This window comes from Afifella marina DSM 2698 (genome assembly GCF_900102695.1).
GTDB classification, from domain to species: Bacteria; Pseudomonadota; Alphaproteobacteria; order Rhizobiales; family Afifellaceae; genus Afifella; species Afifella marina.
Genome location: NZ_FMVW01000004.1, coordinates 287,002 through 344,456, shown reverse-complemented (window position 1 = coordinate 344,456; position 57,455 = coordinate 287,002). Strand labels below are relative to the sequence as shown.

Below are 57,455 nucleotides of genomic sequence, written 5' to 3'. Positions count from 1 at the left end.
GACCGAAAGCCGCGAAAGGACCGATGCCCATCGCCTGACACCCTGGGGCAAAGCGATCTACAAGCGGCGCAAGGAGACGGTGGAACGCTCCTTTGCCGATGCAAAGCAGCTCCATGGCCACCGCTACGCCCGGTTCCGAAGTCTGAGCCGCGTCTCCAGCCAGTGCCTGCTCGCCGCCGCCGCTCAGAACATCAAGAAGATGGCCATCGCACTCAGCCGGATGCCGGCTCCGAGCCCCGCATGAGGGCCCCCAGCATCCGCTTCGACGTAGACAGACAAAATCGAGCAGCGATCCGCATCACCACAAAAAACAAACCCCGCCAAAAATGACGGGGTTCGTCAGCAGTCTGAGCCCGCCCGGTGTCCCGGGCGGGCTCTTTTTTAGCTCAATGAGCGATCGCTATGTTCAAAGGAATGAACGACGCTGCCACCAGCCGACGCGCTTCGGCCGGTTCGGATCGTCCTTCGGCTCCTCGTCCTCGGCCTTTTCGGCAACGTCGGCCTGCGCCGAAGCGGTCTCGTCTTTTTGCTGTTCTTCTTCGGACGTGTCGCTCGCCCGAGCGCCCCTTTCGGCAGCCTCTGGTTCGGCGGGCATTGCCGCTTCCGCTACGCGATCGGCGTTCTCGTCCTTGGCTTCTTCGTAGCTGGAACGGTTTTCGTCTTCTTCGGCAGCGTCTTCGCTTGAGGCGGGCTCAGCCTTTGTCTCACTCGCTGCGTCCGTGCCGACCTGTTCCGTGCCGACCTGTTCCGCGCCGACCTGTTCCGTGGCGGCTGGGAGCGAATGCTGCTCCACCGTCGTCTCGCTGGAAGCCTCGGCACCCGCAGTTTCCTGCGCCGCTTCGACTGCCGCAGAAGTCTGCTCCGCCGGAGAGGCTTGCTCCGGCGACGGGGCTTCCGAAGTTTCCGAGAGGTTCGTTACGTCGTTCTGCCCTTCGGCCTCAGAGGGACGCGCGTCTGCGCGGTCGTCGTCCCCATCGTCGTCCCCATCGTCGTCGTTGGAGCTTGAACCGCGATCTTGCGCATTGTCGCCGTTCGTTGCGCTTGCATCCTGCTGCTCATCGCGATTGCGACCGCGCCGCCTTCCACCGCGGCGGCCACGGCGCCGCTTCTTCGGCTTCGTCTCGTCACCGTCGTCGTCATCTGAGCTGTCGTCCCGCCGCGCTTCGCCGTCGCTTGCCGCGGCAGCTTCCGAGGTGGCGGTCTCCGTCTCCGAGCGATCGCTTTCGGCTCGCTCGCCTTTCGGACGACGACGCTTGCGCCGGCGGCCCCCGCGGCGGCCGCCGTCCTCGCCGTCTTCATCTGCGCTCGCTTCGCTCTCATCCTCGACGTCGGCCGGAGCAGGCTCGTCGAGGTCAGACACGTCGAGCATCGCCACGGCTGCAGAGTGGGGCGGTTCCTCCTCGGAGAGGTCGGCCCGATCGATGGTGAAGCCCGAGGCTGCATCCGGTGCATCCCCGGCAACGCTGATCGAAACCGCGAAGCGGCGTTCGAGGTCGGCGAGATGCGAGCGCTTCTGGTTGAGCACGTAAAGCGCAACGTCCGGACGCGTCGACACTTCGAGATTGCGGCTGCGGTCCTGAATGAGGTGCTCTTCCAGCATACGCAGGAGCTGCAGCGCGAGAGACGCGACGGAGCGAACCTGGCCGGTGCCATGGCAGGCATGGCAGAGCGCTGTCGAACTCTCCAAGACGCCGGTCCTGAGGCGCTGCCGCGACATCTCCATCAAACCGAAATGTGAGATACGCCCGAGCTGGATACGTGCGCGGTCGAAGCGCAGGCAATCCTTCAGCTTGCGTTCGACAGCCCGGTTGTTGCGCTTCTCCTCCATGTCGATGAAGTCGATGACGATAAGGCCCGCCAGATCGCGCAGCCGCAATTGGCGCGCGACCTCTTCGGCCGCTTCGAGGTTCGTTCGAACCGCGGTGTCCTCGATCGAATGTTCACGCGTCGAACGGCCCGAATTGACGTCGATGGCGACGAGCGCCTCGGTCTGATTGATCACGATGTAGCCGCCGGAGCGCAAAGTGACCTGCGGCAGGAACATCGCTTCGAGCTGACGCTCCACCGAATGGCGCGAGAAGATCGGGGCGGCATCACGGTAGGGCTGAACATTCTTGGCATGGCTCGGCATGAGCATGCGCATGAAGTCCTTCGCCTCGCGATAGGCTTCTTCGCCAGCGACCATGACCTGGTCGATCTCGCGCGAATAGAGATCGCGGATGGAGCGTTTGACGAGACTGCCTTCCTCGTAAACGAGGGTTGGTGCCGCAGATTTCAGCGTCAGATCGCGAACGTTCTCCCACAATCTGAGAAGATATTCGAAATCGCGCTTGATCTCGGTCTTCGTTCTGGAGGCGCCCGCGGTGCGGAGGATGACGCCCATTCCCGACGGCACCTCAAGCCCAGCCGCAATGCTCTTCAAGCGCTTGCGGTCGGCTGGGTCGGTGATCTTGCGGGAAATGCCGCCGCCGCGACCCGTATTCGGCATCAGGACCGAGTAGCGACCTGCGAGCGACAGGTACGTCGTCAGCGCAGCGCCTTTGTTGCCGCGCTCCTCTTTGACCACCTGCACCAGAAGAACCTGGCGGCGTTTGATGACTTCCTGGATCTTGTACTGCTTGGCGCGCTGGCGGCGCCGTTCCGGCACCTCCTCCATCGCATCTTCCGCGCCGACGCTTTCGACGGCATGGTCGGCGTCGTTATCGTCGCCGTTGGTGTCGTCGCCGTTGGTGTCGTCGCCGTTGGTGTCGTCGTCGGAATCGTCATCGGACGACTTGTCCGCCTTTGCGGGGGTGTCGTCGCCGTGGGCGTCACCGCCATGATTGTCGGAATCCTCGTCGCGGTCGGATTCTTCCGCGTCGAGAAGCGCCTGCCTGTCGGCGAACGGGATCTGGTAATAGTCTGGGTGGATCTCCGAGAAGGCCAGAAAGCCGTGCCGGTTGCCGCCATAATCGACGAAGGCGGCCTGCAGTGACGGCTCGACCCGCGTTACCTTCGCCAGATAGATGTTGCCTCGAAGTTGTCTTCTTTCCGCTGATTCAAAATCAAATTCTTCAACCTTGTCGCCGCGCAGCACCACGACCCGGGTCTCTTCCGGGTGGGCCGCGTCGATGAGCATCTTGTTCGACATAGTGTGTGACTCCGCCCCGGGCCGGATATGCGTCAGGCGCGCCAGTTGCTCTTGGCGCGCGGCCGGGGCCAAATGTGAATAAGGGGAGAACAGGCGCCAGCGCGTGTCGCCGCGGAAGCATCGGCTGCTGCGCGATCTGCCTTTGCGGCAGAACCATCAGCTGCTGAGCGTTGCGGGCGCGGTCACCCATGGGCTGCCTTTCCAAGTCGTTGCGGCTCATGCCGCCTGAGACCAGCGGTGCGTCCGGCTGGTCCGTCTTCGCCTCCGTACAGTCGGCTGAAGGGCGTTGATCTTTACAACGCCGCACCCGATGACAGCCGGAGAAGAATCCGTCATTCTCTCTCTTATAAACGAGCTTCGTTCGATTCAAGAGAACGTTGCGACGTGGAGACGCGAAAACCACATTCGCTCGCCTTTGCCTTGCCACATCCTTTAGAGAGAAGCGAGGCGTTTTCTAAGAACTGAAGAAGGTGGGCATGGTCCGCTTCGCCCTCATGCTGCTCGTCTTGCCTTGGCTTGCAGCTTCTCCAGCCCTTGCCGCGAAGGTTTCCGACATCCGTGTTGTCGGAGATAGTGAGCGCACGCGTATGGTGCTCGATGTGGAAGGAGAGCCTCGATTTCACATCTTGCGGTTACGCGCTCCCTATCGGCTTGTTGTCGATCTTCCCGATACGGAATTTGCTGCGCCGGCCTCCAAGACCAAGGCCATAGGTCTCGTCAGCGATTATCGCTTCGGCCAGATCGCGGCCTCGCGGGGTCGCGTGGTCTTGGACCTCACGGGTCCGGTGGAGGTGGAAAAATCCTACCTGATGCCAGGAGTTGCCGAGCAACCGGCCCGCCTTGTCCTCGATATGGTTCCCTCCACGGCGGAAGCCTTTTCGGAGGCAGCCGCGCCGATCAGCGAACCCACGCCAGCGCTCGCCTCGCTTCAGGAGGGGGAGGAGGGCGCATCACCCGAGAGCCACGAAATCCCGATCGATCGGCCTGAGACGGCCGACAGCCGCCCGGTCGTCGTCATCGATCCTGGCCACGGCGGCATCGATTCCGGTGCGATCAGTTCAGATGGGCTCTTGGAAAAGGACATCACGCTCAGCTTTTCGAAGGCGTTGCGGGAAGTGCTGCTCGAGCGTGGCAAGACGATCCCGATCCTCACGCGCGACGACGATGTCTTCCTGTCGCTCGGCAAGCGCGTGGCCTTCGCCAGACGTGAGGGGGCAGCGCTGTTCATTTCGGTGCATGCCGATACCGTGCCGCAGGATTACGTGCGTGGCGCCACCGTCTACACGCTCTCGGAAGAAGCGTCGGACGTGCTCGCAGCGCGCCTCGCCGCGCGCGAAAACCGCGCCGACATTCTGGCGGGCCTCGCCATCGAAGATCAGCCGGACGAGGTGGCGACGATCCTGTTCGATCTGGCGCGGCGCGAGACCCGCAACCTCTCGATGCGCTTCGCAGCCGATCTCGTAAAGGATCTGAGCGCGGAGATGGTCCTCAACAAGAAGCCTCGCCGGGGCGCATCCTTTCGCGTTCTCAAGGCTCCGGACGTGCCCTCGGTGCTCTTGGAACTCGGCTATCTTTCCAATAATGTGGACGAGAAGCTTTTTCAGTCGGATGAATGGCGAGAGCGCACGAGCGAGGCGGTGGCCAGCGCCGTGGAGAAGTATCTCGCATTGCCGGGTGTCGCGCGCCGCTGAGGAAGATCACGAGAAAGCGTGTGGCTTATTGGCGACAGAGCCAGCGTAGGGGCGGTACCGCCGGGAACCGCCTCAGTTTCATCACAAAACTGGATGAAGCCGATCCTAAGCAATCTCGGCTTTTCCGAATAGGTGGGGCAGCCCCTTCATGTTCTTGCGATTAATCGGCTATTTGTTCGGCATCGGCGCGCTTCTGGCGCTGTGCGTGGCGGCTGTGGCCGGCTTCCTGTTGCATCGCTACAATCAGGACCTTCCAGATTACGACGTGCTCGCCAAATACGAGCCGCCGGTGATGACGCGCATCCATGCTGACGACGGACAGCTTGTTGCCGAATATGCGCGCCAGCGTCGGCTCTATCTGCCGATTCAGGCCGTCCCGGACCTGGTCAAGGCGGCTTATCTGTCTGCCGAGGACAAGAATTTCTACAACCACCCGGGGATCGACGTGGAGGGTATCCTTCGCGCCATCGTCTCCAATCTGCGCAACAGCGGCTCTGGCAAACTGCAGGGTGCCTCCACCATCACCCAGCAGGTGGCAAAGAACTTTCTGCTCACCAACGAGCGCACCTATGAGCGCAAGATCAAGGAAGCGCTCCTGTCGCTGCGCATCGAGCAGGCCTATTCCAAGGACCGCATCCTGGAGCTGTATCTCAACGAGATCTATCTCGGCCTCGGCTCGTATGGCATCGCAGCCGCGTCGCTCAATTATTTCGACAAATCCGTAAATGAGCTGACGCTCGCGGAGGCGGCCTATCTCGCCGCTCTGCCGAAAGCGCCCGAGAACTACAATCCGTTCCGAGACACTCAGCGCGCCGTCGATCGCCGCAATTGGGTGATCGATCAGATGCTGGAGAACGGTTATATCCGTGCGGAGGACGCGCAGAAGGCCAAGGCCGAACCGCTTGACGTCAATCCGCGCCCGCGCGGGCAGTACCTTTTCGCTTCGGAATATTTCGCCGAAGAGGTGCGTCGTCGTCTGATCGATATGTACGGCAGCGAGAAGCTCTATGAGGGCGGGTTGTCGGTGCGCACCACGCTCGACCCGCAGCTTCAGGCGCTCGCCCGCAAGACCCTCCAGAAAGGCCTGATCGCGTTCGACGAAAAGCGCGGTTTCCGTGGGCCGGTCGACCGCATCGATATCGCCGGCGACTGGGGCAAGAAGCTGGGTGAGGTGGACGGCCTCTCAGACGTTCCTGAATGGCATCTTGCCGTCGTGCTGGCGACGGGTGATGGCGAGGCCGATATCGGTCTGAAGCCAAAGCGGCTCATCTCGGGCAAGCTTTCCGATGAGCGCGAAACCGGCGTCCTGCCTGTCTCGAACATGAAATGGGCGAAGCGCAGCGTCAAATCCGCAAGCGATGTGTTGAGTGCCGGCGATGTCATCTTCGTGGAAGAGGATGCCGACAAGAAAGGCGTCTACAAACTCCGGCAGGCGCCGAAGATCCAGGGCGCCATGGTTGCGATGGATCCCTATACGGGCCGCGTCCGCGCGCTCGTGGGCGGTTTCTCCTTCGACCAGAGCAAGTTCAATCGGGCGACGCAGGCCTATCGTCAGCCGGGCTCGTCCTTCAAACCGTTCGTCTATGCGACGGCTCTCGACAACGGCTACACGCCGTCTTCCGTGGTCATGGATGCCCCGATCGAGATCAAGGCCGGCGACAAGATCTGGCGGCCTCAGAATTACTCGAACAAATATTACGGCCCCTCGACGCTGCGCATCGGCATTGAGCATTCCCGCAACGTCATGACCGTGCGCCTGGCGCAGGATATGGGCATGCCGTTGGTCGCCGAATATGCGGAACGCTTTGGCATCTATGACGACCTGAAGCCCTACCTGCCGATGGCGCTGGGTGCCGGCGAAACGACCGTCCTGCGGCTTGTCACCGCCTATGGCACGATCGCCAATGGCGGGCGCAAGATCAACGCCACCCTGATCGACCGGATTCAGGACCGTTACGGCAAGACCATCTATCAGCATGATCAGCGCGAATGCATCGGCTGTGAGGCGCAGGACTGGCACGGACAGGCTGAGCCTGAGCTGATCGACCAGCGCGAACAGATCCTTGATCCCATGACGGCCTACCAGATCACCTCGATGATGGAAGGCGTCGTCCAGCGGGGCACCGGTAGCCGCGTCAAAGCTGTCGGAAAGCCGATCGCCGGAAAGACCGGAACGACGAACGAGGAGAAGGATGCCTGGTTCATCGGCTTCTCGCCCGACCTCGTCGTCGGTGTCTTCATCGGCTACGACCAGCCGAAGCCGATGGGCCGTGGTTCGACGGGCGGCGTGCTTGCTGCGCCGATCTTCACAGATTTCATGAAGGTCGCTCTCGCCGATGAGCCTGCCAAGCCCTTCCAGGTGCCGCCGGGCATCCAGCTCATCCCGATCGATGCCCGCACCGGTCTTCGCGCCAGCGGCGCGGAAGGGGAGAAGGTCATCATGGAAGCCTTCAAGCCGGGTACAGCGCCTCCCTCCAGCTACTCCATCATCGGCTATCAGGATTCATCCGGTCAGCCTTTGACCGTGACCCCCGAGGCCGACAGAGCGATCAGCACCGGGACCGGTGGCCTTTACTAGGCCGACGCAAAAGCGTTACGCCTCACTCTTTCATCAGGCGGCGCTCCTCTGGGGCGCCGCCGTCGGTACATTTGCATGAGGACAAGATGCGCGCCGAAATCGAAAACCTCGTTGACGAGATCAGGGAGGCGCTGACCCTGATAAGGAGGCATCTTTGACTGGGATGTCTCTCAGAAACGTCTCGCCAAGCTGAACGAACGCGTCGAAGACCCCACCCTTTGGGATGATCCGCAGGAAGCCCAGAAGGTGATGCGCGAGCGCCAAAGGCTGGAGACGGCCATTTCCGGCGTTCAAGAGATCGAAGCGAGCATCGCCGATAGCATCGAGCTGATAGAGCTTGCCGAGGAAGAAGACGACGAGACCGTCATCGCCGAGGCCGAAAAGTCCCTCGTGGCTCTGCATAAGGACGTGCAGAGACGGCAGGTCGAAGCGCTGCTTTCTGGCGAAGCCGATGCGAGCGATGCCTATCTCGAAGTCCACGCTGGCGCGGGCGGCACGGAGAGCCAGGACTGGGCCTCGATGCTTCTGCGCATGTATACGCGCTGGGGCGAGCGCCGGAAGTTCTCTGTCGAGCTCATCGCTCAGACCGACGGCGAAGAAGCCGGCATCAAGTCCGCTACGCTCCTGCTCAAAGGCGAAAATGCCTATGGCTGGCTGAAGACCGAATCGGGCGTGCACCGTCTCGTCCGGATTTCACCCTTCGACAGCCAGGCTCGCCGGCACACATCGTTCTCCTCTGTCTGGGTCTATCCGGTCGTCGACGACAACATCGAGATCGAGATCCAGGACAAGGATATCCGTATCGACACCTACCGTTCCTCGGGTGCTGGCGGACAGCACGTCAACACGACCGATTCGGCTGTGCGTATCACTCACTTGCCGACGGGCATCGTGGTGACGTCATCGGAGAAGTCGCAGCACCAGAACCGCGCCAACGCCATGAAGGCGTTGAAGTCGAGGCTCTATGAGATGGAGCTGAAGAAGCGCGAGGAATCGATTCAGGAGGCCCACGAAGCCAAATCCGAAATCGGCTGGGGGCATCAGATTCGCTCATACGTGCTGCAGCCGTACCAGCTGGTCAAAGATCTGCGCACATCCGTGGAGCACACGACGCCGTCTGAGGTTCTCGACGGGGATCTGGATGGCTTCATGGAAGCGGCTCTCGCCCAGCGCGTGGGCAGCACCGACAATACCGAGGAAGCGGCCGAATAAGCCGCTTCCTGTCCGCGGACCATCCCTCTCGAAAACGCAGGTTCGGGTGAGGGATGGACTTCGCGGTGCTTTAGCCGAAGCGTTTGGTTTTCAAGAACGGGGTCGGGTCTTCCGGCCGTCCGTCGCGCCTCGTCTCGTAGTGAAGATGCGGGCCCGTGGAGCGTCCGGTCGAGCCGACACGACCGATGACTTCGCCGGCGGTGATCTTGTCGCCGACCTTCACGTCGATGCGCGACAGATGCCCGTAGCGCGTGCTGACGCCGTGCGCGTGGCGGATCTCGATCATCTTGCCGTAACCGCCGTTCCATCCGGCCTCGACGACTTCGCCTGGACCCGTGGCGCGAACCGGCGATCCACTCACAGCCCGAAAGTCGATGCCCGTATGCAGGGCCGGCCGCTTCAGAAACGGGTCCGTGCGATAGCCGAAGCCGGACGAGCGTGGCGCGATGATGGGGCGTCCGAGAGGCAGGGACGCGAGCTTGCGGCGCATATCCTGCACATTGGCGAGAGTGGAATCGATTCCGTCGATGGTTTCCACGAAGGCGAGCCCGCGCAACGCAGCATCATCGTCGACCGGCACGAAAGGTCCGCCTGTGGCATCGTCGCCGGCAGAGGCGTTCTTCCTCGGAACGAGATCGGAAAAACCGAGATCGTTCAGCGTCGTCTCAAGGCGTACCGTTTCAGCGTGAGACGCGGCTGAGAGAACCGCTGCGGCATCCAGTTGTGTCGCGAAGCTGTCACGCAAGGCTCCATCCATCGATTTGAGGAGAGGACGCAGCTTTTCGCTTTCAAGACCGCTCGTCTTGGCGGCTACCGGTTTGACCTTCGCCTCGCCCGGGTGAGCGAAGATGCTGCCGGTGATGATGTCCGCCCGCGAGGGGCCGTCCTCGGCATAGCCGAGCGCCTGGCCTTCGTCTGGATCCGCACTCTTTCCTGGTGCGGCCGCCAATTGCTTGAACGGTTCGTCAGGCCGCGGTCTCGGCGTCGTCATGCGTGTTTCGGCGATGCTGATGCCGGCCGCTTCGGCCCTTTGCATCACATCGTCGAGGAGAGACTGGCGGCGGAAGATCGCCTCCTGACGGTCGAGCAGCGTCGCCAGCTGCTCTTCCATCGATTGCGTTTCGACGAGGTGCTTGCTGGTGACCCTGTCGATTTCGCCTCGAAGCCGCGCAATCCTGTCTTCATAGACATGCTGCAGCTCCGCCTGGCGTGCGGAGGCCGCATCGAGAAGGCCATCCCGATAAAACAGGTAAGCGGTTCCGCCGATATAACCGGTGCCGAACAAGACAAAGACGCTGGCGATCGACCCGAAAAGCCAGGGCCGAAGCGTATAGGACGTGAGTCGCCCGCGCCGAGCGATGATGACGCGTGGCGGTTCTTTTCGGCGTTTGGAAGCAGGCTGAGAACTTGAGAAGGGGACCATGAGCACGAAGGCGCGGTATGGTTGAGAGGAGGTAAAGACCCTCGCAGCCCATGGTTAATATCGCGTTTCCTTAAGTGCGATTGACGCTCTCGGGATCCCCCTCAGGTCGCCATCATCCGCGCGGCTTCCAAAACGTCATTCACATGGCCCGGGACTTTCACCTTGCGCCAGACGCGGGCGATGACACCGTCGCGATCGATCAGAAAGGTGGAGCGTTCGACGCCCATATAGCGGCGACCGTACATGGATTTTTCCGCCCACACGCCATAGGCCTCGCACACCTTCGTATCCTCATCGGCGACGAGAGTGACGGAGAGATCGTGCTTCGTCTTGAACTTGTCGTGGCTCGCCGCGCTATCGGGTGAAATTCCCACCACGGAAATGCCGGCGGAGCGGAAGGCTTCTATTTCGGAGCTGAAGGAGATCGCCTCTTTGGTGCAACCGGGCGTGTTGTCCTTGGGGTAAAAATAGAGAACCACCGGCTCTCCGCGATGCGCGGCGAGCGAGAATTCGCCACCGCCATCGGTTGGAAGAGTGAAGTCCGGGGCCGGGTCGCCGATGTCGGGGGCCTTCGCCATCTCGTCATCCTTTCGACGTGTTTGGAAATCAGGTGAACTCTAGGGTGCGATTTCGTGCCTACGCTCGCCAAGTTGTCTATCGTTGGCAGCCATCTTGGGAAGAGCGAGACTCGATTCGGAAGAAAATGCTGTCGCAGAAACCCAAGTCAACGACCGAGAAGCCAGGGAAGAACGCCCCACGAGTGACACGTCGTGCCATGCGTCGGATCCTTCGTGCCGCTTTTCTATCATTGCTTGTGGTCGTCGCTCTGCTGGTCTTGGTCTCGGGCAGCCTCGTTTACAGCGTGAGCGGAGAGGGCTTCGGCCCGAACTGGATGCGAGACCGCCTGGAGGCGAGCCTCCAGGAGCGTGTTCCGCCCGGGGCCCATGTCGAGCTTGGCAGCATCCGTGCTTATTGGGAATCGGGCAGTGGCCTCGTGCTGGAGGCCGGAGACGTCGATTTCAGCTTCGGCCCGGCCTTGCACATCAAGGCCAAGACAATGGCCGTTTCCTCATCGCTGCGTGACTGGCGCGAGACCTGGATCAAGCCGCGTCATGTGCGAATTTCGCAGGTGGAAGTCTCCCTGCAATTGCCGGAAAGCGCGACCGAGGCGCAGCCGCGGGCCGAATTGATCCGCCAGTTCGCACGTTCTTTCGCGGAAGGCGTCGTGGAAGCCGACGTCACTCTCCGTGAACTCGGATTTGAGGATTTCGAGGTCGAGAACATCAAGCTCGAATTGCCGCGTTCCGATCTGCCTCCTTTGAGCGGCCAGATTTCCGACTTCACCTGGCAGCCGCTGGGAGAGGCGCGCAGCAAGCTATGGCTTCAGGCTTCCGCGGCCGGTGCATTCTGGTCACTGACCGTGGAACGCACGCGCGAGAGCGGCGCCGACATCGTGGAACTCAATCTCGATGACCTGCCGCTGGCGACGATCGTGCCGACACTGGCGAACCCGGAGACGCTGCAAAGCTACGCCGGTCGCCTGCAGCTTCATGCCCGTTTTCAGGCGGGGGTGGATGATGTGCAGCTTTTGGGTGAGATCGGGCTGACGCCGGGGCTTGTCACCGTCGACGATTCCAGTTCCTTCTATCTGAACGACGCGCGCTTTGCCTTTACGCTGCCTCCCAAAGGCGACGAGATACTCTTCAAGCGGGCGTATGTGGCGAGTTCTGCCGGCCTGTTCGGGCTGGCTGTGGCGCTCGATCTCAACCAAGTCGATGAGCCGGTGGAGGTGCGTGCGCAAATGCCCTCCGGCGTGGTTTTCGCCCCAGGCGGGGTGCGGGAACAGGTGCGCGGCGAATTCGACGTCACATTCGATCCCGCCCGCGGCAGCGTCTCGATTGACCGGTTCTCGGTCGCCAATCCTGCTGGCAACATCAGTGTCGTCGGCGGCTGGCATCCCGACGGCGCCTCGCCGGGCCTTGCGCTCGCCGTATCCATCAGCGAGATGCCGAGCTCGCTCTTCGTGGCGTTATGGCCCGGATTTCTGGCGCCCGGCGTGCTCCATTGGCTTGAGGACAATCTCAAAGAGGGCGTTGTCGGACCGGTCGAGTTGCAGGTTGCCCTGCCACCGGATCATATCGGTCCCGAGGGCAAGGATAAGGTTCTACCGAAATACGGCTTGTCCGGCGACGTGCCGTTCCGCTCAGGGCGTTTCACGCCCGCTCCCGATCTGCCGGACTTCGTCAATGCGAAAGGCTCTGTCAGGCTCGCCGACGCGACGGCGACGATCGCTTTGGATTCGGCCGACGTCGCGGTGCCGAACTATCCGGCGCTCTCGGCCGGAGGGTCATTGCTCGTTATTCCCGACCTCGGAGGCAAGGACGCCGTCGGCGACCTCACCCTGCGCCTCGTCGGTTCGGCGCCGGCGCTTGCCGCGCTTTCCAATACCGGTCCGCTGGACGTGGCGGCGTCGAAGGGCATTTCGCCCGACGATTTATCGGGCGAGGCGGAGCTTTCGCTCGTTGCGGCGGTGCCTTTGAAGAAAGAGGCGTCACTTCTCTCGGTGGAGCCGAAGTTCGAACTCGTCTTGCGCGGTTTTTCGAGCAAGGCGGCGATAGAAGGCCACTCTGTCGCGGATGCTGACCTGACGTTGAGTGGTGTCCCGGACGCCTACCGGGTCGCGGGCAAGGCGCGCCTCGACGGGATCGAGGCGAATATCGACATGACGGGGGGGGAGGCCGGCGAGTCCGATACCGATGTCGCTCTCACTCTCGACAAGGCGGCGCGAGACCGCCTCGGCATCGATCTGGATGATTATCTTTCCGGACCCGTGATCGCGTCGATTTCCGCCGAAGATGACGGAACGCAGCTCATCCATCTCGATCTGACGAAAGCGCGTGTGCGGCTGCCTCCGATTTCGTGGGAAAAGGGCGCGGGCGTTGCTACGAGTGCTGAGTTCCGGGTGAAGACGAGCGCCTCTGGCCGCGATGTCGAGGGGCTTTCGCTGAAAGGCGAGGGCTTTCACGCGTCCGGTTCACTGAAGCTGACCTCGGACGGAAAGCTCGACAGTCTCGACCTGCACGATGTGGCCCTGCGGCCGGGTGATGATTTCGCGTTGAAGGCAAACGTTTCGGGCGGCAACGCGCGCATCAGCGTGAGCGGGGCTCAGCTCGACGCGCGTGGTCTCATCCGTTCGCTGAAAAGCAGTAAGAAGGGCGCAGGCGCCGGCATGATGCCGTTACGTATCGACGTCGCGCTCGATCGGGTGAAGGGCGAAAACGATGTCACGGCTTACGGCATAAAGGGCTCTGCGCAGATCTCAGGCGGTCGGCTCCACGGGCTGAACCTTTCAGGTGTGCTTGGGGATGCCGCCGGTGGCGCCTTCAATTGGCGCATCACCGAGAACGCGAGACTGCGCGAGCAGGTGCTGGACGCTGCTGATGGCGGGGCGGTTCTGGGCTTTGTCGATCTCTATTCACGTGTTCGCGAAGGTCTCCTGACCCTCGTCCTGCGCGGGCCGCCGGGCGGCGACAGCGCCTCCGGAGAAGCCTGGCTGCGGGACTTCCGCGTCGTGGAGGAGGCCGCACTCGCCGAAGCCGTCCGGCCAGCGACGCGCAAGCGCGATCAACCGGGGTCGCAGCGAGCGCGCGAGCAGATCACCGAGGAGGTCGACACGTCCAATATGACTTTCACCAAGCTGCGCATCCCGTTCCGCATGGATAAGGGCGTCATCGCGATCGATGAGGCCTATCTGCGCGGGCCGATGCTCGGAGCGACGGCAAGCGGGACGATCAACCTCACCGATGAGAAGATCGCCCTGAGCGGCACGTTCATCCCGGCCTTCGGTATCAACAATATGGCGGGTACGATTCCGATCTTCGGTCAGATCCTCGGCGGTGGTCAGAACGAGGGTCTGGTCGGCGTGACCTTCAAGCTCTTCGGCAATCTCGGCAATCCATCTCTCAAGATGAATCTGATGTCGGCGATCGCACCGGGCATCTTTCGCAAGATCTTCGAGTACCGCTGAGGCCGCAGAGCTGCGGCCTCTAGAATGTGTAACGCCGTGACGGCAGGCCTGCGGCTTAAGCCGCTCCGCCCATCCGCAAAAGAGCGTGTTTCTTGCGACCGCTCGAAAGTTTCACGGCACCATCTTCCGAGAGGTCGGAAAGGCCGATCAGGGCACGCTCATCGCTGACTGGCGTATCGTTGACCTTGATACCCCCGCCGCGGATGAGACGCCGCACTTCGCCGTTGGACGTGGCGAGGCCCGCACGCACGAATGCGGAAAGCACGCCAATGCCGGCTTCGAACTCACTGCGATCCACGTCGATGCTGGGCAAAGCCTCTCCGGTTTCACCGGCTTCGAAGGTGCGCCGCGCGGTCTCTTCGGCGTGCTTTGCCGCATCGCGACCATGAAGGAGGGCCGTGGCTTCCGTGGCAAGAATCTTCTTAGCCTCGTTGATCTCCTCGCCTTGCAGGGCCGCCAGGCGCTCAATCTCGTCGAGGGGCAGGATGGTGTAGAGCTTCAGGAAACGTCCGACATCGGCGTCTGCGGCGTTGCGCCAGAACTGCCAGTACTCGTAGGCCGACAGCATGTCGGGGTTGAGCCAGACGGCGCCCTCGGCGGTCTTTCCCATCTTGGCGCCCGTCGCGGTCGTCAGAAGCGGGGTGGTGAGGGCAAACATTTCCACCTGCTCCATGCGGCGTCCAAGATCGACACCGGAAACGATATTGCCCCATTGGTCGGAGCCGCCCATCTGCAGGCGTGCACCATAACGGCGGTGAAGCTCGACGTAATCGTAGGCCTGCAGCACCATGTAGTTGAACTCCAGCAGGGAGAGGTGCTGCTCGCGCTCCAGCCTGAGACGCACCGAATCGCGCTGAATCATCTGGTTGACCGAGAAATGCCGGCCGACATCGCGCAGAACGTCGATGTAGTTGAGTTTCAGAAGCCAGTCGGCATTGTCCGGCATGATAGCGTCGTTGCCGCTTTCGCCGAAATGCAGAAGCGGATCGAAGGCGCGTCGGATGCCCTGCTTGTTGGCCTCGATCTCGGCGTCGGAGAGGATTTTGCGGCTTTCATCGCGCCCGGACGGATCGCCGATCCGCGTCGTGCCTCCGCCCATCAGCGCGATCGGCCGATGTCCTGTCTGCTGCAACCAGTAAAGCATCATGATCTGCACGAGGCTGCCTGCATGGAGGCTCCGGGCCGTGCAGTCGAAGCCGATATACGCGCTCACCATCTCCTTCGACAAAAGGTTATCGAGCCCTTCCGGGTCGGAGATTTGATGGATGAAGCCCCGTGCCTGGAGCGTGTTGAGGAAATCGGATCGAAACGTGGTCATGGGTTCGTTAGTTGCAGGAATGATATGGGGTGCTCCCTTAGCACCTGAAATCACGGAGCGCGAAGGGCGTGACAAAATTTCGTAGCACTTTGGGCGTGATCAGCGGCACCTCGATGGACGGGGTCGACGTCGCGTTGCTTGAAAGCGACGGCGAAACCGTCGGCGAGATCGGCCCCGCCGCGACTTATCCTCTCGATGATGCGCATCGGGCGCTGTTGAGGCGCGCGATGGCGGCCGCAAAGGGTGGCGCTGTGCGAGGCGAGCCGATCCTCGAGGAGGCGGAGGCCGCCGTCACCAAAGCGCATGAGGGTGCCCTTCGTCGCTTTGTGAGCGATCATGCATTGCGGCTTGAAAACATCACCGGCGTCGGGTTTCACGGACAGACCGTCTTTCATGCGCCTGAACGCGGCCTCACTCTCCAACTTGGAGACGGTCAGACGCTTGCCGATTCGCTTGGGATCCCGGTCGCCTGGGATTTTCGGACAGCAGATGTGGCGGCAGGCGGTGAGGGCGCGCCGCTCGTTCCAGTCTATCATCGTGCGCTCGCCAAACGCATGGGCCGCGGATTGCCGATCGCCTTCGTCAACATCGGCGGCGTCGCCAACGTGACCTATGTCGGCGAGGGCGACACATTGATTGCGCTCGACACGGGGCCGGGCAATGCCCTGATCGACGATCTCTTGTCCTCGCGCCGAGGCCTGGCGTTTGATGCCGGCGGTGAAATCACGATGCGTGGGCGCCCCGATGTCTCCCGGGTCGAGAGGTGGCTCGCGCACCCCTTCTTCGCGCGGCCGGTACCCAAATCGCTCGACAGAGACGCCTTTGAAGCGGCCGATGTGACCGGTCTCGACGACAACGATGCCGCCGCCACGCTTGCCGCCTTCACCGCTTCCGCGTTGAATCGAGGTTTCCAGCTTCTGCCGCAACTACCTGAACTTGTTATCGTTTGCGGTGGAGGTCGGCTGAATCGGGGCTTGATGAAGTTGCTTTCGACGGAACTCGCCCCGGCGGAGGTCGTCGCGGCGGAGCATCTGGGTTTCGACGGAGATGCGATCGAGGCGCAGGCTTTCGCCTATCTTGCGCTCAGGGTGGCGGAAGGGCTGCCGCTCACATTCCCCGGGACGACGGGCGCTCCGCGACCCTTGCCCGGAGGCCGCTGGAGCCGCCCCAACCGCAACAATTAACCTCGAATCAAGCCTTTCGGATCAAGGTCAAGTTCCGAAGAAGGTATCGGGTCCGAGTTCATGCGTAAAATAGCGGCCTCCTTCGCGGATATGTTCCGAGGCAAGGCGACAAAAGACGGCCGATCGGCCGCAGCACCACAGTCCCTCGAAGAAACATCAGTCCGCGAAACCGCGCCCGCAACGACGCCTCAGGTGATCGAAGCCGGCCGCGAGGCAATCAGAAAGGCTTCCCCGGCCAAGGAGAAGAAGGTCAAAGCCGCAAAACGGCAGAAGACCGTCGCTCGCGCCCCCTACAGTCGGCGGGGCTCGATTGCGGGTGACCAGACGATCGCGGTCTTCGTCACCTTTGTCGGGCTGATCACGGCGGCACTGACCGCTGGCGTTGTGTATTTTTCTGCCGACGAGCTCTATTCGAAATATGTGCGATCGGAGGCGGTCGAGCGCGCGACCTTTGCCGCGGGCCGTCTTCAGGAGACGGGTCTGCAGGACAAAGAGGGTAGCTTCTCTGCTGAAGAGAATGTCGCCCTGAAGACGATTCTGGCGATGCCGGATGTCTTCCGCATCGAGGTGTTCAACCGGGCGGGGGATCGCGTCCGCGAGTTGAGTGATGCGGCGGGCGGCACAGAGATTGCTCCCATTGGTCGCGATGAAGCGCGTGCGTTCGTCGAGACCGGGAAGGGAGCGCTAAGCTGGCAGGACCGCCATGCAGAGGGATCTGCCGGACCGTCCTATTACAGCCGCACCCTGGTGCCGATCGAGGATGCCGACGGAAATTCCGAGGGTGCGATCGCAGTCTATCTCGATCACAGTGCCGATGAGGCGGGATTCTGGCAGTGGCTGACAGGAATTCTCGGGACGATCCTGGTGCTGGCGCTCGTCGCCTTCACGATCCCGGCTGTCAGCCTGCTGCTTCGCACGCGTCAGAAGCGCGAGGTCTATGAGGAGCTCACCTATGTGAGCGGCCACGACACGCTGACGGGTCTCAGCAATCGCGACGAATTTCTGAGGACGCTGGAGGTCGAAATCCGGCGTCAAAGCGAGGAAGGTCATCATCTCGCTCTGCACTACATCGACATCGATCGCTTCAAGGAAATCAACGATACGCATGGCCATGCTGCCGGTGATGAATTCCTGAAGCAGGTGGCCGAGCGACTGCGGGATGTCGTAGAGAAGCCCCAATACCTCGCGCGGCTGGGTGGCGACGAGTTCGCTATCATTCAGCTCGAGGCCGGCGGGACCAAATACGCGGAGATCCACGCGAGACGGATCGGATCCGCTCTCAATGGCGTCTACAAGGTCGGCGACGGTGAGAACAACGAAGTCGTCGCGAGCGCGTCGATCGGGATCGCAGTCTCTCCAGAGCATGGCGAGAACGCCAATGAGCTCCTGAAAAATGCCGACCTCGCCTTGAACAAGGTGAAGGCGGGCGGACGCAACGACATTTCCGTTTTCACCACGGAGCTGACCACCTCGATGCAGGGGCGTCTGGAAATGCAGGCGATCCTCCGCAAGGCTTTCCGAGAGAAGTGGTTCGTCCTCTATTTCCAACCACAGTACGATCTGGTGACCCGGCGCCTCACGGGCTTTGAGGCGCTCCTGCGGCTGAAACATCCCGAGCGCGGCGTCGTCTCACCCACGGAGTTCATTCCGGTTGCGGAAGAGACCGGCCTCATCGAGCCGATCGGCGAGTGGATTTTGAAGGAATCATGCCGTGCGGCAAGCCTTTGGCCGGAGCATTTGACTCTGGCCGTGAACCTGTCACCTGCGCAGTTCAAGAAAGGCAACTTGCCCCGTTTGATCGCCAAGACATTGAAACAGACGGGGCTCAAGGCGGACCGGCTCGAAGTGGAGATCACCGAAGGTCTGCTTTTGGAGACGTCCAATCGCGTGCTGTCGCAGCTTCGTGAGATCAAGAAGATGGGGGCCGCCCTCATCATGGACGATTTCGGCACCGGCTATTCCAGCCTGAGCTATCTCTGGCGGTTCTCCTTCGACGGCATCAAGATCGACCGCTCTTTCGTGCACGGTGTGGGCGTCGGCGGGCAGGTGGAGAAACTTTTGCGTTCCATCATCAGGCTCGGCATCTCGCTCGACCTGAAGGTGACCGCCGAGGGTGTGGAAAGCGCCCAGCAGGCCCATTTCCTCGTCGCCAATGACTGCCGCAACGTCCAAGGCTTCCTGTTCGGCTGGCCGGTTCCGAAGGATGAAGTCGCAACGGTAATCGCCAAGGACATTCGCGTGGGGACACGTGCCGCTCAAAAACGCCACGACGCGACCAAGCTCGAGGCGCAAGCGCCGGGCGATGAGGCATCAAGCGAACAAGCGCCCGAGGAGAGGGGGCGGAAGAGACGGAATGCGGCCTGAAGTCAGGCTGAATGCGGTTGTCCCGTCAGCCGGTAGGCCCAGCTGACGGCAGACATCATGCCAGGCGATAAACCCGGCTGATCTCGCTCAGAAGTCCGAGACGTATGAGCTCGCCCAAAGCTTCCGAACGCTCCGGAATGCCCCGTGCGGAGCGCCAGCCTTCGGCCGCGGCAAGTTGCTCATCAGTCAATGTCACGACAACTTTGTGAACGGCGCCAGAAGCTTCGGACGCCAACTTCTCGCTCGTAGCCCAGCAGGATTTCTTGGGCGACATAACCCATTTCCCTTATTTGGGAGGCCGACGGGGGCAGGCCCGTACACGCCGCCCGTTGCTTATAGGGCGCAAGGTAGGCCCAACCAAAAGACGGGGGTATCTCGGATATTCCGCTACGTAGAAATTGCGTATGTCCGCGCGCCTGTCGCGGAGCCGTCACAGGCGCCTCAGCGCATCATCCGGATCAGATCGGCAAGCCCCCGGGCTTCGAGTTTTTCTCGAATGCGGGCGCGATGAATCTCCACGGTGCGTTGGCTGATGCCGAGCTCGACTGCAATATGCTTGTTGGTCATGCCGAGGACGAGGTGGTCGAGCACCTCGCGTTCTCGTCCCGTGAGACGCGCCAGCCGCTCCGAGACGATGTGAGGCGGGAGTTTCGAAGACGGGCGGTTCGCCAGTTGGTCGGATGAAGCACGGATCGCGCCGAGCAACTGCTCTTCCGAGCCGGGCTTTTCGATAAAATCGACAGCCCCGTTCTTCATGGCTTCGACCGCAAGCGGGACGTCACCATGGCCAGTCAGGATCACGACCGGGATGCTGATGCCGCGTTCCGCCATGATCTTCTGAAGTTCCATGCCGTCGAGACCGGGCATCCGCAGATCGATGAAAGCGCACAGGCCCTTGTCGGCATCGACAGCTTCCAGAAAGCTCTCGGCCGAGGGAAAGCCCTCGGTTTCAAATCCGTGCGCGGAGAGAAGGGCGCCGAGCGAATGACGGACAGATGTCTCGTCATCGACGATGTAGATGACTTTGCCGCGGGCGGCTTCACGCATCGTCTGGATCCGTAATTCTCAGGGTGAAGACGAAAGTCGCGCCTGTGTCATTCTCCTGCATCGAGATCCGTCCCCCATGCGCTTCGACGATGGAGCGGCAGAGTGACAGGCCAAGGCCCATGCCGCTGGTGGTCGAGTTGTGAAACGGTTCGAAGAGGGTGTCTTCCATGTCTTGCGGGACGCCTGTTCCAGTATCGTGGATGGTGATCTCTACCAGCGGCGAGGCATTGCGGATCGATAACGTCAAGCGCCTGACCTGGCTACCAGCCATCGCCGTGATGCTGTTGCGTGCGAGGTTCAGGATGACCTGAACGATCTGTACCGGGTCGGCGGAGATCGGAGGGATGTCGTCGGCGAACTCAAAGACGATCTCGGGGCTGGGTTCGTTGCTCGCGGCAAGGGCAAGTTCGACGCCTTGCCGGACAACGGCTTGCAGATCGACCTGCTCCAGCGTGATCTCTCGCTGGCCGATGAAGTTGCGCAGGCGGCGGACGAGGTCAGCAGCGCGGGCGGATTCGCTCACGGCGCTCTCCATGAGCCCGGCTATATTGGGGGGCACAACGATCCCGTGGTTGCGCATTTCTTGTCGGGACGCGTTCACATAATTGCTGACGGCCGACAGGGGCTGATTGAGCTCGTGCGCAAGGGCTGAGGCCAGTTCACCCAACGAACGATCCTGGGCGGCGTCCATCAGCACCAGCCTGAGCCGCGCCTCCTCGGCCTCCGCCCGGCGCATCGCCGCCGTTGCAGCGCGCTCGCGATCCAGACTGTTGACGGCGAAAAGCGCGCGCCGCGTGATGCGGAGGATTTCGCCGTCGGTTTCCGTAAAGGGCTTGCTATGCCCACGCCGCTCTTCAAGCCACAGAGCGAAGGAGCCACGGGGCGATAAGCGGGTGGAGCCATCTTCCTTCCGGATCTCGATCTTCTCCGGCTTGCCCGCCCATCGGATCGTCTCGCCGAACGCTTCACGGAAGAGTATGAGCCAATCGGATCGGTCCTCGGAAAGCTCCATCATCGCAGCGCCGGCGATGTCGTTTCCTAGAACCTCGACGCCGACAAGCTCTTGCAGATGATCAGAGGTGGCAATTCCGCTCGACATGCGTGCAGCGAGCGGGGCGTAGTCGATATCGCCAGCAGGAACCTTTCCGATCGCCAAGACCTCATCGGCAAGCTTCAGCAGCATGCCCTGCGCACTCAACTGATTGAGAAGGTCGTCTGCATGCGCCTCGATGGTCTCCCGTAAGGGCTGGCCGCTTCTTGCCTCGCGCTCGATCGCATAAGCTGTCTTTTCGGCCCGGATGCTGGCGCGGAGTTGGCTCGTGTTCTCCAGGCTATGCAGCAGGGCCGAAATGGTCCCGCCGATCAGCTCGCAGGCTCTCAATCGGCTCCAGGAGAGCTCGAGCGGGCTGTAATGGTGGCAGGCGACGAGGCCCCACAGCTTGTTCTCGGAGATGAGTGAGATCGAGACGCTGCCCGCCACACCCATATTGTTGAGATATTCGATATGAACCGGCGCGACAGCACGGAGCTTCGAATAGGTGAGGTCGAGAGGGGCTTGTGAACCGGCATCCGCTACGACGCCGCTGCGCGTCATGATGGGGACAGGTTTCGCGTTGATGTCCGCGATCACGCGGATGACATTGCGGGCGAAATGACGCCGAGCCGGATCGGGTATGTCGGATGCGGGATAGTGCAGGCCGAGAAAGCTGTCGGGCCGCACGGTGCTCTCCGCAATGACCTCGCCGTGCTGATCGGCGGCAAAGCGGTAGATCATCACGCGATCGAACCCCGTCGCCTCGCGCAGGATCTGTGCACCCACTTGCGCGAGGTCTTCAAGCGTATCGGGGATGATCAGTTCGGAGATCACCCGCTGCCGCAGGACTTCGTCATCCCAGACGCTGCCTGACCGACTTTCCGGCTCGACGAATTCCAGAACCAACCAGTCGCCGAACCGGTGCGGAAGGCACTCGAGTTCGATGGGCTCGCCGTCGTCTGAGCGAATCTGCAGGAGGGTAGGTCTGAGGAGATCGGGCACTGTCGGTGCGAGGCGTCGCGCGAGAAGTGTTGCACAGCCATCCGCGCCAAGCAGCTCCGCTAGCGGCAGCCCCAACAGCGAGGTGTAGTCTCTCCCAAAATAAACGCGGGTGTTGGTGCTGGCATATTCGATCGTCAACGAGCCGGCATCGACCGCGATGAGGCAGCCGATCGGCTGGATCGCGCCGATCATGTGAATTGGCTCTGTGTCGCAGGCGCTGAGATCAACCGGACTGTTCAGCAAGCGGCCATATCCTTCGAAACGGTTTGCCCTCCGATCGCCCGCAGCCGGCGACCAAGCGACGCATCAAGACGCCGAAAGTGCGCGGGCGAAGCCTCAACGGCAACCCCGCGAAGGACAAAAGTGCGACAGTGGGGCGCATAGTACAAACGGAGGGCCAAAGTTCGATCGTTCCGAATGTGCGCTTCTGCCACGATTCAGAGCCTTTGTAGCCATACGTTGCATCTGAAACGCACCGTCCATTGCGGTAGCCGGTGCCCCGGAGAAGAAAGTCTGTCCCGCGTCGGCGACGTGGCTGTGTTGCATGTCGGCACTGGACAAACCCTCCATAAAGGGAAACGCTCTGAACAACATGCGTCTTGTCAACCTGCGCCGGACAAGGCTTTTATCCAAATCGTCGCAAGCTGCCGCACAGCCGGCTGGCATACCGTTCTCGATCGTCGAACTCAGATGGCTTTGTATCCTCACAATCGTCTGTCGCCACTTTTGCGGATGGATCCTGTCGCGGTCGCGTCATTGATTTCGGCGGTTGCGGATCTCGCTGTGGTTGTGGGTGAAGACGGTATTGTGAGCGACATTTCGCACAATCTAGATTCCGTCTCCGGAAACGAAGTCGTGCAATGGCGCGGCCGGCCGATCGAAGATCTCGTGACGGCGAGCAGCCGTACGAGATTGCGCAAGCTGATTAACTCGGCCCGGCAAGGTCGCGAGGCCGAACGCGTGGACATCAGCCATCCGCTCGAAGGGGGAGGGGATCTGCCCTTCCGATACTCCGCACTGCGCATCGACGGCACCAACCAAGTCGTTCTCATCGGCCGCGACCTGCGTCTCGTCGTCGAGCTGCAGTCGCGTCTTCTTGCCCACGCCCGATCCATCGAGCAGCATGCCCGCAGCCTGCGGCAGGCCGAAGCGCATTATCGGCTGCTGTTTGAGACGGTCTCTGAGGCGATCATCGTCATCGATGCGGATAACGGAAAGGTGCGCGAAGCCAATACGCAGGCTGCGATGCTCTTGGGCCTGCCCGGTAAGGCTCTCAGTGGGCGGAAGTTCACGGCTCTCTTTCGCAGCAGGCAAAGGCCCGACGTCGAAGCCATGCTGCAGGCCGTTGGCGAGGCGGGAGAGCCATTGACGGTCGAGGTCGAGGCGGAGGGACGGGTTTCGCTCTCCGCGGAAGCCTTCCGTGCCGGCGACCTCCAACTGGTGATGGTGCAGATTGCTCCGGTCAAGGAGGCGACAGCGCCGGAATCCGATCTCGTCGCGCTCGTGCGCAATGCGCCGGAAGCCGTCATCCTTGCCAATGAGGATGGCAAGATCGTCTGGGTGAACGAGACGTTCCTCACTCTTGCGGGAGTTCCGTTTGCCGCCAACGCGGCCGGCCATCATCTCGACGAGTTTCTCTCGTGGAGCGGCCTCACGCAGGACGTGCTCCTGCAAAACGTACGGCGCCACGGACGATTGCAAAATCTCTCCGGCGTCATTGGTGGCCGCGACGGAGAGGCGGTGGCCGTGCGCTTTTCCGCGCTGACTTTGCCGGAAGGGACCACCCCCGGCTATGGCTTCGTCATGCGGCCGCTCACTCCGGGTGAGACGCAGACGGGGGTCGAATCGAGCGATCTGGTCAGGGCGGTCGAGAATCTCGTCGAGATGATCGGCTACACGCCGATGAAGGATCTCGTCCGCGACACGACCGATGTGATCGAGAAGATGTGCATCGAGGCGGCTCTGAACCTGACGGGCAACAACCGCACGGTCGCCGCACGTGTTCTCGGGCTAAGCCGTCAGACCCTTTATCTTAAGATGAACCGCTTTGGCCTCGTCGGCCCCGATGATGAGGCCGGCGAGGACTGATAGTCCGGGGGCTCGTTGCGGTCAGCTCAAGCCTCGACCTCGGCCAGCCGCTTTTCCAGATAGTCGCTGCAATTGCCGATGAGCTCGTCGACCTGGCCCTCGAAAAAGTGGTTCGCGCCTTTGACGATCTGCTGATCGATGACGATGCCCTTTTGCGATTTCAGCTTGTCGACCAGTGTTTGGACGGCCTCCGGCGGCGCCACGCGATCGTTCTCGCCGTGGATGATCAGCCCCGAAGACGGGCAGGGCGCGAGGAACGAGAAGTCGTAGATGTTCGGTTGCGGGGCGATGGACATGAAGCCTTCAGCTTCCGGCCGCCGCATCAAGAGCTGCATGCCGATCCAGGCTCCGAAAGAGAAGCCGGCGATCCACACGCCTCGCGCATCGGGATGCAGCGTCTGCACCCAATCGAGGGCGGCTGCCGCATCCGACAATTCACCGACGCCGTGATCAAAGAAGCCTTGACTGCGTCCCACCCCGCGGAAATTGAAGCGCAGAGCGGTGAAGCCGCGCTCCTGGAACATATAGAAAAGGCGATAGACGATCTGGTTGTTCATCGTCCCGCCGAATCGCGGATGCGGATGCAGCACGATGCCGATCGGGGCAGTCTTCGTCTTTCCCGGCTGATAACGGCCTTCGAGACGACCGTCGGGGCCGGGGAAAATCACTTCAGGCATGGTTCACAGGACTCTCAACTCGCTGGGTCAGGAAACTTGCATCTTAGGCGGAGGTTTTGTTGACTCCGCCCGAACCCCTCCCTAAAACTTAGTTTGGAATGGTTCAAAAGAAATGCATTCGTCCCCGCTCGTGGCAGGGGCGCATCTAAACACTATGTGTTCGTTCGGTTGCAAGAACAAAGCAGCCGTCCGGCCAGGAGCCATGATGAGTCGGGCTAGAACCTATCTGGACGCAAATGCCACCGAGCCGCTTCGCCCGCAGGCGCGAGAGGCAATGCTCGCGGCCCTCGAGCATCCCGGCAACGCGTCGTCGGTGCACGCTGAAGGGCGGTGGGCGCGCGATCTGATCGAAGGCGCACGCGACGCCGTTGCCGCCCTTGTGGGAGCGAGAGCCGCAAACGTCGTCTTCACCAGCGGCGCGACCGAAGCAGCCAATTGGGCATTGACCCCAATGGCGCCGGACGAGCGGCTTTATGTCAGCGCGGTTGAACATCCGTGCGTCCTTGCCGCCGGCATGTTCGCTCCGGACAGGACGACTTCCGTGCCGGTGCGTGACGATGGCGTTCTCGATCTCGAAGCGTTGCGCGCACGGCTCGAAGCAGGTGGTGATGAAGGGCGCCCGGTTCTAGCCTTGATGGCCGTCAACAACGAAACCGGGGTGGTGCAGCCCGTCGCCGAAGCGGCGGCAATGGTTCATGAGTTCGGCGGGCGGGTGATCTGCGATGCCGTTCAGGCGGCCGGCCGCATGCCGCTTTCTCTCGAAGAGCTTGGCGCCGACATTTTGTTTCTCTCTTCGCATAAGCTTGGAGGCCCGCAGGGCGCCGGCGCCTTGGTGGTGCAAAGCGACGATGGTTTCCCGAAGAATCTGCTGAAGGGCGGGGGTCAGGAGAAGCGCCGCCGCGCTGGCACGGAAAACCTCGCCGCCATCGCTGGTTTCGGCGTTGCAGTGCAAGAGGTGCGCCACCATGTGTCGCACATGGAAAGGCTGCAGGAGCTGCGCCAACGGCTTGAGCAGGGTCTGCGCAAAATTGAGGCGCGCACTTTGATCGCCGGCGAAGCGGCTGAGCGGGTCGCCAACACGGTCTTGTTCGCAACGCCGGGCATGGCCGCGGAAACGCTGGTGATCGCATTCGATCTGGAGGGTGTGAGCGTCTCCTCCGGATCTGCCTGTTCATCGGGCAAAGTCGGCGACAGTCACGTGCTGCGCGCCATGAATTTTGCTGCTCCAAGCGCTATCAGGGTTAGTCTTCCTTGGAACGCGGACGAGCAGGATATCGATCGTTTTCTTGACGTGTGGCAGACCATCCATCATCGGATGAATCTCGGCCGGGCGGCTTGAACCAATAAAGGGAGAACTGAATGCCAGCCGTTCAGGAGACCATTGAGCAAGTTAAGCAGATCGACGTCGACAAGTATAAGTACGGCTTCGAAACGCTGATTGAATCCGATCGGGCGCCGAAGGGGCTCGATGAGAGCACTGTGCGTTTCATTTCTGCCAAGAAGGGCGAGCCGGAATGGATGACCGAATGGCGTCTTGAGGCTTACCGGCGCTGGCTGACGATGAAGGAGCCTTCCTGGGCGCGGGTGAAGTATCCCAAGATCGATTACCAGGATCTCTATTATTACTCGGCTCCGAAATCGATGAGCGGTCCGAACTCGCTCGATGAGGTCGACCCGGAGATTCTGGCGACCTACGAGAAACTCGGCATTCCGTTGAAGGAGCAGGAGATTCTGGCCGGTGTCCGCAAGGCGGACGAGCCCTCCTCACTCGACGAGGATTCAGGCACGCCGCCGAGTGGCAGCGGCGGTCGGCAGGTTGCGGTCGATGCGGTTTTCGATTCCGTTTCCGTCGCCACGACTTTCAAGAAAGAGCTCGCCAAGGCCGGCGTCATCTTCATGCCGATCTCGGAGGCGATCCGCGAATATCCGGATCTCGTCAGAAAATATCTCGGCTCGGTCGTGCCGGTCACCGATAATTTCTTCGCGACCCTGAACTCGGCGGTTTTCTCCGACGGATCCTTCGTCTACGTGCCGAAGGGCGTGCGCTGCCCGATGGAACTGTCGACCTATTTCCGCATCAACGAGCGCAATACGGGTCAGTTCGAGCGCACGTTGATTATCGCCGACGAGGGAGCCTACGTTTCCTATCTCGAAGGCTGCACGGCGCCGATGCGCGATGAGAACCAGCTCCACGCGGCTGTCGTCGAACTCGTCGCCCTCGACGATGCCGAGATCAAATATTCCACGGTCCAGAACTGGTATCCGGGCGACAAGGACGGCAAGGGCGGCGTCTACAACTTCGTGACGAAGCGCGGCGATTGCCGGGGCAAGAATTCCAAGATCTCCTGGACCCAGGTTGAGACCGGTTCGGCGATCACCTGGAAGTACCCGTCCTGCATTCTGCGCGGCGACAATTCGGAAGGCGAATTCTATTCGATCGCCATTTCCAATGGTCACCAGCAGATCGATTCCGGCACGAAGATGATCCATCTCGGCAAGAACACGAAGAGCCGAATCATTTCCAAGGGCATCTCGGCGGGCAACTCCAACAACACCTATCGCGGGCTCGTTTCGGCGCACCGCAAGGCTTCGGGGGCCCGGAACTTCACGCAGTGCGATTCGCTTCTGATCGGCGAGAACTGCGGCGCTCACACCGTCCCCTATATCGAATCCAAGAACGCCGGGGCGATCTTCGAGCACGAAGCGACCACGTCGAAGATCTCCGACGACCAGATGTTCTACTGCCAGCAGCGTGGCATGAGCGAGGAAGAAGCGGTGGCCCTGATCGTCAACGGCTTCGCTCGTGAGGTCATCCAGAAGCTGCCGATGGAATTCATGGCCGAGACGCAGCGCCTGATCGGCATCTCGCTGGAAGGCAGCGTCGGCTGATCGCGCGCGGCTCTTTGGGAGCCGAGTTATCAAGATATATCAGGGCCCTAGCCCTGAAGGCTGAATCAATTCAGGAACAAACGCATGCTTGAGATCAACGACCTGCACGCCAAGGTGGCGGAAGACGACAAGGAAATCCTGCGTGGCCTCTCTTTGAAAGTCGGCGCGGGCGAGGTGCATGCCATCATGGGCCCGAACGGGTCTGGCAAGTCGACCCTCTCCTATATCCTGGCCGGCAAGGAGGATTACGAGGTCACGGGCGGATCCGTCACCTTCAAGGGGGAGGACCTTTTGGCGATGGAGCCCGATGAGCGGGCCGCCGCCGGCGTCTTCCTCGCCTTCCAGTATCCGATCGAAATCCCCGGCGTCGGCACGATGACCTTCTTGAAGACGGCGATGAACGCGCAACGCAAGGCGCGCGGCGAACCGGAACTGACGACACCGGAATTCATGCGCCGCGTGAAGGAAACCGCGGGGGAGCTCAACGTCACGCCGGAGATGCTGAAGCGCCCGCTCAATGTCGGGTTTTCGGGCGGTGAGAAGAAGCGCAACGAGATCCTGCAGATGGCGCTTCTCGAGCCGTCGCTCTGCCTGATGGATGAGACGGATTCCGGTCTCGACATCGATGCGCTCCGTGTCGTTGCCGATGGGGTCAATAAGCTGCGCTCTCCCGATCGCGCGATTGTCGTCATCACCCACTATCAGCGCCTGCTCGAATACATCGTGCCGGATTATGTGCATGTTCTCTCGCGTGGCCGTATCGTGACGTCCGGCGGGCGCGAGCTGGCGCTCGAGCTGGAGGCAAAGGGTTACGCCGATTACGTGGAGGCCGCGTGATGGCCGAGCCCGAACGCACGCGCACAAAAGCCGAGGAGGCGCTGGCACAGCATTTTGCTGAGCTTTCCGGCGACGACCCGATACGCGACATGCGTACCACGGCTTTCGATGCCTTCATCGAGAAAGGCTTACCGAACCGCCGCGTCGAAGACTGGAAATATACCGACCTGCGGCGGTTGATGACGGACGCGCCGGCGCCTGCGGAGCCCGTCAATCCGGAGCGCGCGCGTGATCTGGTCGATCAGGCGGATATTTTTGCCGATATCGACCGCGCCCGCATCGTCTTCGTGAACGGCTATTTCGTGCCGCCGCTCTCCGATTTGAGCGGCGTCGAAGATGCGCTCGATTTTGCGTCTCTCGGCCGTTTTCTGAACGGCGGTGGCGCTCTCTTGGAGCGGAGCGAGCAGGTCGATCCAGGCGAAGCGCCGGTCTATGCTCTCAACAGCGCCTTCGTGCGCGACGGCGCCGTGATCCGCATTCGCGAAGGCGCAAAGCTGACGAAGCCGCTTGAGATCTGCACCGTCTTTGCCGGAAATGGGCCGGGGCTGCAGACACTCCGTCACCAGGTGACTGTGGGCGACGGAGCCGAAGCCGTCATCCTGCAAAGCTATGTCGGTCCCGACGGTGTCGGCTACCACACCAACGTCGTCTCAGACATTCGCATCGGCAAGGGCGCGAAGGTGAAATGGGTGAAGGCTCAGGAGGAGGGCGATCAGGCGCTCCATCTCGGCCTCCTTCTGCCACGCGTTGAAGCCGACGCCGTGTTCGATCCGTTCTTCTTCGCAGCCGGCAGTGCGGTCGCCCGTTCCGAGATCCGAATGATCTTTGACGGCGAGGGGGCCACGTCCGGCATTCGCGGTGCGACCATCGCAAGAGGCCGTCAGCATCTCGACACCACCCTGATCGTCGATCACGCGGTGCCGGAATGCGTGAGCCAGGAGTTCTTCAAGGCGGCGATCGACGACGAGGCGCGCGGCGTTTTCCAGGGGCGCATCAATGTCTGGCCGCACGCGCAGAAGACCGAAGGCAAGATGATGAGCCAGGCTCTGCTCTTGTCGGAGAACGCGGAGTTCTCCAACAAGCCGGAGCTCGAAATCTTCGCCGATGACGTGGTGTGCGGTCACGGGGCAACCTGCGGTCAGATCGACGAAGAAATGCTGTTCTTCATGCGCTCTCGCGGCGTTCCGGCCGACGAGGCAGAACGTCTGCTGGTGCATGCATTCCTCGCCGAGGCGATTGAGGAAATCGCGCACGACGACGTCGTCGCGGCACTCGAGGCGCGCACGCGCCGCTGGCTGTCGCTCGGAGGCGAGGTCCGCTGACGCAAGCTGCCGCAACCTGCGGCAGCGATTTTGAGAATAGGCGCTTCGGCGCAAGAGGACGGGGCTGATGCTGACAAAGAACGCCACCTACGACGTGGAGGCCGTGCGAGCCGATTTTCCGGCGCTTGCGTTGGAGGTTTATGGCAAACCCCTCGTCTATCTCGATAACGGCGCCTCGGCTCAGAAACCGCAGGCGATGATCGATGCCGTTTCGCGTGCCTACGCGCAGACCTATTCCAACGTTCACCGCGGCCTGCATTTCCTCTCGAACGCGGCGACTGAGGCCTACGAGGATGCTCGAGAGACCGTGCGAGGCTTTCTCAATGCCGCCTCGGTAGACGAGGTGATTTTCACGCGCTCCTCGACAGAGGCGATCAACCTGGTCGCGGCATCTTATGGGAGCATGGCGATCGGAGAGGGCGACGAGATCGTCCTTTCCATCCTCGAGCACCATTCGAACATCGTGCCGTGGAACTATCATCGCGAACGCGCCGGTGCGGTGATCCGCTGGGCGCCGATCCGCGAGGACGATTCGTTCGATCTGGAAGCCTTCGAGCGGCTTCTCAACGATCGCACCAAAATGGTTGCCGTGACTCATCTTTCCAACGTCACGGGAACGGTCGTGCCGATTCGGGAGATCTGCCGGCTTGCCCATGAGCGTGGCATCCCCGTTCTCGTCGATGGCAGCCAGGCCGCCGTGCACCTGCCGATCGACGTTCAGGACCTCGGCTGCGATTTCTATGTCTTCACCGGCCACAAGACCTATGGACCGACCGGCATCGGTGTCCTTTGGGCAAAGCGGGAATGGCTGGAGAAAATGCCGCCGTTTCTGGGCGGTGGAGAGATGATCAAGGATGTGACGCAGGACGGCGTCACCTATGCGGAACCGCCGCACAAATTCGAGGCCGGGACACCGCCGATCGTTCAGGCGATCGGGCTGGGCTCTTCGCTTAAGTACATGAAGGAGCTCGGTCGGGAAAAAATCGCGGCCCACGAGCACGAGCTTAAGGAGTATGCGCACGAACGGTTGGGCGAAATCAATTCGCTCACGATCTATGGGCATGCTCCGGATAAAAGCGCCATCATCTCTTTCAATCTGGAAGGCACCCACCCGCACGATGTCTCGATGATTATTGACAGGGAAGGGGTCGCGGTGCGCGCGGGCACGCATTGCGCGCAGCCGCTTCTCACCCATTATGGGACGACCGCCACGTGCCGTGCGTCTTTCGGCCTCTATAATACGAAAGCAGAAGTCGATAAATTGGCAGAAGCCCTGATGAAGGCGCAGACCTTCTTCGCGTGAGGATAAGAGCGATGGACGAGACCACGCACAAGGACGAAACCAACGCCGCGGCGGCGCCCGATCCGCACGCGGACGAGGCGCCGAATTCCCCGGATATCGACGTTTCGGCTATGCCGCCTGAAGAGGTTGAGCGCCTGAGCCAGGATATCGTGGCGGCCCTCAAAACCGTCTATGACCCGGAAATCCCGGCAGATATCTATGAGCTCGGCTTAATCTATAAGGTCGATATCGACGATTCGCGCCATGTGAACATCGATATGACTCTCACGGCGCCGGGCTGCCCAGTGGCCGGCGAAATGCCGATCTGGGTGGAGAACGCAGTGGCCTCCGTTCAGGGCGTTTCCGGCGCGACGGCGACGATGGTCTTCGATCCGCCCTGGACACCGGAACGAATGTCGGATGAGGCAAAGGTCGCGATCGGTTGGTGGTAGGGCCGAAAGCCGCTTGACGCGGGGGGCTCCGCAGTCTCGTGCACCGGCTTTTGCAAGACGCACCGCGGGACTGGAAACGACGAACCTCAGTGACTAGGTTGAACCTATGGCTTTTCCCGGATTTCAAGTTCTGAGCCTCACCGACGCCGCAACCGCGCGTGTCCGTGAGATTGTGGCAAACGCCGAAGCGCCGGCCGCGGGCATCCGGGTCGGCATCAAGAAGGGCGGCTGCGCCGGTATGGAATATACGATCGATCTCGCGCGCGAGGCCGATCCTTCCGATGACAAAGTCGACCTGGGAGAGGGCGTCGCTGTTTTCGTCGATCCCTCCGCAACCTTGTTCCTGCTCGGCACGGAAATGGACTTTGAGGTGACGAAGCTGCGAACGGGCTTTGTGTTTCGAAATCCCAATCAAACCTCGGCCTGCGGTTGCGGCGAATCGGTGGAATTGCAGGCTGCAGATCCCGGCAGCTTCCAGTCCGCGCGTGCGTGAGCGAGCTGCCTGACCTCAAACAAAAAACGCCGGCCCAAGGGCCGGCGTTTTTTATTGGAAATAAGGCGGAGATAGGATGCGATAGACGCGCCCGCCTCGCGGGCCGCGTCCGCGTCAGCTGTTTCCGACGCGAACCGGCTGCAGAAGGAAGGCCGGCACGTGATCGCCGAAGCCGACGGGCTCCTCGTCGCGCTGCCTCTGCTGTTTGCCTTTTGACCGCCCGCTCTGCTGCGGCTTGTCATTGCGCTGCGGCCGCGACTCCGACCGGGCGCTCGCCTTGCCATGCTCGGATTTTCCATGCTCGGCCTTGCCATGGTCCGATTTGGTCTGGCCAGATCTGGCTTCGGCGGGTGCGGGACTCTCGCTTGCAGCAACTTCAGCCGCATCCGTCTTGGACGCAGGCTTTCCGCTCCGCGAACGCTCCCGGCTGCCGCTCTTTCCGCGCCGCGACGACGAGCGCCGCGGACGCTCATCTTCCTCGTCGGCCTCCGGTTCGGCGGCTTCAAAGTCGGGAAGGGGCGGGATTTCGCGATGAATGAGCTTTTCGATCGCAGTAACGTATTTCTTCTCTTCCGCCGTCATCAGCGTGAAGGAGCGACCCGTGCGCCCAGCCCGGCCCGTCCGGCCGATTCGGTGCACATAATCTTCCGCATGCGTCGGCACGTCGAAATTGAAGATGTGACTGACCGCCGGGATATCGAGGCCGCGAGCCGCGACGTCCGAGGCGACCAGAAGGCTGATGCGATTTTCACGGAATGATTCCAGCGTCGCAAGCCGCGCATGCTGGTCCATATCACCGTGCAACGCCCCAGCCGAATAGCCGTGCCGCCTGAGCGAGCGCTCGAGCGTCGCAACATCACGCTTGCGATTGCAGAAGATGATCGCGTTGGTGAGATCTTTTTCGCGATCGATCAAAGCCCGCAAAGCGACACGCTTCTCGTGCGGTTTGCGACCCGTGACGACGGTGTGTTGGCTGACGTTTTCCGCCGTGCTGGACGGTCGGGAAACTTCCACCCGCTCCGGATTGGTCATGAACTTCGCCGCGAGCGTGGCGATTTCCTTCGGCATCGTTGCCGAGAAAAGAAGCGTCTGCGGTTTGCGCGTCGCCGTGATCAGGCTGACGATCCGCTCGATGTCTGGGATAAAGCCCATGTCGAGCATACGGTCCGCCTCGTCGATAACGAGGACTTCGACACCCGTCAGAAGCAGCCGGCCGCGCTCGAAATGGTCGAGCAGGCGCCCTGGTGTCGCGATCAGAACGTCGGCACCCCGCGTCAGCTTCTTGTCCTGCTCGTCGAATGAGATGCCGCCGATGAGAAGCGCCACGGTGAGTTTGTGGTTGGCGCCGTAGCCGGAGAAATTGTCTTCCACCTGGGCCGCGAGCTCCCGCGTCGGCTCAAGGATGAGCGTCCGCGGCATGCGTGCGCGAGCGCGACCGCGCTCCAGAAGCGTGAGCATCGGAAGAGTGAAGGATGCCGTCTTGCCCGTGCCCGTCTGGGCGAGGCCGAGGACGTCGCGTCCTGCAAGCACATGCGGGATCGCCGCCGCCTGAATGGGCGTCGGTTCGGTGTAGCCAACCGCGTGAACGGCCTGCAAAACCTTGTCGCTTAAACCTAGATTATCAAAGCTCATGGGAAATTTCGCGCCCGGCGGAAAACTTCTCGACGTCGGGCTTGTTTACACGAGCCGCACCATAGGTGCCATGCGACATGTGTCAAGCAAACGGTTGAGCTAGCGCACTTTCGTCCTCTGCGCATTTTCTATGAGGCTCCGTCGGCGGGCGTGTGGCGAGAGCCCATCCCGATGAAACGCTCCCAAATTAGGTGTCGAATTTGCCTCTCTTTTGAAAGGCCCGCGGAGCCTTTTGTCTTAATACGTCTTCGCTTTAGAACTTCGTCCTAACAAAAAGTGCAAGAGCGTACCGAATAAACATTGTAGGACCATCGTTATTCTAGAAATAGGCTTCGACAAAATTCCGATCGATTTCTGCCACAATGTGGCGGGAAAAGGGTGCATTAACTTATCGTTCACAGTTTGCCGCCGCACATTAACGTTCGTTAACAATAATCAGCTGGTTTGAAACCCTGTCACTGTTGCGTTTCGGCGACAGACAGCTCCCTCGCGGTTTGCTAAATGAACTCTTGGCAAAGGGGAGCCTTACAGTTTTCCCGCAATGGAGTACCACATGAAAAAGATCCTTCTCGCGAGCGCCGCGGTTGCCCTGATGGGCGGTTCCGCCCTCGCAGCGGATTTGCCGACCTATGAGCCGGCTCCCGTCGCAACGCCGGTTGCCACCCCGACCTACAATTGGTCCGGCGGCTATGTCGGTCTTCAGACCGGCTGGGCGTGGTCGAACGTCGACACCGACTTCAATTACGGTGGCACGACGGTCGGCGGCTTTGATTTCGACAGCGACGGCTGGACGGCCGGTGTTGCCGCCGGTTGGGACTACCAGTGGAACTGGGCCGTCCTTGGCGTGCGTGGCGACATCAACTGGCTTGACGTCGACGGCGACGGCAGCCGTGACACCGTTGTCAACGGCATGGACGCCAACTGGCTCGCCAGCTTGACGGCCCGCGCCGGTGTCGGCATGGACCGCTTCCATCCGTATGTCCTCGGTGGTGTTGCGTACGTCGATTACGACCACAGCAACTCCTACACCGACGGCACTGTTCTCTATGGTGACAGCGACGATGATGGCGACTTCGGCTGGACCCTCGGTGCCGGCATCGAAGTTGCGGTCACCGATAACATCTCGGTCTCGGGTGAGTATCGCCACTACTGGTTCGACGACAAGTCGATCGGTTATGCGGACGGCTCCAGCGTCGATTTCGACACCGACATGGACACCTTCATGGTTGGTGTGAACTGGCGCTTTGGCGGCCCGAGCGGCTCGGTGATGGCCAACTACTAATTCTCGCTTCCAAGCGAGTGAGAAACCGGCGGCTTCGGCCGCCGGTTTTTTTTGTGCCTTAAGAAGGCTTTGTAGGGAGAGGCCCTGCCGCCGCCTCGCGCGGTCGCATTTTCCTCAAGCCCGAGTCACGCGGCTGGCCGGCGCTTTTCAGGTGCGTCGGCGTTGCGACCCGAAAACCGCGGAGCCGTCGAAACCTTACCGGATGTCGGTTCGTGCCCTGAGGCGATCGCTGCCCCGGAAAGAGCAGTGCCTTTCGTTGCGGGTCGATCGAGACGATCGCTCCGCCGCCGCGCTGTCTCTGAACTGCATCTTCGACAGCCCGTCTGTCGACCTGCCCGGTACGCTCGCGGGGTAGGGCGGTTTCGCTCAGTCTCGCCTAGATATCGAGATCGGGCGGCGCGAAAGCCGCGCGCTCTTGGATGAAGGCAAAGCGCGCTTCCGGCTTGTTTCCCATGAGCTGGGTGACGGTGGCACGAACCGCCTGAGCTTCGTCGTCCAAGACACCGACGCGCAAAAGCGTGCGGCGGGCCGGGTCCATCGTCGTCTCTTTGAGCTGCGCCGGCATCATTTCGCCGAGGCCTTTAAAGCGGCTCACCTCAACCTTGCCGCGGCTCGAGAACTCGGTTCGCATCAGTTCGTCGCGATGAGCTTCGTCGCGGGCGTAGAGAACCTTGCCGCCTTGCGAAAGCCGGAAGAGAGGAGGGACGGCCAGAAACACGCGTCCCTGCCGGATCGCCTCGGGCATCTCACGATAGAAGAACGTGATGAGGAGGGACGCGATATGCGCGCCGTCCACATCGGCGTCGGTCATGATGATGATCTTGCCGTAACGCAGATCCTGCTCGCGGTAGCGCGAGCCGGTGCCGCATCCGAGCGCCTGGATCAGGTCCGAGAGCTGCTGATTCTGAGAAAGCTTTTCGCGCCCGGCGCTCGCCACGTTGAGGATCTTGCCCCGGAGCGGGAGAATTGCCTGCGTGCGCCGATTGCGGGCCTGCTTGGCAGATCCTCCGGCCGAATCGCCCTCCACGATGAAGAGCTCGGTGTCGTCGCGGTCGCTTGCGGAGCAATCGGCAAGCTTGCCGGGCAGGCGCAGTTTGCGGGTTGCGGTTTTGCGCGAAATTTCCTTTTCGCGGCGTCGGCGCAGGCGCTCTTCGGCGCGGTCCACCACCCAGTCGAGAAGGTTTGCGGATTGGGTCGGTGACGCAGCGAGCCAATGATCGAACGCGTCGCGAATGGCTGCGTCGACGATGCGGGACGCTTCGCCGGTCGCCAGCCGATCCTTGGTCTGGCCGACGAATTCCGGTTCGCGGATGAAGACGGAGAGCATGCCGCCCATCGACGTCATGATGTCGTCGGAGGTGATCTGAGCCGCGCGCTTGTTGCCGATGAGCTCGCCGTAGCCCTTCAAGCTGCGCAGGAGCGCGGTGCGCAATCCGGCTTCGTGCGTGCCGCCTTCAGGCGTCGGCACCGTGTTGCAGTACGAGCTCAGGAAACCGTCACCGGCGAACCAGACGATCGCCCACTCAACGGCCCCATGCCCGCCCGGACGCTCCGTGCGGCCGGAAAAAATGTCGCCGACGCGCGTCTCTCCGGCGAGTGTGGCGTCGAGATAGTCGCGCAGCCCATCCGGAAAATGGAAGACGGCCTTTTCCGGCACTTCGCTCTTCGGGTCGATTAGGGACGAAGGACAGTTCCAGCGGATTTCGACCCCGCCGAAGAGATAGGCCTTCGATCGCGCCATCTCGTGCAGCCGCTTGGGATCGAAGCTCGCTGCGTCGCCGAAAATTTCCGGGTCCGGGCGGAAACGGATGCGCGTGCCGCGGCGATTCGGCGCATCGCCGGCTTCTTCCAGCGGGCCGAGGGGCTTGCCGCGCGAAAAAATCTGTCGGTAGAGCTTGCGGTTGCGCGCGACTTCTACCTCAAGTTTTTCCGACAGCGCGTTGACGACGGAGACGCCGACGCCATGCAGTCCGCCGGAGGTTTCATAGACCTTCGAATTGAACTTTCCGCCAGCATGCAGTGTCGTCATGATGACTTCGAGCGCCGACCTGTCGGGGAATTTCGGATGCCTGTCGACGGGGATGCCGCGGCCATTGTCGGTCACGGTCAAGAATCCCTCGGTGTCGAGCTCGACCTCGATCCAACTGGCGTGGCCGCCCACGGCCTCGTCCATCGAATTGTCGATCACCTCGGCGAAGAGATGGTGGAAAGCCTTCTCGTCGGTGCCGCCGATATACATGCCCGGCCGGCGTCGGACCGGCTCCAAGCCCTCCAGGACCTCGATGTCGGTGGCGGAATAGCCCGACGCCGGAGCGCTCGCCTCACGTGCCTTGCGGCGGCGCGGAGTCCGCTCGGTGGGCGTTTTTGTGCCGGAGGGCTTGCTGGCGCTCGAAAAAAGATCCTCGGCTCGGTCCATACTTCTGCCTTGATGCGAATCGGGTGGCGATGTTGCCATGGTCTCGGCCTGGCGGCGACGTGACCCTACTCCATGCGCAGCCGCAGAGAAGCGACCGCAGAGCATGCCGCTATCGATGCGCCTTCAAGCGCTTGGTTTCAAGGGCAGCGCGCATCTCGGCTTGCAACCGGTGGAGAACCGGAGGTGGACGACCGACAGGGCAAAGGAAGCCTTTTCGGATGCGCGCGATGAACCTAGCCGGCCATCCACCTAGACCGCTTAAAGATAGAGCAGATTCGTTAACGGTGCTGTGCCGTTTGCGACACATCTGCCTAGAAACTCGGCCTGCGCCAATTTGGCAGGCGTTGCTTCGTGTGCCCGTAGCGCTCGAGACGAGGCGGGCAGGCCGCGCCAAATGCGAGACGTAACCCTTCGTGCGCGGCATCGCCGACATGTTGCCCGATGCGCCTGGGCAACAAAAAAGGGGAGGCGGTGACCGCCTCCCCAGAGAGCTTTCGATGACGGGCTCTGAACCCTGACGGGTCAGACCGAGTAATACATCTCGAACTCGACCGGATGCGGGGTCTGCTCGTAGCGAATGTTCTGCTCGCGCAGGAGGTCGAGATAGGCCTCGATCTGGTCTTCGTCGAAGACGCCACCAGCCGTCAGGAAGTCGTGATCGGCTTCCAGCGACGAGATGGCTTCGCGCAGCGAACCGCAAACCGTCGGGATGTCCTTCAGCTCCTCCGGCGGCAGATCGTAGAGGTCCTTGTCCATCGGGTCGCCCGGATGGATCCGGTTCTTGATGCCGTCGAGGCCGGCCATCAGCATGGCGGAGAAGGCGAGATACGGGTTCGCCGCCGGATCCGGGAAACGGATCTCCATGCGCTTCGCCTTAGGCGAGTTGGTGTACGGGATACGGCAGGAGGCCGAACGGTTGCGCGCCGAATAGGCGAGCAGAACCGGAGCCTCGTAGCCCGGGACCAGACGCTTGTAGGAGTTGGTGGTCGGGTTCGTGAAGGCGTTGAGCGCCTTGGCGTGCTTCAGGATGCCGCCGATGTAGAAGAGGCATTCTTCCGAAAGGTCAGCGTACTGGTTGCCGGCGAAGACCGGGTTGCCGTCCTTCCAGATCGACTGGTGGCAGTGCATGCCGGTGCCGTTGTCGCCAAAGACCGGCTTCGGCATGAAGGTCGCCGTCTTGCCGTAGGCCGCTGCCGTCTGATGGATGCAGTACTTGTAGATCTGCAGCTTGTCGGCGACGCGCACGAGCGTGTCGAATTTCATGCCGAGCTCATGCTGGGCGGAGCCGACTTCGTGATGGTGCTTTTCGACGTCGACGCCCATCTCGGCCATGTACATCAGCATGTCGGAGCGCAGATCCTGGGCCGAATCGATCGGCGGCACCGGGAAATAACCGCCCTTCGTGCGCACGCGGTGGCCCATATTGCCGCCTTCGTATTCCGTCCACTGGTTGGTGGGCAGCTCGATGGAATCAAGCAGGAAGCCAGTGTTGTAGGGCGTGCAAGAGAAGCGCACGTCGTCGAAGATGAAGAACTCCGCTTCCGGGCCGAAAAAGGCGGTGTCGCCGACGCCGGTCGACTGCAGATAAGCGAGGGCCTTCTTCGCCGTGGTGCGCGGATCGCGGTTGTAGGGCTCGCCCGTGGACGGCTCCAGGATGTCGCAGAAGATTGCGAGCGTCGGCTGGGCGAAGAACGGGTCGATGACGGCGGTGTCGGGATCCGGCATCAGCGTCATGTCGGACTCGTTGATGGCCTTCCAGCCGGCGATGGAAGATCCATCGAACATGATGCCGTCGGCGAACATATCCTCGTCGACGATGGATACATCCATGGTCACGTGCTGCATCTTACCGCGCGGGTCGGTGAAACGCAGGTCGACATATTTCACATCGTTGTCTTTGATCGTCTTCAAGACATCGGAAGCATTGCTCATGAGTGTCACCTTCTAAGTGGAATGGGGGAGGGTGCGGCTGTTGAATAGGTGCGGGCCGCGACCGTTCTCTAGATTGCTTCTGCGCCGGTTTCGCCCGTGCGGATGCGGATGGCTTCTTCGACGCTAGAGATGAAGATCTTTCCGTCGCCGATGCGACCGGTCTGCGCGGCGTTTCGGATGGCATCGACTGCCCGCTCGACAAGCTCGTCCGGCAGAACCACTTCAACCTTCACCTTGGGCAGGAAATCGACGACATATTCTGCACCGCGATAGAGCTCGGTATGGCCCTTCTGACGACCAAAGCCCTTAGCCTCGGTCACTGTGATGCCCTGCAGTCCGACTTCCTGCAACGCCTCCTTCACTTCATCGAGTTTGAACGGTTTTATGATCGCTTCGATCTTCTTCATATCAAGGGAAACTCCAGAGCCCGTGAGCGTCGTCGTCGCTCCGACCGCCCCTCAGCAGGAAGCGTGCCAGCCCGCTTTCACCGGCGCTGGCATGGAAGACGAGGCGCTTGCCGAAGCCAAGGCTATTTTTGCGGCGACGGGTGACCGCTTTTTCCCCAACGGTGTGGCATAATAATGAGGCAACTGCACAATGCGTGATCATTTATCTGCCGAGGATGCTCTCGTCCTCCTCACGCCGGAGGAAATGGGGCGCGCCGACCGTGCCGCGATGGAAGCCGGGATTTCCGGTTTTCTGCTCATGGAGAAGGCCGGCGCTGCCGTCGCAGACTGTGCGCAGGCGATGTGCCCGCGCCGGGGCCGTGTCCTCGTTCTCGCAGGGCCCGGCAACAACGGAGGCGACGGCTTCGTCGCCGCACGTCTTCTCTCCGAGCGTGGTTATCGTGTCCGGCTCGCGCTCCTCGGTTCGCGCGAAACTCTCTCCGGTGACGCGGCAATCGCAGCCTCGCGCTGGCAAGGTGAGATCAAGCAGCTAACGGCTGGCATCGATCTGTCCGCCGACCTCATCGTCGATGCGCTTTTTGGAGCGGGTCTCGGGCGGCCGCTCGAAGGGAATGTCGCCGCTCTGGTCGAGGCCGTTAATGCGAGCGAGCGGCCGCTTCTGGCGGTCGACCTCCCCAGCGGCATCGATGGTCGTACCGGGCGCGTCCGCGGCACGGCCTTCAAGGCTGCAAAAACCGTGACCTTCTTCCGCGAGAAGCCGGGGCACCTTCTGCTCCCGGGGCGTCTCCATTGTGGAGAGATTCAGGTGGCCGATATCGGCATTCCGGCCGCAGTGCTGCCGGATCTCTCGATACGCCTGTGGCACAATCATCCATCTCTGTGGCACGCCGTTCTGCCGCTCCCGGGGGTAGAGGGGCATAAATACGCCCGTGGCCATGCCGTCGTCGTCTCCGGGCCTGCGCATGCCACCGGAGCCGCGCGCCTGGCGGCTCGGGCCGCTTTGCGCGCAGGGGCGGGGCTCGTCAGCATGGCGGCGGAAGAAGACGCCATTCCGACGCTTTCGGCCCATCTTACCGCGATCATGATCAAGAAGGCGGACGGCTCCGACGGTCTGGCCGAGCTTATTGCGGATACTCGCCTCAATGCCGTGGTGATCGGGCCGGGTGCTGGGGTGGGGGAGGCGACATGCGAGCGGGTTATGGCTTGCCTCAACAGTGAGGCGGCCGTCGTCCTCGATGCCGATGCCGTGACAAGCTTTAAGGAGCATCCCGCGAGGCTTTTCGATGCGATCGCGGCCCGCTCGGCTCCTGTCTTTACGACGCCGCATGCGGGGGAGTTTTCCCGGCTTTTCCCCGATCTCGCCGAAGATGAGAACAAGGTCGAAAAGACACGCAGGGCTGCCGAGCGAGCCGGAGCGGTCGTCATCCTCAAGGGCGCGGATACGGTCGTGGCTGCCCCTGACGGCCGCGCAGCGATTTCAGCGCACGACGCCCCATGGCTTGCAACCGCCGGGACAGGCGACGTTCTGGCAGGAATGATCGCAGGCCTTGCCGCCCAAAGAATGCCGGCCTTCGAAGCTGCGTGCGCTGCCGTTTGGATGCACGCCGATGCGGCACGCCGTTTTGGACCGGGCCTGATTTCGGAAGACCTGCCGGAGATGCTGCCCGCGGTCTGGTCCGAGCTCGCGGTCAAACCCTGCGCTGATTAACCACAGGGGAACCGGGGCATTTCGTTAAACTCCGGTTTACGCTAAGAGAGGACGTGTGGGCAGGTGACGTGATGTGTCGTCGGTTGCCTCGGCAAGCTTCAAGACTCACTGCACAATGATTAGACCTCAGCCCTCTTCGGAGGGCTTTTCTTTTGGCGGTTGCGCGCCACCTTGTGCGCGGACAAAGACATGATATAGAGCCCCAACCTTGGCAGGGCGCGCCAGCTCTTGAAGGTGGCGGGCGTGGTGGAACTGGTAGACACGCTTGGTTTAGGTCCAAGTGCCTAACAGCTTGGGGGTTCGAGTCCCTCCGCCCGCACCACGTCACCGGACGCTTGACGGCGCGAACCGCTTACATCTCAACTTCAGGCAATCAAGCGGCGAGTTTCGCCTGAGCATCAGGAAGCGACAATGGATATCAACGAGACCCTCTCCGACGGCCTCAAGCGCGAATTGAAGGTTACCGTTCCGGCCGGCGAATTGAACGATCGGCTGGCTGCGCGCCTGGATCAGCTGCGGGGACAGGTCCGCCTCAAGGGCTTCCGCCCTGGCAAAGTCCCGACCGAGCATCTGCGCCGGCTCTATGGCAAGGCTGCGATGGCGGAAATCGTCGAGAACATCGTTGCCGAGACGACACGCACGGCCATCAACGAACGTGGCGAGAAGGCTGCCATGCAGCCCGAAATCGCCATGACCGACGACGAGGCGGAAGCCAACGAGATCTTGGCGGCCAATGCCGATCTGACCTTCACGGTGAATTACGAGGTTCTGCCCGAATTCGAGATTGCCGAGATCAAAGGCATCAAGATCGAGCGCCCGATCGCCGAAGTGCCGGATGAAGAGGTCGAGGAGCGCCTGAACGCCATCGGCGAGGGAAGCCGCACCTACGAGGCGATGAAGCGCAAAGCCAAGGACGGCGACCGCATCACGATCGGCTTCGTCGGCAAGATCGATGGCGAAGTCTTCGACGGTGGCAGCGACGACAACACCCAGATCGTCATCGGCTCCGGCCAGTTCATCCCGGGCTTCGAAGAGAAGCTGAAGGGCGTGAAGGAAGGCGAGGAGAAGACGATCGAGGTTACCTTCCCGGAGGATTATCCCTCTGAGAAGCTTGCCGGAAAGCCGGCGACGTTCGATGTCAAGGTCAAGGAAGTGGCCGCACCGCAGGAGCTGAAGCTCGACGACGAGTTCGCGCAGAAGCTCGGTGTCGAATCGCTCGACAAGCTGAAGGAAGCCGTGCGCGCCCAGCTCGAAAGCGAATACGGCTCCGCCACCCGCCAGCGCGTGAAGCGTCAGCTCCTCGACGCGCTCGACGAGAAACACGAATTCCCGCTTCCGGAAAAGCTGGTCGAGCAGGAGTTCGAGAACATCTGGCGGCAGGTGATGCACGACGTGGAGCATCACGGCCGTTCCTTCGAGGATGAAGGCACGACGGAAGAAGAGGCGCGGGCGGAGTATCGCACCATTGCCGAGCGCCGTGTGCGTCTCGGTCTCGTCCTGTCGAAGATCGGCGAAGAGGCGAAGGTCGAGGTTGGCGAGGAAGAGCTGCAGCGCGCTCTCTACGAGCAGGTTCGCCGCTTTCCGGGCCAGGAACAGCAGGTGATCGAGCACTACCGCAACAATCCGGATGCGGTGCAGGCGCTTCGCGCTCCGATTTTTGAGGAGAAGGTGGTCGACTACATGCTCGAACTCGCCGACGTCACCGACAAGACGGTGTCACGCGAGGAGCTGCTCGCCGATGATGACGAGGATGATCACGATCATCACCATCATCACGACCACGATCACTGATAGGTGACCAAACGGGCGTGTGGCGCAGTCGCCCCTGCGTCACCGCACCACGCAGGCCGCGCATCGCGCGGCCTTTTTCCGCCAAGTCGGGCGTCATGTTTTACGGGGCTTTGGCAGATTGCTAAGAACCCCCTAAATTAGGACGAATCGTATCCCCGTGCCCGCGGTGCCGCGGGCAGAGCAAAGGCCTCCCATGAAAGATCCCGTTGAAACCTACATGAACCTCGTCCCCATGGTCGTGGAGCAGACCAACCGGGGTGAGCGCGCCTACGATATCTTTTCGCGCCTTTTGAAGGAGCGCATCATCTTCGTGACGGGCATGATCGAGGATCACATGGCGACCCTCGTCTGTGCCCAGCTCCTTTTCCTTGAGGCGGAGAACCCTAAAAAGGAGATCAGCCTCTACATCAATTCGCCGGGCGGCGTCGTGACCTCCGGCTTTGCGATGTACGACACGATGCAGTTCATCAAGCCGGCGGTGTCGACCTTGTGCATCGGGCAGGCTGCCTCGATGGGCTCGCTGCTTCTGTGCGCCGGTGAAAAGGATATGCGCTTTGCCGTTCCCAATGCCCGCATCATGGTGCACCAGCCCTCGGGCGGCTTCCAGGGCCAGGCCTCGGATATCGAGCGCCACGCCGAGGATATTATCAAAATGAAGCGCCGGCTGAACGAAATCTACGTCAAGCACACAGGTCAGAACTATGAGACGGTTGAGCGGACGCTCGATCGTGACTATTTCATGACGGCTGAGCAGGCGCAGGAGTTTGGCTTGATCGATCGCGTGATCACGAGCCGAGCGATGACGGAGACCGAGGGGCAAGGTTGACGTTGCAAGCGTCACGCAGGCTAGAAGCTGTTAAGTTTATCTTGAAACCGTACAGCCAAAGATGTTCGATGAAAGGGGCGTGCCGCTTCGCGGCAGCGCCTCGTGCCAGGCGCCGGAATGGCGGGCTGGCCCACCGGAGAGGTGACCGATGAGCAAAATCAGCGGTAACAGCGGGGACAGTAAGAACACGCTCTACTGCTCCTTCTGTGGCAAGAGCCAACACGAGGTGCGGAAGCTCATCGCGGGACCGACCGTGTTTATCTGCGACGAGTGTGTCGAGCTGTGCATGGACATCATCCGGGAGGAGAACAAATCCTCGCTGGTGAAGTCCGGCGACGGCGTTCCTTCGCCTCAAGAGATTTACAACGTCCTCAACGACTACGTGATCGGCCAGACGGGTGCCAAGAAGGTACTCTCTGTCGCTGTCCACAACCATTACAAGCGCCTCAACCATGCGGCGCGCAACAATGATGTGGAGTTGGCGAAGTCCAACATCCTCCTGATCGGCCCGACCGGTTGCGGCAAGACGCTGCTTGCGCAGACCTTGGCGCGCATCCTCGACGTGCCTTTCACAATGGCGGATGCGACGACGCTGACCGAAGCGGGCTACGTCGGTGAGGATGTCGAAAACATCATCCTGAAGCTGCTTCAGGCGGCCGACTACAATGTGGAACGTGCCCAGCGCGGCATCGTCTATATCGACGAGGTCGACAAGATTTCCCGCAAGTCGGACAACCCTTCGATCACCCGCGACGTATCGGGCGAGGGTGTCCAGCAGGCCTTGCTGAAAATCATGGAAGGAACGGTTGCTTCCGTGCCGCCACAGGGCGGACGCAAGCACCCGCAGCAGGAATTCCTCCAGGTCGACACGACGAACATCCTGTTCGTGTGCGGCGGCGCGTTCGCCGGTCTCGATCGCATCATTTCCGACCGTGGCCGCAAGACCTCGATCGGCTTCTCCGCAACCGTCGCTTCGCCGGACGATCGCAAGATCGGTGAGCTTCTGAGCCAGGTGGAGCCGGAAGATCTTCTGAAATTCGGTCTCATTCCGGAATTCGTCGGTCGTATGCCGGTGGTGGCGACGCTTGAAGATCTCGACGAGCCGGCTCTCGTGTCGATTCTGACAGAGCCGAAGAACGCGCTGGTGAAGCAGTACCAGCGGCTCTTCGAGATGGAGAATGTCGAGCTGACCTTCCATGAGGATGCGCTTGCGGCGATTGCTCGTAAGGCGATCGAGCGCAAGACGGGCGCTCGCGGCCTGCGTTCCATCATGGAAGCGATCCTTCTGGAGACGATGTTCGATCTTCCGGGCCTCGATGGGGTCGAGGAGGTCGTCATCTCCGGCGACGTGGTCAACGGCAGCGCACGTCCGCTCTACATTTACTCGGAACGTCATTCCGAGACCCAGAACGCCGGTCGCTCGGCCTAGGGAAGCGATGAGAGGCCTCAGGTTGACAACCGGGCCTCTCCTATCCACCTAACCGGGTAACGCAACAAGCTCGCTTCGAATGGTCGCGCCATGTGTGTGGCTTGTCATTTTGTCTGCGCCAAAAGTGATCCCGTGAGCGAGCACTCTTTACACTGAGATTTCGTCGGATCGACCGGCGAACGCGAAGGAATCCTTATGACAGAACCCACTGGTTTCCTCGGATCTGCTGAAGGGAACGGGGTTTATCCCGTCCTTCCTCTTCGCGACATCGTTGTCTTCCCGCACATGATCGTGCCGCTCTTTGTCGGGCGGGAAAAGTCGATCAATGCCCTGGAAGAGGTGATGCGGGCAGATAAGATGATCCTGCTGGCCACCCAGAAAGACGCCAGCGACGAGGATCCGTCTCCCGAACGCATTTACGAGGTGGGCACGCTCGCCTCGGTTCTGCAGCTTTTGAAGTTGCCCGACGGCACCGTGAAGGTGCTGGTCGAGGGGCGCAGCCGTGCGTCCATCAAGCAGTTCAGCGATCGCAAGGATATCTTCGAGGCCGAGGCCGAGGAGATTCCGGAGACGCTGGGCGACGAGGTGGAGGTCGAGGCGCTGTCTCGTTCCGTGGTCGCGGAATTCGAGAACTACGTGAAGCTCAACAAGAAGGTGAGCCCGGAAGTTCTGACCGCCGTCGCCAACATCGAGGATTATGCCAAGCTCGCCGACACGGTGGCTTCGCACTTGGCCATTCGCATTCCGGAGAAGCAGGAAATCCTGTCTCTCACATCTGCGACCGACCGGCTGGAAAAGGTGCTCGGCCTGATGGAGAGCGAGATCTCCGTCTTGCAGGTGGAAAAGCGCATCCGCTCGCGCGTCAAGCGCCAGATGGAGAAGACGCAGCGCGAATACTACCTCAACGAGCAGATGAAGGCGATCCAGAAGGAGCTCGGCGATTCGGAAGACGGACGCGACGAGCTGCGTGAGCTGGAAGACCGCATCGGCAAGACCAAGCTCTCCAAGGAGGCCCGCGAGAAGGCCGAAGCGGAGATGAAGAAGCTGCGCCAGATGAGCCCGATGTCTGCCGAGGCGACCGTCGTGCGCAATTATCTGGATTGGCTGCTCAGCATCCCGTGGGGCAAGCGCACCCGGGTCAAGAACGATCTCGGTCATGCCGAATCCGTGCTTGAGACCGATCATTACGGTCTTGAGAAGGTCAAGGAGCGGATCGTCGAGTACCTCGCCGTGCAAAGCCGGGCCAACAAGCTGAAGGGGCCGATTCTGTGTCTCGTCGGACCTCCCGGCGTCGGCAAGACCTCGCTCGGCAAGTCGATCGCAAAGGCGACCGGTCGAAACTTCGTGCGCATGTCGCTGGGCGGCGTTCGTGACGAAGCGGAAATCCGCGGCCACAGGCGCACCTATATCGGCTCGATGCCCGGCAAGGTGATCCAGTCGATGCGCAAGGCGAAGAAGTCCAACCCGCTTTTCCTGCTCGACGAAATCGACAAGATGGGGATGGATTTCCGCGGCGATCCGTCGTCGGCGCTTCTCGAGGTGCTCGATCCTGAGCAGAACGCAACGTTCATGGATCACTATCTGGAGGTCGAATACGACCTCTCGGACGTGATGTTCGTGACGACCGCGAATACGCTCAACATCCCGCCGGCCTTGATGGACCGTATGGAGATCATTCGCATCGCCGGATACACCGAAGATGAGAAGGTCGAGATTGCCCGTCGTCATCTCCTGCCGAAGTCGGAGAAGGATCACGGCCTCAGGAAGGGCGAGTTCTCGATCGACGACGAGGCACTCCGGACGGTGATTCGCCGCTACACGCGGGAAGCGGGCGTCAGAAATCTCGAGCGCGAGCTCGCCACACTCGCCCGCAAGGCGGTGAAGAAGCTCCTCACGAGCGACGAAAAGAAGGTCGCGATCACCTCCGATAATCTGTCCGATTATCTCGGCGTGGCGCGTTACCGATTTGGTGAAGCCGAAAGGGAGGACATGACCGGTGTCGTGACCGGCCTAGCCTGGACCGAAGTCGGCGGTGATCTCCTCACCATTGAGGGCGTCATGATGCCCGGCAAGGGCAAGATGACCGTCACCGGCAACCTTCGCGACGTGATGAAGGAATCGATTTCCGCGGCGGCATCCTATGTGCGCTCGCGGGCCGTCGATTTCGGCATCGAGCCGCCTTTGTTTGATCGGCGCGATATTCACGTGCACGTGCCCGAGGGAGCCACGCCGAAGGATGGGCCGTCTGCGGGTATCGCGATGGTGACGGCGATCGTCTCGGTCATGACCGGCATCCCGGTGCGTCGCGATGTGGCCATGACCGGTGAGATCACCTTGCGCGGTCGCGTTCTGCCGATTGGTGGGCTCAAGGAGAAGCTGCTGGCGGCCCTCCGCGGCGGCATCAAGACCGTGCTCATCCCGGAAGACAATGCCAAGGATTTGGCGGAGATTCCGGACAACGTGAAGAGCGGTCTTGAGATCATTCCCGTTGCCCGCATGGACAATGTCCTGCGGCACGCATTGGTCCGGGAGCCGGAGCCGATCGTGTGGAGTGAGGTGGAGAACGAGCCAAAACGCTCCGACGTCGCCGAGGATGACAACGCCGCAACGATGATTGCGCACTGATTGCGCTTGAACTTCAGGCGGCCCGGAACCTTCCGGGCCGTTTTGTCGTTCAAAGTTGCGGAAATGCCCAGTTTTCTTGAAGATTTTGCAGATTTTCCGGGCTCTGGCGCTTGCCCCAGGCGTTAATGTGACGCAGAGAATCGCCATCTCGACAAAGGGAGAATGAGAATGAACAAGGGTGAATTGGCCGCTGCGGTGGCGGAGAAGACGGATCTGTCCAAAGCTCAGGCGACGGACGCTGTGGAAGCCGTTTTCGGCTGCATCACGGATGCCCTGAAAAAGGGCGAAGAGGTGCGCGTGCTTGGTTTTGGCAATTTCGCCATCTCAGAACGCGCTGCTAGCACGGGCCGCAATCCGCAGACCGGCGAAAAGATTGAGATCAAGGCTTCCAAGCAGGCGAAATTCAAGCCTGGCAAGGGTTTGAAGGACGCCGTCAATAGCTGACAGCCCCGCTGTTTTGTTGAAAGGCCGACTTCTTCGGCCTTTTCGATTCCGTCTTCGCGGAATCCATTCTCTTCCAACAGACTTGTCATGAGCGACCGCCCTTTATACAGGGGGGCGGCGGGCGGTTAGCTCAGTTGGTAGAGCATCTCGTTTACACCGAGAGGGTCGGCAGTTCGAGCCTGTCACCGCCCACCACATTCCCGGAGCCAGCTTGCGACCAACGGCTTGCTGGCGCCGGTTTCAGAAAGCTGCACCAATCGTTCGGTGTTCGCTTGACACAGACGGCGCACTGACCTATCTCGCCGTCTCGCTGAGGGCCGAACCACTGGCCCGAAGCCACCCGCGGGGGTGTAGCTCAGTTGGTTAGAGTGCCGGCCTGTCACGCCGGAGGTCGCGGGTTCGAGCCCCGTCACTCCCGCCATTTTTTCTCAGACCCAACCAACGTCTGAGTGGTCCGCCGGAGAGAGAATGCCTCTCTCCCTCGAGGGCGGAATTCTCCAAACCTCATCCACATCTCTTTGGCTCTCGATCTGCCGGCTCGCAGCGCTCGGATTGATTCCCAGGCGCCATCGCTGATGCCGACGATTCCTGCCCATACGGCGGAGAGGGTCTCTCCGATTCCGCCTTCCGCCGATTCGTTTCGGCGCGGCTGCTGCTGAGGGGCGAATCACAAAAGCGGGACCTTCGAGGCTCTTTCGCCCAGCTGCGGGCCCCGCCCGATTGGCTCCGCACCTTCATCAGGCCCTGTAGGCCGCAAGGAGCGCGCAGGAGGCCGTTCAGAGCCTGAGCTCGGTATTCCGGTCGGCGCTGGCCTCGCGCGCGTGTCTGGAGTGCTCTGTGGGCTTCTGCGTATGTCGCGTGTCCGGCCGAGCGTGTCCGGCTGCGTGTCCGATTGAATGATAGCGTTGCAGTCGGACCTTCCAGGCGTGCTGAACTGCCGTTCCTGGGCGAGCGTGATGATGTCCAGCTGATGGAGCGGTTATGGAGGGGATGCGTCGGCGTGGACGCCCGTGCCGCTGCAGAGCCGCCGCGGAATTCCGGCGCGAGAAACCCGATTTTATCGAAGCTTGCAGGAAGGCCTCGAAAATTAGAACGAGGCTAGACAAGGCCCATAAAAAGTCACTAAAATTATAATTATGTAATGCATCTGGGGGAAAAAGGCATGGCGACGAGCATTCAACAGGACATTACCTTTGTGATCGATACCACGGGAAGCATGTGGGATGAGATCGATACGGTAAAAGAGAGTGTCACATCTGTTATCGACGCGATTTTTGGCTCGGGGACAACTGATGCGCGCGTTGCATTGGTGGCGTACAACGACCCGGATACTGAAGTTGTTCTGAATTTTACGAACGATACGAGCATCTCGGCCCGGGAGACTGCGGCCCGCGAGGCGATTGAGGGGCTCTACGCGTCCGGCGGCGGCGACCTCCCAGAACTCGTCAACGCAGGTCTTCTGCATGCGCTTGACGGCGATATCGGCGCCTGGCGCCCGGAAGCCGAGGCGCGGCGTATCATTCTATTTGGTGACGCGCCTCCCAAGGACACGGACCTTCATGATGAGGTGGTGTCTCTCGCCAACGATCAGGATGTGCAGATCTACGGCGTTATCATCGGCGTTTCCGGCTCCGGCATCGACGGTGGTACCAAAGAGGCTTTCGAAGACCTGGCCTCCGCGACAGGAGGCGGCGTAATTGAAGCGGAAACCACCGAGGATGTGATTGATTCGCTTCTCTCGGTGATCCTGACGGGCACCGATCCTATCACCGGCACGTCTGGGGATGACGCCCTGAATGGCGGGATCGGCTTCGACACTCTGATCGGTGGAGGCGGAGCCGATACAATCTCCGGCGCCGGTGGGAGCGATCAGATTTTCGGCGGGCCAGGCGACGACGTGGAGTTTGGCGGCTCCGGCAACGATGTGATGTTCGGAGGCGGAGAAGCCGACAAGATTTGGAGCGGCGATGGCTCCGACCAGGCCTATGGTGCGGCCGGTAACGACGTCATCGGCGGTGCCAAGGGCGATGACATCCTTGGCGGCGGAACTGGCGCTGATTCCCTGTACGGCGGCGACGACAACGACACGATCTACGGAGGCTCTGACGCCTCTCGCGATGTGATCTACGGCGGGAGTGGCTCGGACGTGGCCTATATCGGAGCGGGTCACGACCTTCTGGTCGGCGGTGCGGACGACGACATCCTCGGCGCAGGCTCAGGCAATGACGAGGTCGCAGGTGGTGCAGGCGCTGATACGATCTACGGCGCTGCGGGCAATGATACGATCTTCGGCGGCGAGGACGATGACGTCATCTACGGCGGCTCCGGCAACGACGTGATCTATCTGGGCTCTGATTCGTACTCATATGACGTCTATGCCGCCGGCCCGAACAATGGCGACGACACCGTCTACGGGTTCGAGGATGGTCGTGACCACATCGATCTCTCCGAAACCTCGATCGACAGTACCGCCAAGCTCGATGCCGCTCTTTCGACCGACGCCTCCGGCAATGTCGTCATTAGCTTCGCCGAAGGCGGGAGCATCACGATCGACGGCGTGACTGCGGGGGAGTTCAGCATCTCCGACGTTTATTTCTGACCTCGTAGGCCTGGACGCCTGCGCTGAAACAGCCTTCCCCGCCCGCAGAACTTCTGTGGGTGGGGAAGGGGCCTGACAGCTTTCCTGGTTTCTGTCTGCCGTCCCCCAAGCGGTATGTCTGACGACGCCTGAAGCCCGCTGGAAGAAGCCCAAGTCCCGCAAACGATGACCATGGGCGCAGGCAAGGCGTGCCATAGGTTACGGGCGGCGAAGGGAATTCTCTGGGAGAGGCCGGAAGAGGGGTGGAGTCGAGGCAAGCACGTCCGCCACGATTGCGGTTCCGCCTGCTAGGTGAGGCGGCGCTCCTCTATCTCGCGGCCCCGCTCGCGATCCATTGGATGGTGATCAACTGGCACATGCCGGTCTTCGCGTTGCTGACAATGACGCTGCCTGCGATTCTTCTGATTTTCGCGGGGGATCGCTCATTTCGCTGGAAGGAGACGTTCCGGCTGCATTGGCCGATCGGGGTTCTTCGCCGGATCCTGATTCTGTTCGTCGGGGCAGCCGCCTTTTTGACGGCTGCCACCGCCTGGTTTCTGCCGGACGGACTTTTCGGCTTGCCGCGGATCCATCCCCAGCGCTGGCTTCTGATCCTCATCCTCTATCCTCTCCTGTCGGCGCTGCCACAGGAGCTCATCTATCGGGTGTGGTTCTTCCATCGCTATCGCAGCCTCTTCGGGCATCACGCGGCGGTCGCCGTCGCCGCGAATGCGGCCCTCTTTGCCGTCGCCCACATCATTTTCGGCAGCGCGGTGTCCGTTACCGGGGCCTTTCTGTTGGGGCTTCTCCTGGCCCGGCGCTACGAGCAAGCGCGCTCTTTCTGGCCCGTTTGGTTGGAACACGTCCTCTATGGTGACCTCGTCTTCACCATCGGTCTCGGCCGGTTCTTTTATCTGAGCGCTGGTGGATGAGACAGGGTTGCGCAGGACGAGGTCCCGGTCTAACTCACACAGTGGTGCGATTGGAAAATCCCCTCCGTCGCACCCGGATGAACCATTGACGCTGTGACTTGCGCCAATACATACCGTCTACCGGGGATGGCCCGGTCGTTATGATGAACGAGCTTCTTCTCAGCTATCTGCCCATCGTCATTTTCATTGCGCTTGCGCTGGTTATCGGCCTGGCGTTGCTGGTTTCTCCATTTATCGTTGCCCACAGTGCACCGGATCCGGAGAAGCTGTCGGCTTACGAATGCGGCTTCAACGCCTTCGATGACGCCCGTATGAAATTTGACGTGCGGTTCTACCTGGTCGCCATCTTGTTCATCATCTTCGACCTCGAAGTGGCCTTTCTCTTCCCCTGGGCTGTGGCGTTTCACACCGTCGGCTGGTTCGGCTTCTGGTCGATGATGGTGTTTCTCGCCGTGCTTACGATTGGCTTCGTCTACGAATGGAAAAAGGGAGCTCTGGAATGGGATTGACCGACGCTCGCCCGCGCATCGACGACCCGCATCCTCTTGGGCGCGAAGGCTCGTCGACGCTGCCGCGCCAGGGGGATCCCTTCTTCAGCGAGATCAACAATGAGCTCGCCGACAAGGGTTGGCTCGTCACCTCGACCGACGAGCTGATCAACTGGTCGCGCACCGGCTCTTTGATGTGGATGACCTTCGGGCTCGCCTGTTGCGCCATCGAGATGATGCAGACATCCGGCCCACGCTATGACGTGGAGCGTTTCGGTTTTGCGCCGCGCGCCTCGCCGCGCCAGTCGGACGTAATGATCGTGGCGGGCACGTTGACCAACAAAATGGCCCCGGCGCTCAGGAAGGTCTACGACCAGATGCCGGAGCCGCGCTACGTCATCTCCATGGGCTCATGCGCCAATGGCGGCGGCTACTACCATTATTCCTATTCCGTGGTGCGGGGTTGCGACCGCGTCGTGCCCGTCGACATCTACGTGCCCGGTTGTCCGCCGACGGCGGAAGCGCTTCTGTACGGCGTGTTGCTTCTGCAGAAGAAGATCCGCCGCACTGGCACGATTGAGCGGTGAGCGAGATCATGGCCGACACCGAAAGCCTGGCGGATATCGCCTCTCACATTGCCGGACATCTCGGCGAGCGGGTGGAAGAATCCGTCATCGCCTATGGCGAATTGACGATCACCGTCGATCCTGTCGACATCGTCCAGACTCTGCGCTTCCTGCGCGATGATGCGCGGCTGCAGTTTGTCTGTTTCATCGACGTCTGTGGCGTCGATTATCCTGCGCGCCGCCGCCGTTTCGACGTCGTCTATCATCTCTTGAGCCCGCGCCAGAATGCACGCATCCGCGTCAAGGTTCAGGCGGACGAGAATACGGCTGTGCCGTCTGTGACCGAGGTGTTCCCGGGAGCGGATTGGTTTGAGCGCGAGGCCTACGACCTTTACGGCATTCTATTCTCGGGCCATCCGGACCTTCGGCGCATTCTGACGGATTACGGCTTCCGCGGTCATCCGTTGCGCAAGGATTTTCCTCTGACGGGTTTCGTCGAGGTTCGCTACGACAACGAGCAGGCGCGCGTCGTCTACGAGCCGGTGAAGCTCCAACAGGAATTTCGGAGTTTCGATTTTCTCTCCCCGTGGGAAGGGCCGGACTACGTTCTGCCCGGGGACGAGAAGGCGAGTTGAGCGAGGTGTCCCGCGCAGCAGCAGAGCGTGTCGCTGCCGGCGGTACGAGTTTTGCCCGCTGCCGCAAGCGCATCCGAGCCGCCTCCAGCGCCGTGTCGACAACGGCAGGGCGGCGCGTAAGTGAAGCGCGCGCGCTTGGCGATCCTCTCGTCTCGAATCGCGCCGGTGACAGCGTGCGGCCGAACGCCGGCGGCTCCATAAAGCCCGCGCCATTGCGCTGCCGGGTCATTCATCATCTCTCTTCAGGACCGACGTATCCTCATGCCCTCTGAAGCTGATCTCCGTAATTTCAACATCAACTTTGGACCGCAACATCCTGCTGCGCATGGTGTTTTGCGTCTTGTGCTGGAATTGGACGGCGAGGTCGTCAAGCGCGTCGATCCGCATATCGGCTTGCTGCATCGCGGCACCGAGAAGCTGATCGAATACAAGACCTATCTGCAGGCGGTGCCTTATTTCGATCGCCTCGATTACGTCGCGCCGATGAACCAGGAGCATGCGTTCGCGCTGGCTACGGAGCGCCTCCTGGGGCTGGAGGTTCCGAAACGCGGCCAAATCATTCGTGTGCTCTATTCGGAGATCGGGCGCATTCTCTCCCATCTCTTGCACGTCGTGACGCATGCCCTTGACGTCGGGGCCCTGACGCCGCCGCTCTGGGGCTTTGAGGCGCGGGAAGTGCTGATGGGCTTCTATGAGCGGGCCTCGGGTGCGCGCATGCATGCGGCCTACTTCCGTCCGGGGGGCGTGCACCAGGATCTGCCGCCGCAGCTCATCGCCGATATCTACAATTACTGCGACCCTCTGTTGAAGGTTTGTGACGACCTTGAGGGGCTTCTCACCGACAATCGCATTTTCAAGCAGCGCTGTGTCGATATCGGCGTGGTGACCCTCGACGAGGCATGGCGGCGCGGTTTCTCAGGAGTTGTGTTGAGGAGCGCCGGTGCCCCGTGGGATCTGCGGAAGTCTCAGCCCTACGACGGCTACGAGGAATATGATTTCGACATTCCCGTCGGCAAGAACGGCGATGTCTACGACCGTTACATCATCCACATGGACGAGATGCGTCAGGCCGTCCGCATCATCAAGCAATGTTGCGAGAAACTGAATTCGCCGGAAGGCGCTGGCCCGGTGTCTGCTCAGGACGGCAAGGTTGTGCCGCCGAAGCGCGGGCAGATGAAGCGCTCGATGGAAGCGCTCATCCACCACTTCAAGCTCTATACCGAGGGCTACCACGTGCCCGCGGGCGAGGTTTACGCCCCGGTCGAGGCGCCGAAGGGTGAGTTCGGGGTCTATCTCGTCTCCGATGGTTCCAACAAACCTTACCGCTGTAAAATTCGAGCACCGGGCTTCGTGCATCTGGCCGGGCTCGATTCGATTTCGCGAGGCCATATGCTTGCCGATATGTCGTCCGTGCTCGGCTCCATCGATGTCGTTTTTGGAGAGGTGGATCGCTGATGGCCGTTCGTCGTCTCGCTGAACAGCAGCCCGATTCCTTTGCGTTCACGCCCGAGAATTCGTCCTGGGCGGAGAAGGAGATCGCCAAATATCCGGAGGGCCGGCAGGCCTCGGCCGTCATTTCGCTCCTCTGGCGCGCCCAGGAGCAGGAGGGCTGGGTGACGAAGCCCGCGATCGAGACGATCGCCCATATGCTTGCGATGCCCGAAATCCGCGTCTTGGAGGTCGCGACCTTCTACACGATGTTCCATCTCGCTCCTGTCGGCACCAAGGCGCATGTGCAGGTCTGCGGGACGACGCCGTGCATGCTGCGGGGATCGGACGAGCTGAAGAAGGTGTGCCAGCGGCGGATCGCCGAGCACCCGCACGAAGTGTCCGCTGACGGTGCGTTCTCGTGGGAGGAGGTGGAATGCCTCGGGGCCTGCGTAAATGCGCCGATGGTGCAGATCTTCTCTGACACTTACGAGGATCTGACGCCGGAGAGTTTTGAGGCGATCCTGGATGATTTCGCGGCCGGTCGCACGCCGCGTCCAGGGACCCAGGTCGATCGTCAGCATTCAGCGCCGCAATCCGGCCTGACGAGCCTCACGGAAATAGATGGCGGTTCCGAGCAGGTGTTACGAGATCCGCCGCGCGGTGCTCCGGTCGAAGGCAAAGCCCGCGAGCGGGTCGAGGGCGGAAACGGCGCCTCCGTCCCTGCCGGTAAGCCAACCCCCGCCAACGAGGATCTCGCCGGAGGCGTTCCGGAAGAGCCGCAGCAGGCGGTTGGCCGCAACGAGGCGGCTGCCACGCCAAGCGGCAAGCAAGAGCTCGCCGGTCGGCCGACGGGCGCTGGCCGGCCCGACGAAGAGGCCGCGCGCTCCGAACCCACGGATACGGGGTCTGAAAATCTTGGTGCGGAGCCCCATAAAGAGACCACCCAAGAGCAGGCCGAAAAAGGTGCAGGCCGGGAGCCGGACAAGACCTCCCGCGACGCGTCGGGCGGGACGGACAAAAAGTGATGCGACCGAATGCACCTTGCCCGATAGCCTTCTGGCTTCCTTGCTGCTGTGTCGGGATGAAGAGGAAATCCGATGCTCGCCGATAAAGACCGCATCTTCACCAATCTCTACGGCCTTTATGACCCCGGTCTGAAGGCAGCCCAGAAGCGCGGCCAATGGGACGGCACCAAAGACCTGATCATCAAGGGCCGTGACTGGATCATCGATGAGATGAAGAAGTCCGGTCTGCGCGGCCGCGGCGGTGCTGGCTTTCCGACGGGCCTCAAATGGTCCTTCATGCCGAAGGAATCGGATGGGCGTCCGCATTATCTCGTCGTCAATGCTGACGAATCGGAGCCCGGCACCTGCAAGGATCGTGAGATTATGCGTCACGATCCCCATACGCTGATCGAGGGGTGCCTGATCGCGTCCTTCGCGATGCGCGCACATACGTGCTACGTTTATGTGCGCGGCGAATATATTCGCGAGCGCGAGGCTCTGCAGCGCGCCATCGATGAAGCCTATGACGCGGGCCTCATCGGCAAGGACAATTCCTGCGGCTGGGATTTCGACATTTTCATCGCCCATGGCGCTGGCGCCTATATCTGCGGTGAGGAGACGGCGCTGCTGGAGAGCCTCGAAGGCAAGAAGGGCCAGCCGCGTCTGAAGCCGCCATTTCCGGCGAATGTCGGCCTTTATGGCTGCCCGACCACCGTCAACAACGTCGAATCGATCGCGGTTGCACCGACGATTCTGCGGCGCGGCGGTGCGTGGTTTGCCGGTATCGGCAAGGAAAACAACACCGGTACCAAGCTCTTTTGTATCTCCGGCCACGTCAATCAGCCGTGCACGGTGGAAGAGGCGATGTCGGTGCCGTTCCGCGAGCTGATCGAGCGGCATTGCGGCGGCATTCGCGGCGGCTGGGACAACCTGCTCGCCGTCATTCCGGGCGGCTCGTCGGTGCCATGCGTGCCGGCGGACCAGATCATCGATTGCCCGATGGATTTCGATTCGCTTCGTGCCCTGAAATCTGGTCTGGGCACCGCGGCCGTCATCGTCATGGACAAGTCGACCGATATCGTTCGGGCGATCGCGCGGATCGCGTATTTCTACAAGCACGAGAGCTGCGGCCAGTGCACGCCGTGCCGCGAGGGCACGGGCTGGATGTGGCGCGTACTCGAACGCATGGCGCGCGGCGAGGCGGAAAAGCGCGAGATCGACATGCTTCTGGAAGTGACCTACCAGGTCGAAGGCCACACCATCTGCGCGCTCGGCGATGC

General features: G+C 61.4%; 43 protein-coding genes and 3 tRNA genes (1 of these 46 running past the window's edge). 34 read left to right on the top strand and 12 right to left on the bottom strand.

The genetic code is table 11. The features are described 5' to 3' along the window. On the top strand, positions 1–244 hold a 244-nt coding region (locus tag BLP76_RS11315; RefSeq protein WP_171904392.1), incomplete at its 5' end, for a transposase. Positions 245–406: 162 nt separating this feature from the next. On the opposite strand, the gene BLP76_RS11310 is transcribed toward BLP76_RS11315, so the two are convergent. After that, positions 407–3,130, bottom strand: coding sequence for a ribonuclease E/G (locus BLP76_RS11310; protein ID WP_092812743.1), 2,724 nt, complete (start codon positions 3,128–3,130; stop codon positions 407–409). A 476-nt stretch (positions 3,131–3,606) separates the two neighbouring features. On the opposite strand from BLP76_RS11310, the gene BLP76_RS11305 reads away from it, so the two are divergent. The 3 genes from BLP76_RS11305 to prfB all read left to right on the top strand — a co-directional run bounded on the left by BLP76_RS11305 (position 3,607) and on the right by prfB (position 8,611). Further along, positions 3,607–4,821, top strand: a complete 1,215-nt coding sequence (locus tag BLP76_RS11305; RefSeq protein WP_092812740.1) for an N-acetylmuramoyl-L-alanine amidase — start codon at positions 3,607–3,609, stop codon at positions 4,819–4,821. Between the two features lie 148 nt (positions 4,822–4,969). Continuing rightward, positions 4,970–7,399, top strand: coding sequence for a penicillin-binding protein 1A (locus BLP76_RS11300; RefSeq protein WP_092812737.1), 2,430 nt, complete (start codon positions 4,970–4,972; stop codon positions 7,397–7,399). A gap of 86 nt (positions 7,400–7,485) precedes the next feature. Next, positions 7,486–8,611, top strand: a protein-coding gene (gene prfB / locus BLP76_RS11295) for a peptide chain release factor 2 (RefSeq protein ID WP_111328819.1) whose coding sequence is annotated in 2 segments (ribosomal slippage) — positions 7,486–7,554 and positions 7,556–8,611 — 1,125 coding nt in all. Because the reading frame shifts where the segments join, the coding sequence is not laid out codon by codon here. A gap of 70 nt (positions 8,612–8,681) precedes the next feature. Here the strand turns inward: prfB and BLP76_RS11290 are convergent. Next, on the bottom strand, positions 8,682–9,896 hold the full coding sequence (locus BLP76_RS11290; RefSeq protein WP_170130425.1) for a M23 family metallopeptidase: 1,215 nt from the start codon (positions 9,894–9,896) through the stop codon (positions 8,682–8,684). A gap of 239 nt (positions 9,897–10,135) precedes the next feature. Continuing rightward, positions 10,136–10,612 (bottom strand): thioredoxin-dependent thiol peroxidase, encoded by a 477-nt coding sequence (bcp, locus tag BLP76_RS11285; RefSeq protein WP_092812729.1) that lies wholly within the window; start codon positions 10,610–10,612, stop codon positions 10,136–10,138. 197 nt (positions 10,613–10,809) lie between these two features. On the opposite strand from bcp, the gene BLP76_RS11280 reads away from it, so the two are divergent. Continuing rightward, a complete protein-coding gene (locus tag BLP76_RS11280) occupies positions 10,810–14,061 on the top strand; it encodes a YhdP family protein (protein WP_170130426.1) in 3,252 nt (1,083 codons plus the stop codon). Positions 14,062–14,116: 55 nt separating this feature from the next. Here the strand turns inward: BLP76_RS11280 and tyrS are convergent, their stop codons facing one another. After that, entirely contained in the window at positions 14,117–15,379 is a 1,263-nt protein-coding gene (gene tyrS / locus BLP76_RS11275; protein ID WP_092812723.1) for a tyrosine--tRNA ligase, read from the bottom strand. Between the two features lie 68 nt (positions 15,380–15,447). Here tyrS and BLP76_RS11270 point away from each other — a divergent pair, with 68 nt between their 5' ends. After that, positions 15,448–16,563, top strand: coding sequence for an anhydro-N-acetylmuramic acid kinase (locus tag BLP76_RS11270; protein WP_280139934.1), 1,116 nt, complete (start codon positions 15,448–15,450; stop codon positions 16,561–16,563). Between the two features lie 192 nt (positions 16,564–16,755). Next, positions 16,756–18,927 (top strand): putative bifunctional diguanylate cyclase/phosphodiesterase, encoded by a 2,172-nt coding sequence (locus BLP76_RS11265; protein ID WP_170130427.1) that lies wholly within the window; start codon positions 16,756–16,758, stop codon positions 18,925–18,927. 55 nt (positions 18,928–18,982) lie between these two features. On the opposite strand, the gene BLP76_RS18800 is transcribed toward BLP76_RS11265, so the two are convergent. The 3 genes from BLP76_RS18800 to BLP76_RS11250 form a co-directional block, all read right to left on the bottom strand. Next, on the bottom strand, positions 18,983–19,123 hold the full coding sequence (locus BLP76_RS18800; protein WP_170130428.1) for a hypothetical protein: 141 nt from the start codon (positions 19,121–19,123) through the stop codon (positions 18,983–18,985). A gap of 245 nt (positions 19,124–19,368) precedes the next feature. Continuing rightward, entirely contained in the window at positions 19,369–19,974 is a 606-nt protein-coding gene (locus BLP76_RS11255; RefSeq protein WP_092812713.1) for a response regulator transcription factor, read from the bottom strand. Next, on the bottom strand, positions 19,967–22,252 hold the full coding sequence (locus tag BLP76_RS11250) for an ATP-binding protein (protein WP_274605695.1): 2,286 nt from the start codon (positions 22,250–22,252) through the stop codon (positions 19,967–19,969). The genes BLP76_RS11255 and BLP76_RS11250 overlap by 8 nt, the downstream gene beginning before the upstream one ends. A 447-nt stretch (positions 22,253–22,699) precedes the next feature. On the opposite strand from BLP76_RS11250, the gene ppsR reads away from it, so the two are divergent. Next, positions 22,700–24,097, top strand: a complete 1,398-nt coding sequence (gene ppsR / locus BLP76_RS11245; protein WP_170130429.1) for a transcriptional regulator PpsR — start codon at positions 22,700–22,702, stop codon at positions 24,095–24,097. Positions 24,098–24,123: 26 nt separating this feature from the next. Here ppsR and BLP76_RS11240 read toward each other — a convergent pair whose 3' ends face one another. Beyond that, positions 24,124–24,774: an alpha/beta hydrolase gene (locus BLP76_RS11240; protein WP_092812704.1), complete on the bottom strand. Its 651-nt coding sequence runs from the start codon at positions 24,772–24,774 to the stop codon at positions 24,124–24,126. Between the two features lie 205 nt (positions 24,775–24,979). Between BLP76_RS11240 and BLP76_RS11235 the strand changes: the two genes are divergently transcribed. The 7 genes from BLP76_RS11235 to sufA all read left to right on the top strand — a co-directional run bounded on the left by BLP76_RS11235 (position 24,980) and on the right by sufA (position 32,049). Further along, complete coding sequence (locus BLP76_RS11235) at positions 24,980–26,113, top strand: cysteine desulfurase family protein (RefSeq protein WP_092812822.1); 1,134 nt, start codon at positions 24,980–24,982, stop codon at positions 26,111–26,113. Positions 26,114–26,133: 20 nt separating this feature from the next. Further along, positions 26,134–27,663: a Fe-S cluster assembly protein SufB gene (gene sufB / locus BLP76_RS11230; protein WP_092812701.1), complete on the top strand. Its 1,530-nt coding sequence runs from the start codon at positions 26,134–26,136 to the stop codon at positions 27,661–27,663. Positions 27,664–27,747: 84 nt separating this feature from the next. Beyond that, the gene (sufC, locus tag BLP76_RS11225) at positions 27,748–28,500 is read left to right on the top strand and encodes a Fe-S cluster assembly ATPase SufC (RefSeq protein ID WP_092812698.1); all 753 of its coding nucleotides are present in this window, start codon (positions 27,748–27,750) and stop codon (positions 28,498–28,500) included. Then, positions 28,500–29,822, top strand: a complete 1,323-nt coding sequence (sufD, locus tag BLP76_RS11220; protein ID WP_092812694.1) for a Fe-S cluster assembly protein SufD — start codon at positions 28,500–28,502, stop codon at positions 29,820–29,822. Before sufC ends, sufD begins: the two co-directional genes overlap by 1 nt. A 67-nt stretch (positions 29,823–29,889) precedes the next feature. Next, entirely contained in the window at positions 29,890–31,125 is a 1,236-nt protein-coding gene (locus tag BLP76_RS11215; RefSeq protein ID WP_092812691.1) for a cysteine desulfurase, read from the top strand. 110 nt (positions 31,126–31,235) lie between these two features. Continuing rightward, positions 31,236–31,556, top strand: a complete 321-nt coding sequence (locus tag BLP76_RS11210) for an SUF system Fe-S cluster assembly protein (RefSeq protein WP_244514555.1) — start codon at positions 31,236–31,238, stop codon at positions 31,554–31,556. A gap of 106 nt (positions 31,557–31,662) precedes the next feature. Beyond that, positions 31,663–32,049 (top strand): Fe-S cluster assembly scaffold SufA, encoded by a 387-nt coding sequence (gene sufA, locus BLP76_RS11205; RefSeq protein ID WP_092812685.1) that lies wholly within the window; start codon positions 31,663–31,665, stop codon positions 32,047–32,049. A 114-nt stretch (positions 32,050–32,163) separates the two neighbouring features. On the opposite strand, the gene BLP76_RS11200 is transcribed toward sufA, so the two are convergent. Continuing rightward, on the bottom strand, positions 32,164–33,681 hold the full coding sequence (locus BLP76_RS11200; protein ID WP_092812682.1) for a DEAD/DEAH box helicase: 1,518 nt from the start codon (positions 33,679–33,681) through the stop codon (positions 32,164–32,166). A 553-nt stretch (positions 33,682–34,234) separates the two neighbouring features. Between BLP76_RS11200 and BLP76_RS11195 the strand changes: the two genes are divergently transcribed. Further along, a complete protein-coding gene (locus tag BLP76_RS11195) occupies positions 34,235–34,963 on the top strand; it encodes an outer membrane protein (RefSeq protein WP_170130430.1) in 729 nt (242 codons plus the stop codon). A gap of 376 nt (positions 34,964–35,339) precedes the next feature. Here the strand turns inward: BLP76_RS11195 and parE are convergent, their stop codons facing one another. From parE to BLP76_RS11180, 3 genes are all read right to left on the bottom strand, one after another. Continuing rightward, positions 35,340–37,379 (bottom strand): DNA topoisomerase IV subunit B, encoded by a 2,040-nt coding sequence (gene parE / locus BLP76_RS11190; RefSeq protein ID WP_092812676.1) that lies wholly within the window; start codon positions 37,377–37,379, stop codon positions 35,340–35,342. Positions 37,380–37,901: 522 nt separating this feature from the next. After that, a complete protein-coding gene (glnA, locus tag BLP76_RS11185) occupies positions 37,902–39,311 on the bottom strand; it encodes a type I glutamate--ammonia ligase (RefSeq protein ID WP_092812673.1) in 1,410 nt (469 codons plus the stop codon). Between the two features lie 68 nt (positions 39,312–39,379). Then, the gene (locus BLP76_RS11180; RefSeq protein ID WP_092812670.1) at positions 39,380–39,718 is read right to left on the bottom strand and encodes a P-II family nitrogen regulator; all 339 of its coding nucleotides are present in this window, start codon (positions 39,716–39,718) and stop codon (positions 39,380–39,382) included. A 22-nt stretch (positions 39,719–39,740) separates the two neighbouring features. Here BLP76_RS11180 and BLP76_RS18795 point away from each other — a divergent pair, with 22 nt between their 5' ends. The 18 genes from BLP76_RS18795 to nuoF all read left to right on the top strand — a co-directional run. Beyond that, the gene (locus tag BLP76_RS18795; RefSeq protein ID WP_170130431.1) at positions 39,741–39,890 is read left to right on the top strand and encodes a hypothetical protein; all 150 of its coding nucleotides are present in this window, start codon (positions 39,741–39,743) and stop codon (positions 39,888–39,890) included. Positions 39,891–39,908: 18 nt separating this feature from the next. Beyond that, positions 39,909–41,426, top strand: coding sequence for an NAD(P)H-hydrate dehydratase (locus BLP76_RS11175; RefSeq protein ID WP_092812667.1), 1,518 nt, complete (start codon positions 39,909–39,911; stop codon positions 41,424–41,426). Between the two features lie 237 nt (positions 41,427–41,663). Beyond that, a tRNA-Leu gene (locus BLP76_RS11170) sits at positions 41,664–41,748 on the top strand. An 89-nt stretch (positions 41,749–41,837) separates the two neighbouring features. Beyond that, positions 41,838–43,217, top strand: a complete 1,380-nt coding sequence (gene tig / locus BLP76_RS11165; RefSeq protein ID WP_092812664.1) for a trigger factor — start codon at positions 41,838–41,840, stop codon at positions 43,215–43,217. A gap of 193 nt (positions 43,218–43,410) precedes the next feature. Then, positions 43,411–44,043: an ATP-dependent Clp protease proteolytic subunit gene (locus tag BLP76_RS11160; RefSeq protein ID WP_092812661.1), complete on the top strand. Its 633-nt coding sequence runs from the start codon at positions 43,411–43,413 to the stop codon at positions 44,041–44,043. A 148-nt stretch (positions 44,044–44,191) separates the two neighbouring features. Beyond that, positions 44,192–45,472, top strand: a complete 1,281-nt coding sequence (gene clpX, locus BLP76_RS11155) for an ATP-dependent Clp protease ATP-binding subunit ClpX (RefSeq protein ID WP_092812658.1) — start codon at positions 44,192–44,194, stop codon at positions 45,470–45,472. A 195-nt stretch (positions 45,473–45,667) separates the two neighbouring features. Then, a complete protein-coding gene (gene lon, locus BLP76_RS11150; protein ID WP_092812655.1) occupies positions 45,668–48,097 on the top strand; it encodes an endopeptidase La in 2,430 nt (809 codons plus the stop codon). Between the two features lie 168 nt (positions 48,098–48,265). After that, positions 48,266–48,541, top strand: coding sequence for an HU family DNA-binding protein (locus BLP76_RS11145; RefSeq protein WP_092812652.1), 276 nt, complete (start codon positions 48,266–48,268; stop codon positions 48,539–48,541). 119 nt (positions 48,542–48,660) lie between these two features. Further along, a tRNA-Val gene (locus BLP76_RS11140) sits at positions 48,661–48,736 on the top strand. Positions 48,737–48,885: 149 nt separating this feature from the next. Then, positions 48,886–48,962, top strand: a tRNA-Asp gene (locus BLP76_RS11135). A 741-nt stretch (positions 48,963–49,703) separates the two neighbouring features. After that, on the top strand, positions 49,704–51,140 hold the full coding sequence (locus BLP76_RS11130) for a VWA domain-containing protein (RefSeq protein ID WP_170130432.1): 1,437 nt from the start codon (positions 49,704–49,706) through the stop codon (positions 51,138–51,140). A 272-nt stretch (positions 51,141–51,412) separates the two neighbouring features. After that, entirely contained in the window at positions 51,413–52,051 is a 639-nt protein-coding gene (locus BLP76_RS11125; RefSeq protein WP_092812646.1) for a CPBP family glutamic-type intramembrane protease, read from the top strand. Positions 52,052–52,194: 143 nt separating this feature from the next. Beyond that, complete coding sequence (locus BLP76_RS11120; protein WP_092812819.1) at positions 52,195–52,560, top strand: NADH-quinone oxidoreductase subunit A; 366 nt, start codon at positions 52,195–52,197, stop codon at positions 52,558–52,560. Next, positions 52,551–53,126: a NuoB/complex I 20 kDa subunit family protein gene (locus BLP76_RS11115; protein ID WP_370642296.1), complete on the top strand. Its 576-nt coding sequence runs from the start codon at positions 52,551–52,553 to the stop codon at positions 53,124–53,126. Before BLP76_RS11120 ends, BLP76_RS11115 begins: the two co-directional genes overlap by 10 nt. Before the next feature lie 8 nt (positions 53,127–53,134). Next, the gene (locus BLP76_RS11110; RefSeq protein ID WP_092812816.1) at positions 53,135–53,740 is read left to right on the top strand and encodes an NADH-quinone oxidoreductase subunit C; all 606 of its coding nucleotides are present in this window, start codon (positions 53,135–53,137) and stop codon (positions 53,738–53,740) included. Between the two features lie 261 nt (positions 53,741–54,001). After that, complete coding sequence (locus BLP76_RS11105; RefSeq protein WP_092812640.1) at positions 54,002–55,195, top strand: NADH-quinone oxidoreductase subunit D; 1,194 nt, start codon at positions 54,002–54,004, stop codon at positions 55,193–55,195. Next, positions 55,195–56,196 carry an NADH-quinone oxidoreductase subunit NuoE gene (nuoE, locus tag BLP76_RS11100; protein ID WP_092812637.1) on the top strand — a complete coding sequence of 334 codons (1,002 nt, stop codon included), beginning with the start codon at positions 55,195–55,197 and terminating at the stop codon, positions 56,194–56,196. Before BLP76_RS11105 ends, nuoE begins: the two co-directional genes overlap by 1 nt. 72 nt (positions 56,197–56,268) lie before the next feature. After that, positions 56,269–57,455: the 5' portion of an NADH-quinone oxidoreductase subunit NuoF gene (nuoF, locus tag BLP76_RS11095; RefSeq protein ID WP_092812634.1), read on the top strand. 121 nt of this gene lie beyond the right edge of the window; 1,187 of the gene's 1,308 nt are visible here — the first part of the coding sequence; it begins with the start codon at positions 56,269–56,271; its stop codon lies beyond the right edge, outside the window.

Bases quoted from the DNA above. Each gene is read 5' to 3' on its own strand.
- BLP76_RS11180 (WP_092812670.1), bottom strand. From the start codon at position 39,718: ATGAAGAAGATCGAAGCGATCATAAAACCGTTCAAACTCGATGAAGTG.
- BLP76_RS11175 (WP_092812667.1), top strand. From the start codon at position 39,909: ATGCGTGATCATTTATCTGCCGAGGATGCTCTCGTCCTCCTCACGCCG.
- bcp (WP_092812729.1), bottom strand. From the start codon at position 10,612: ATGGCGAAGGCCCCCGACATCGGCGACCCGGCCCCGGACTTCACTCTT.
- clpX (WP_092812658.1), top strand. From the start codon at position 44,192: ATGAGCAAAATCAGCGGTAACAGCGGGGACAGTAAGAACACGCTCTAC.
- parE (WP_092812676.1), bottom strand. From the start codon at position 37,379: ATGGACCGAGCCGAGGATCTTTTTTCGAGCGCCAGCAAGCCCTCCGGC.
- BLP76_RS11160 (WP_092812661.1), top strand. From the start codon at position 43,411: ATGAAAGATCCCGTTGAAACCTACATGAACCTCGTCCCCATGGTCGTG.
- BLP76_RS11215 (WP_092812691.1), top strand. From the start codon at position 29,890: ATGCTGACAAAGAACGCCACCTACGACGTGGAGGCCGTGCGAGCCGAT.
- sufB (WP_092812701.1), top strand. From the start codon at position 26,134: ATGCCAGCCGTTCAGGAGACCATTGAGCAAGTTAAGCAGATCGACGTC.
- ppsR (WP_170130429.1), top strand. From the start codon at position 22,700: ATGGCTTTGTATCCTCACAATCGTCTGTCGCCACTTTTGCGGATGGAT.
- BLP76_RS11120 (WP_092812819.1), top strand. From the start codon at position 52,195: ATGAACGAGCTTCTTCTCAGCTATCTGCCCATCGTCATTTTCATTGCG.
- tyrS (WP_092812723.1), bottom strand. From the start codon at position 15,379: ATGACCACGTTTCGATCCGATTTCCTCAACACGCTCCAGGCACGGGGC.
- nuoE (WP_092812637.1), top strand. From the start codon at position 55,195: ATGGCCGTTCGTCGTCTCGCTGAACAGCAGCCCGATTCCTTTGCGTTC.
- glnA (WP_092812673.1), bottom strand. From the start codon at position 39,311: ATGAGCAATGCTTCCGATGTCTTGAAGACGATCAAAGACAACGATGTG.
- BLP76_RS11195 (WP_170130430.1), top strand. From the start codon at position 34,235: ATGAAAAAGATCCTTCTCGCGAGCGCCGCGGTTGCCCTGATGGGCGGT.
- sufC (WP_092812698.1), top strand. From the start codon at position 27,748: ATGCTTGAGATCAACGACCTGCACGCCAAGGTGGCGGAAGACGACAAG.
- BLP76_RS11115 (WP_370642296.1), top strand. From the start codon at position 52,551: ATGGGATTGACCGACGCTCGCCCGCGCATCGACGACCCGCATCCTCTT.
- lon (WP_092812655.1), top strand. From the start codon at position 45,668: ATGACAGAACCCACTGGTTTCCTCGGATCTGCTGAAGGGAACGGGGTT.
- BLP76_RS11310 (WP_092812743.1), bottom strand. From the start codon at position 3,130: ATGTCGAACAAGATGCTCATCGACGCGGCCCACCCGGAAGAGACCCGG.
- sufD (WP_092812694.1), top strand. From the start codon at position 28,500: ATGGCCGAGCCCGAACGCACGCGCACAAAAGCCGAGGAGGCGCTGGCA.
- BLP76_RS11305 (WP_092812740.1), top strand. From the start codon at position 3,607: ATGGTCCGCTTCGCCCTCATGCTGCTCGTCTTGCCTTGGCTTGCAGCT.
- BLP76_RS11210 (WP_244514555.1), top strand. From the start codon at position 31,236: ATGCCGCCTGAAGAGGTTGAGCGCCTGAGCCAGGATATCGTGGCGGCC.
- BLP76_RS11105 (WP_092812640.1), top strand. From the start codon at position 54,002: ATGCCCTCTGAAGCTGATCTCCGTAATTTCAACATCAACTTTGGACCG.
- BLP76_RS11240 (WP_092812704.1), bottom strand. From the start codon at position 24,774: ATGCCTGAAGTGATTTTCCCCGGCCCCGACGGTCGTCTCGAAGGCCGT.
- BLP76_RS11255 (WP_092812713.1), bottom strand. From the start codon at position 19,974: ATGCGTGAAGCCGCCCGCGGCAAAGTCATCTACATCGTCGATGACGAG.
- tig (WP_092812664.1), top strand. From the start codon at position 41,838: ATGGATATCAACGAGACCCTCTCCGACGGCCTCAAGCGCGAATTGAAG.
- BLP76_RS11145 (WP_092812652.1), top strand. From the start codon at position 48,266: ATGAACAAGGGTGAATTGGCCGCTGCGGTGGCGGAGAAGACGGATCTG.
- sufA (WP_092812685.1), top strand. From the start codon at position 31,663: ATGGCTTTTCCCGGATTTCAAGTTCTGAGCCTCACCGACGCCGCAACC.
- BLP76_RS11280 (WP_170130426.1), top strand. From the start codon at position 10,810: ATGCGTCGGATCCTTCGTGCCGCTTTTCTATCATTGCTTGTGGTCGTC.
- BLP76_RS11200 (WP_092812682.1), bottom strand. From the start codon at position 33,681: ATGAGCTTTGATAATCTAGGTTTAAGCGACAAGGTTTTGCAGGCCGTT.
- BLP76_RS11300 (WP_092812737.1), top strand. From the start codon at position 4,970: ATGTTCTTGCGATTAATCGGCTATTTGTTCGGCATCGGCGCGCTTCTG.
- BLP76_RS11235 (WP_092812822.1), top strand. From the start codon at position 24,980: ATGAGTCGGGCTAGAACCTATCTGGACGCAAATGCCACCGAGCCGCTT.
- BLP76_RS11130 (WP_170130432.1), top strand. From the start codon at position 49,704: ATGGCGACGAGCATTCAACAGGACATTACCTTTGTGATCGATACCACG.
- BLP76_RS11110 (WP_092812816.1), top strand. From the start codon at position 53,135: ATGGCCGACACCGAAAGCCTGGCGGATATCGCCTCTCACATTGCCGGA.